This is a genomic window from Shimia fortis (assembly GCF_040225985.1).
GTDB lineage: Bacteria > Pseudomonadota > Alphaproteobacteria > Rhodobacterales > Rhodobacteraceae > Shimia.
This window is the reverse complement of record NZ_JBBPEU010000010.1, coordinates 1-56,186: the sequence shown is the minus strand read 5'-3', so window position 1 is coordinate 56,186 and position 56,186 is coordinate 1. Positions and strand designations below refer to the sequence as shown.

The 56,186-nt window shown below is 61.4% G+C and carries 56 protein-coding genes and 1 tRNA gene (1 of these 57 running past the window's edge); 19 read left to right on the top strand and 38 right to left on the bottom strand.

Features of this window, described 5'->3' with window-relative positions; genetic code table 11:
• Positions 1–1,468: the 3' portion of a monovalent cation:proton antiporter-2 (CPA2) family protein gene (locus WNE31_RS14690; protein ID WP_349980702.1), read on the top strand. Its footprint begins 407 nt before the window's first position; only the last 1,468 of its 1,875 coding nucleotides appear in the window; the start codon falls outside the window, past its left edge; its stop codon occupies positions 1,466–1,468.
• 37 nt (positions 1,469–1,505) lie between these two features.
• Here the strand turns inward: WNE31_RS14690 and cobT are convergent, their stop codons facing one another.
• Complete coding sequence (gene cobT / locus WNE31_RS14685; protein ID WP_349980700.1) at positions 1,506–2,516, bottom strand: nicotinate-nucleotide--dimethylbenzimidazole phosphoribosyltransferase; 1,011 nt, start codon at positions 2,514–2,516, stop codon at positions 1,506–1,508.
• A gap of 83 nt (positions 2,517–2,599) precedes the next feature.
• On the opposite strand from cobT, the gene cobS reads away from it, so the two are divergent.
• The gene (cobS, locus tag WNE31_RS14680) at positions 2,600–3,349 is read left to right on the top strand and encodes an adenosylcobinamide-GDP ribazoletransferase (protein WP_349980698.1); all 750 of its coding nucleotides are present in this window, start codon (positions 2,600–2,602) and stop codon (positions 3,347–3,349) included.
• Positions 3,350–3,475: 126 nt separating this feature from the next.
• Here cobS and WNE31_RS14675 read toward each other — a convergent pair whose 3' ends face one another.
• The 5 genes from WNE31_RS14675 to WNE31_RS14655 form a co-directional block, all read right to left on the bottom strand.
• Positions 3,476–3,991, bottom strand: coding sequence for a CarD family transcriptional regulator (locus WNE31_RS14675; protein WP_349980696.1), 516 nt, complete (start codon positions 3,989–3,991; stop codon positions 3,476–3,478).
• Between the two features lie 278 nt (positions 3,992–4,269).
• Positions 4,270–4,608: a ferredoxin FdxA gene (gene fdxA / locus WNE31_RS14670; RefSeq protein ID WP_349980694.1), complete on the bottom strand. Its 339-nt coding sequence runs from the start codon at positions 4,606–4,608 to the stop codon at positions 4,270–4,272.
• A 54-nt stretch (positions 4,609–4,662) separates the two neighbouring features.
• Positions 4,663–5,070, bottom strand: coding sequence for an RNA-binding S4 domain-containing protein (locus tag WNE31_RS14665; protein WP_349980693.1), 408 nt, complete (start codon positions 5,068–5,070; stop codon positions 4,663–4,665).
• 17 nt (positions 5,071–5,087) lie between these two features.
• Positions 5,088–7,913 carry a helicase-related protein gene (locus tag WNE31_RS14660; RefSeq protein ID WP_349980691.1) on the bottom strand — a complete coding sequence of 942 codons (2,826 nt, stop codon included), beginning with the start codon at positions 7,911–7,913 and terminating at the stop codon, positions 5,088–5,090.
• A gap of 17 nt (positions 7,914–7,930) precedes the next feature.
• Positions 7,931–8,491, bottom strand: coding sequence for a tetratricopeptide repeat protein (locus WNE31_RS14655; protein ID WP_349980690.1), 561 nt, complete (start codon positions 8,489–8,491; stop codon positions 7,931–7,933).
• 66 nt (positions 8,492–8,557) lie between these two features.
• On the opposite strand from WNE31_RS14655, the gene WNE31_RS14650 reads away from it, so the two are divergent.
• Positions 8,558–8,848, top strand: coding sequence for an SCP2 sterol-binding domain-containing protein (locus WNE31_RS14650; protein ID WP_349980688.1), 291 nt, complete (start codon positions 8,558–8,560; stop codon positions 8,846–8,848).
• Positions 8,848–9,819, top strand: a complete 972-nt coding sequence (locus WNE31_RS14645) for an alpha/beta hydrolase (protein ID WP_349980686.1) — start codon at positions 8,848–8,850, stop codon at positions 9,817–9,819. Before WNE31_RS14650 ends, WNE31_RS14645 begins: the two co-directional genes overlap by 1 nt.
• Before the next feature lie 21 nt (positions 9,820–9,840).
• Here WNE31_RS14645 and WNE31_RS14640 read toward each other — a convergent pair whose 3' ends face one another.
• A complete protein-coding gene (locus tag WNE31_RS14640; protein WP_349980684.1) occupies positions 9,841–10,671 on the bottom strand; it encodes a fumarylacetoacetate hydrolase family protein in 831 nt (276 codons plus the stop codon).
• Between the two features lie 145 nt (positions 10,672–10,816).
• Between WNE31_RS14640 and WNE31_RS14635 the strand changes: the two genes are divergently transcribed.
• A complete protein-coding gene (locus WNE31_RS14635; RefSeq protein ID WP_349980682.1) occupies positions 10,817–12,637 on the top strand; it encodes a M3 family oligoendopeptidase in 1,821 nt (606 codons plus the stop codon).
• Positions 12,638–12,724: 87 nt separating this feature from the next.
• On the opposite strand, the gene WNE31_RS14630 is transcribed toward WNE31_RS14635, so the two are convergent.
• Positions 12,725–13,228 (bottom strand): aggregation factor core, encoded by a 504-nt coding sequence (locus WNE31_RS14630; protein ID WP_349980680.1) that lies wholly within the window; start codon positions 13,226–13,228, stop codon positions 12,725–12,727.
• Positions 13,229–13,298: 70 nt separating this feature from the next.
• Positions 13,299–13,568, bottom strand: coding sequence for a DksA/TraR family C4-type zinc finger protein (locus WNE31_RS14625; protein WP_349980679.1), 270 nt, complete (start codon positions 13,566–13,568; stop codon positions 13,299–13,301).
• Between the two features lie 127 nt (positions 13,569–13,695).
• On the opposite strand from WNE31_RS14625, the gene WNE31_RS14620 reads away from it, so the two are divergent.
• A complete protein-coding gene (locus WNE31_RS14620) occupies positions 13,696–14,868 on the top strand; it encodes a dipeptidase (protein WP_349980678.1) in 1,173 nt (390 codons plus the stop codon).
• Positions 14,869–14,881: 13 nt separating this feature from the next.
• Here the strand turns inward: WNE31_RS14620 and WNE31_RS14615 are convergent, their stop codons facing one another.
• Complete coding sequence (locus WNE31_RS14615; RefSeq protein ID WP_349980677.1) at positions 14,882–15,808, bottom strand: hypothetical protein; 927 nt, start codon at positions 15,806–15,808, stop codon at positions 14,882–14,884.
• A 47-nt stretch (positions 15,809–15,855) separates the two neighbouring features.
• The gene (rpoH, locus tag WNE31_RS14610; protein WP_349980675.1) at positions 15,856–16,752 is read right to left on the bottom strand and encodes an RNA polymerase sigma factor RpoH; all 897 of its coding nucleotides are present in this window, start codon (positions 16,750–16,752) and stop codon (positions 15,856–15,858) included.
• Between the two features lie 302 nt (positions 16,753–17,054).
• Here rpoH and WNE31_RS14605 point away from each other — a divergent pair, with 302 nt between their 5' ends.
• A complete protein-coding gene (locus WNE31_RS14605) occupies positions 17,055–17,546 on the top strand; it encodes a hypothetical protein (protein WP_349980673.1) in 492 nt (163 codons plus the stop codon).
• Between the two features lie 49 nt (positions 17,547–17,595).
• On the opposite strand, the gene WNE31_RS14600 is transcribed toward WNE31_RS14605, so the two are convergent.
• Entirely contained in the window at positions 17,596–18,627 is a 1,032-nt protein-coding gene (locus tag WNE31_RS14600; protein ID WP_349980672.1) for an RluA family pseudouridine synthase, read from the bottom strand.
• On the opposite strand from WNE31_RS14600, the gene WNE31_RS14595 reads away from it, so the two are divergent.
• Positions 18,626–18,919, top strand: coding sequence for a DUF6476 family protein (locus WNE31_RS14595; RefSeq protein WP_349980670.1), 294 nt, complete (start codon positions 18,626–18,628; stop codon positions 18,917–18,919). The two genes, WNE31_RS14600 and WNE31_RS14595, sit on opposite strands and share 2 nt — an antisense overlap.
• A 68-nt stretch (positions 18,920–18,987) precedes the next feature.
• On the opposite strand, the gene WNE31_RS14590 is transcribed toward WNE31_RS14595, so the two are convergent.
• A tRNA-His gene (locus WNE31_RS14590) sits at positions 18,988–19,064 on the bottom strand.
• Positions 19,065–19,224: 160 nt separating this feature from the next.
• On the opposite strand from WNE31_RS14590, the gene WNE31_RS14585 reads away from it, so the two are divergent.
• Positions 19,225–19,413, top strand: a complete 189-nt coding sequence (locus WNE31_RS14585; RefSeq protein ID WP_349980668.1) for a DUF6324 family protein — start codon at positions 19,225–19,227, stop codon at positions 19,411–19,413.
• A gap of 8 nt (positions 19,414–19,421) precedes the next feature.
• Here WNE31_RS14585 and WNE31_RS14580 read toward each other — a convergent pair whose 3' ends face one another.
• Positions 19,422–19,874: an MmcB family DNA repair protein gene (locus WNE31_RS14580; protein WP_349980666.1), complete on the bottom strand. Its 453-nt coding sequence runs from the start codon at positions 19,872–19,874 to the stop codon at positions 19,422–19,424.
• Between the two features lie 348 nt (positions 19,875–20,222).
• Positions 20,223–20,534 carry a hypothetical protein gene (locus WNE31_RS14575; protein ID WP_349980665.1) on the bottom strand — a complete coding sequence of 104 codons (312 nt, stop codon included), beginning with the start codon at positions 20,532–20,534 and terminating at the stop codon, positions 20,223–20,225.
• A gap of 178 nt (positions 20,535–20,712) precedes the next feature.
• Here WNE31_RS14575 and WNE31_RS14570 point away from each other — a divergent pair, with 178 nt between their 5' ends.
• Complete coding sequence (locus WNE31_RS14570; RefSeq protein ID WP_349980663.1) at positions 20,713–22,287, top strand: zinc-binding metallopeptidase family protein; 1,575 nt, start codon at positions 20,713–20,715, stop codon at positions 22,285–22,287.
• A gap of 31 nt (positions 22,288–22,318) precedes the next feature.
• On the opposite strand, the gene nusB is transcribed toward WNE31_RS14570, so the two are convergent.
• Genes nusB through ribB form a run of 3 tightly spaced genes read right to left on the bottom strand, consistent with a single transcriptional unit; the run spans position 22,319 to position 24,459 of the window.
• On the bottom strand, positions 22,319–22,786 hold the full coding sequence (nusB, locus tag WNE31_RS14565) for a transcription antitermination factor NusB (protein ID WP_349980661.1): 468 nt from the start codon (positions 22,784–22,786) through the stop codon (positions 22,319–22,321).
• Positions 22,783–23,334 (bottom strand): 6,7-dimethyl-8-ribityllumazine synthase, encoded by a 552-nt coding sequence (locus WNE31_RS14560; RefSeq protein ID WP_349980660.1) that lies wholly within the window; start codon positions 23,332–23,334, stop codon positions 22,783–22,785. Before WNE31_RS14560 ends, nusB begins: the two co-directional genes overlap by 4 nt.
• Positions 23,335–23,337: 3 nt before the next feature.
• Entirely contained in the window at positions 23,338–24,459 is a 1,122-nt protein-coding gene (gene ribB / locus WNE31_RS14555; RefSeq protein WP_349980658.1) for a 3,4-dihydroxy-2-butanone-4-phosphate synthase, read from the bottom strand.
• Between the two features lie 149 nt (positions 24,460–24,608).
• Here ribB and WNE31_RS14550 point away from each other — a divergent pair, with 149 nt between their 5' ends.
• Positions 24,609–25,661 carry a proline racemase family protein gene (locus tag WNE31_RS14550; RefSeq protein WP_349980656.1) on the top strand — a complete coding sequence of 351 codons (1,053 nt, stop codon included), beginning with the start codon at positions 24,609–24,611 and terminating at the stop codon, positions 25,659–25,661.
• Positions 25,662–25,764: 103 nt separating this feature from the next.
• Here the strand turns inward: WNE31_RS14550 and WNE31_RS14545 are convergent, their stop codons facing one another.
• Positions 25,765–26,355 carry a riboflavin synthase gene (locus WNE31_RS14545; RefSeq protein WP_349980654.1) on the bottom strand — a complete coding sequence of 197 codons (591 nt, stop codon included), beginning with the start codon at positions 26,353–26,355 and terminating at the stop codon, positions 25,765–25,767.
• 132 nt (positions 26,356–26,487) lie between these two features.
• Here WNE31_RS14545 and WNE31_RS14540 point away from each other — a divergent pair, with 132 nt between their 5' ends.
• From WNE31_RS14540 to WNE31_RS14530, 3 genes are all read left to right on the top strand, one after another.
• Positions 26,488–27,780 carry a capsule biosynthesis protein gene (locus tag WNE31_RS14540; RefSeq protein WP_349980652.1) on the top strand — a complete coding sequence of 431 codons (1,293 nt, stop codon included), beginning with the start codon at positions 26,488–26,490 and terminating at the stop codon, positions 27,778–27,780.
• 95 nt (positions 27,781–27,875) lie between these two features.
• The gene (locus WNE31_RS14535) at positions 27,876–29,012 is read left to right on the top strand and encodes a polysaccharide biosynthesis/export family protein (protein ID WP_349980650.1); all 1,137 of its coding nucleotides are present in this window, start codon (positions 27,876–27,878) and stop codon (positions 29,010–29,012) included.
• A gap of 1 nt (position 29,013) precedes the next feature.
• A complete protein-coding gene (locus tag WNE31_RS14530; protein WP_349980649.1) occupies positions 29,014–31,014 on the top strand; it encodes a capsular polysaccharide biosynthesis protein in 2,001 nt (666 codons plus the stop codon).
• Positions 31,015–31,017: 3 nt separating this feature from the next.
• Here WNE31_RS14530 and ribD read toward each other — a convergent pair whose 3' ends face one another.
• The 16 genes from ribD to WNE31_RS14450 form a co-directional block, all read right to left on the bottom strand.
• A complete protein-coding gene (gene ribD / locus WNE31_RS14525) occupies positions 31,018–32,085 on the bottom strand; it encodes a bifunctional diaminohydroxyphosphoribosylaminopyrimidine deaminase/5-amino-6-(5-phosphoribosylamino)uracil reductase RibD (protein ID WP_349980647.1) in 1,068 nt (355 codons plus the stop codon).
• A 21-nt stretch (positions 32,086–32,106) separates the two neighbouring features.
• Positions 32,107–32,574 (bottom strand): transcriptional regulator NrdR, encoded by a 468-nt coding sequence (nrdR, locus tag WNE31_RS14520; RefSeq protein ID WP_349980646.1) that lies wholly within the window; start codon positions 32,572–32,574, stop codon positions 32,107–32,109.
• 216 nt (positions 32,575–32,790) lie between these two features.
• The gene (locus WNE31_RS14515; RefSeq protein ID WP_349980645.1) at positions 32,791–33,210 is read right to left on the bottom strand and encodes a secondary thiamine-phosphate synthase enzyme YjbQ; all 420 of its coding nucleotides are present in this window, start codon (positions 33,208–33,210) and stop codon (positions 32,791–32,793) included.
• Positions 33,211–33,277: 67 nt separating this feature from the next.
• Complete coding sequence (locus tag WNE31_RS14510) at positions 33,278–34,141, bottom strand: haloalkane dehalogenase (RefSeq protein ID WP_349980643.1); 864 nt, start codon at positions 34,139–34,141, stop codon at positions 33,278–33,280.
• A 78-nt stretch (positions 34,142–34,219) separates the two neighbouring features.
• On the bottom strand, positions 34,220–34,633 hold the full coding sequence (locus WNE31_RS14505) for a hypothetical protein (protein WP_349980642.1): 414 nt from the start codon (positions 34,631–34,633) through the stop codon (positions 34,220–34,222).
• A 201-nt stretch (positions 34,634–34,834) separates the two neighbouring features.
• Positions 34,835–35,131: an HlyU family transcriptional regulator gene (locus WNE31_RS14500; protein ID WP_349980641.1), complete on the bottom strand. Its 297-nt coding sequence runs from the start codon at positions 35,129–35,131 to the stop codon at positions 34,835–34,837.
• A 140-nt stretch (positions 35,132–35,271) separates the two neighbouring features.
• Positions 35,272–37,254: an RNA polymerase sigma factor RpoD gene (gene rpoD, locus WNE31_RS14495; RefSeq protein ID WP_349980640.1), complete on the bottom strand. Its 1,983-nt coding sequence runs from the start codon at positions 37,252–37,254 to the stop codon at positions 35,272–35,274.
• A gap of 126 nt (positions 37,255–37,380) precedes the next feature.
• On the bottom strand, positions 37,381–39,312 hold the full coding sequence (gene dnaG / locus WNE31_RS14490; protein ID WP_349980639.1) for a DNA primase: 1,932 nt from the start codon (positions 39,310–39,312) through the stop codon (positions 37,381–37,383).
• A gap of 41 nt (positions 39,313–39,353) precedes the next feature.
• Positions 39,354–39,659: a hypothetical protein gene (locus WNE31_RS14485; protein ID WP_349980637.1), complete on the bottom strand. Its 306-nt coding sequence runs from the start codon at positions 39,657–39,659 to the stop codon at positions 39,354–39,356.
• A gap of 35 nt (positions 39,660–39,694) precedes the next feature.
• Positions 39,695–40,246 carry a sarcosine oxidase subunit gamma gene (locus WNE31_RS14480; RefSeq protein ID WP_349980636.1) on the bottom strand — a complete coding sequence of 184 codons (552 nt, stop codon included), beginning with the start codon at positions 40,244–40,246 and terminating at the stop codon, positions 39,695–39,697.
• Positions 40,239–43,172, bottom strand: coding sequence for a sarcosine oxidase subunit alpha family protein (locus WNE31_RS14475; RefSeq protein ID WP_349980635.1), 2,934 nt, complete (start codon positions 43,170–43,172; stop codon positions 40,239–40,241). The genes WNE31_RS14480 and WNE31_RS14475 overlap by 8 nt, the downstream gene beginning before the upstream one ends.
• Positions 43,169–43,441: a sarcosine oxidase subunit delta gene (locus tag WNE31_RS14470; RefSeq protein WP_349980633.1), complete on the bottom strand. Its 273-nt coding sequence runs from the start codon at positions 43,439–43,441 to the stop codon at positions 43,169–43,171. Before WNE31_RS14470 ends, WNE31_RS14475 begins: the two co-directional genes overlap by 4 nt.
• 15 nt (positions 43,442–43,456) lie before the next feature.
• Positions 43,457–44,713, bottom strand: coding sequence for a sarcosine oxidase subunit beta family protein (locus tag WNE31_RS14465; protein WP_349980779.1), 1,257 nt, complete (start codon positions 44,711–44,713; stop codon positions 43,457–43,459).
• 273 nt (positions 44,714–44,986) lie between these two features.
• Positions 44,987–45,886, bottom strand: a complete 900-nt coding sequence (locus WNE31_RS14460; RefSeq protein ID WP_349980631.1) for a hypothetical protein — start codon at positions 45,884–45,886, stop codon at positions 44,987–44,989.
• A 68-nt stretch (positions 45,887–45,954) separates the two neighbouring features.
• Positions 45,955–46,542, bottom strand: a complete 588-nt coding sequence (locus WNE31_RS14455; protein ID WP_349980629.1) for a DUF6151 family protein — start codon at positions 46,540–46,542, stop codon at positions 45,955–45,957.
• 128 nt (positions 46,543–46,670) lie between these two features.
• Positions 46,671–48,101 carry a Glu/Leu/Phe/Val family dehydrogenase gene (locus WNE31_RS14450; protein ID WP_349980627.1) on the bottom strand — a complete coding sequence of 477 codons (1,431 nt, stop codon included), beginning with the start codon at positions 48,099–48,101 and terminating at the stop codon, positions 46,671–46,673.
• A gap of 372 nt (positions 48,102–48,473) precedes the next feature.
• On the opposite strand from WNE31_RS14450, the gene WNE31_RS14445 reads away from it, so the two are divergent.
• The 3 genes from WNE31_RS14445 to WNE31_RS14435 are packed head-to-tail and all read left to right on the top strand — an operon-like array spanning position 48,474 to position 51,369.
• Positions 48,474–50,288 carry a TadE/TadG family type IV pilus assembly protein gene (locus WNE31_RS14445; RefSeq protein ID WP_349980625.1) on the top strand — a complete coding sequence of 605 codons (1,815 nt, stop codon included), beginning with the start codon at positions 48,474–48,476 and terminating at the stop codon, positions 50,286–50,288.
• Positions 50,285–50,821, top strand: coding sequence for a TadE/TadG family type IV pilus assembly protein (locus WNE31_RS14440; protein WP_349980623.1), 537 nt, complete (start codon positions 50,285–50,287; stop codon positions 50,819–50,821). Before WNE31_RS14445 ends, WNE31_RS14440 begins: the two co-directional genes overlap by 4 nt.
• Entirely contained in the window at positions 50,821–51,369 is a 549-nt protein-coding gene (locus WNE31_RS14435) for a TadE/TadG family type IV pilus assembly protein (protein WP_349980621.1), read from the top strand. Before WNE31_RS14440 ends, WNE31_RS14435 begins: the two co-directional genes overlap by 1 nt.
• Here the strand turns inward: WNE31_RS14435 and WNE31_RS14430 are convergent.
• The 3 genes from WNE31_RS14430 to speB all read right to left on the bottom strand — a co-directional run bounded on the left by WNE31_RS14430 (position 51,348) and on the right by speB (position 54,032).
• Positions 51,348–51,845: a hypothetical protein gene (locus WNE31_RS14430; protein ID WP_349980619.1), complete on the bottom strand. Its 498-nt coding sequence runs from the start codon at positions 51,843–51,845 to the stop codon at positions 51,348–51,350. The genes WNE31_RS14435 and WNE31_RS14430 overlap by 22 nt on opposite strands.
• A gap of 108 nt (positions 51,846–51,953) precedes the next feature.
• On the bottom strand, positions 51,954–52,997 hold the full coding sequence (locus tag WNE31_RS14425; protein ID WP_349980617.1) for an aldo/keto reductase: 1,044 nt from the start codon (positions 52,995–52,997) through the stop codon (positions 51,954–51,956).
• Positions 52,998–53,069: 72 nt separating this feature from the next.
• Positions 53,070–54,032 (bottom strand): agmatinase, encoded by a 963-nt coding sequence (gene speB / locus WNE31_RS14420; RefSeq protein ID WP_349980615.1) that lies wholly within the window; start codon positions 54,030–54,032, stop codon positions 53,070–53,072.
• A 119-nt stretch (positions 54,033–54,151) separates the two neighbouring features.
• Here speB and WNE31_RS14415 point away from each other — a divergent pair, with 119 nt between their 5' ends.
• Both WNE31_RS14415 and WNE31_RS14410 read left to right on the top strand, forming a co-directional pair.
• A complete protein-coding gene (locus tag WNE31_RS14415) occupies positions 54,152–54,757 on the top strand; it encodes an ImuA family protein (protein WP_349980613.1) in 606 nt (201 codons plus the stop codon).
• Positions 54,758–54,862: 105 nt separating this feature from the next.
• Complete coding sequence (locus WNE31_RS14410; RefSeq protein WP_349980612.1) at positions 54,863–56,092, top strand: MFS transporter; 1,230 nt, start codon at positions 54,863–54,865, stop codon at positions 56,090–56,092.
• The last annotated feature ends 94 nt before the right edge of the window (positions 56,093–56,186 follow it).

Here is a 56,186-nt window from a genome sequence, read left to right as displayed (position 1 = left end):
CCTGATGAAGACCAGCGGGGGGCGGTCCGCCTTTTCGGTGCTTCTGACACAGGATATCGCGGTCATCCCGATGCTGGCCATCCTGCCGCTGCTGGCGATGCCCGAGGTCATGGAGATCACGGCCAACGGATCCATCGTCAAATCCGATCACGGCCATGATGCCCATGCCAGCTACTCACTTGTCGAGGGGCTGCCCGGATGGGGGGTGACGCTCGTCACGCTGGGGGCAGTCGGGGCGGTGGTTCTGGCGGGCATGTACCTAGTCGGGCCGATTTTCCATTTCATTCACGGCGCACGCCTGCGTGAGATGTATACGGCCTTTGCCCTGCTGATCGTGGTTGGCATCGCCCTGTTGATGACCATGGTCGGCCTGTCGCCCGCACTTGGCACCTTTCTTGCGGGGGTTCTGCTGGCCAACACGGAATTCCGGCATGAACTGGAAAGCGATATCCAGCCCTTCAAGGGGCTGTTGCTTGGATTGTTCTTCATCACGGTGGGGGCGCAGATCGATTTTCCGGGGTTCTTTGCCAACCCCTTGCCGATCCTTGGCGTGACGCTCGGGATCATGTTCATCAAGGGCGTGATCCTGTATATCCTCGGACGCGCGTTCAACTTGCGGGGCCGCGATCAGATGCTGTTCACGCTGTCGCTCGCGCAGGCGGGGGAATTCGGCTTTGTGCTGATTTCCTTCTCGCTGCAACAGAACGTGTTGCCGCCCTATCTTGCCGAACACCTGATGCTCATCGTGGCGTTGTCGATGCTGATCACGCCGTTGCTGTTCATCGTCTATGACATTGCCTCGCGCAAACTGGGCGACGGTGACGAAGCGCTGCGCCCCGATGACGAGATCGACGAACAAGGGCCCATCATCATCGCAGGGATTGGTCGTTTCGGGCAAATCGTGAACCGTTTGGTGCGCTCGGTCGGCCTGAAAACCGTCGTGCTGGACCACGATATCCGCACGATCGAACTGATGCGGCGCTTTGGGGTCAAAGGCTTCTTCGGCGACCCCACGCGCCCCGAACTTCTGCATGCGGCGGGTCTGGCCAATGCACGGGTTCTGGTTGCGGCGCTGGATGATCCGGCGGCGACGACCCGGCTTGTCAAACATGCCCGCCGCGAACACCCCGCGTTACATATCGTGGCGCGTGCCCATGACCGGCATCATGTGTATCAACTCTATCAGGCGGGGGCGAATGATATCGTGCGCGAGATGTTCGACTCATCTTTGCGCGCGGGGCGCTATGTGTTGGAGAACAGCGGGCTGAACGACTACGAGGCGGCGCAGGCCGAACAGGCGTTTTACCAGCATGACCGATATACGCTGCGCGAACTGGCCGATCTCTGGGATCCCGAACGTTCCGCCGCCGAGAACCCGGAATATATCGCGCGCGCCCGCGAACTGGAAAAAGAGTTGGAGCTTTCGCTTCTGACCCTTCTGGAGCAGGACAAGGAAAAACGCGCCTGACGATGGCAAAACGGGGCGCAGTCGCGCCCCTGCGCGTTTAGTCTTCCGAGACCCCGGCCTCGGCAAAGGTGGCCATGCCGGAATGGCAGGCCACGGCAGATTTCAGGATATTGATGGCCAAGGCCCCGCCAGACCCTTCGCCAAGTCGCATCCCCAGCGACAGAATCGGCCTCTTGCCCAGCTTGTCCAGAACGGCCTCATGCGCGGCCTCGGCGCTGACATGGCCGGCAATCACGTGGTCCAGCGCCCCCGTCTGCGCCGCCTCAAGCGTGGCCGCCGCCGCAGTGCAGATAAACCCGTCCATGATCACAGGAATGCGCATGGCCCGCGCCCGCGCAATGGCGCCCGCCATCGCCGCCAATTCCCGCCCACCCAGACAGCGCAGCACTTCGAGCCCCTCTGCGCCACCATGTTTGGCGACGCCTTCGCGCACGACGCGGGCCTTGTTGGCGAGACCAGCATCATCCACGCCGGTACCGCGCCCGACCCAATCCTCGGCCGTCCCGCCATATAGGGCAAAAGCAATCGCGGCAGCAGAGGTCGTGTTGCCGATCCCCATTTCACCCACGACCAATAGGTCCGCATCCGTCTTGACCGCGTCCCAGCCCGCCCGCAGCGCCGCCACGACGCCAGCTTCGTCCATGGCGGGCTCTTGGGTGAAATCCGCGGTGGCGGTATCCAGCGACAGCGCGATCACATCCAGCGACGCGCCTGCTGCCTTGGACAGCTGGTTGATGGCCGCGCCGCCATGCTCGAAGTTCAGTACCATCTGCTCGGTCACTTCGGCGGGAAAGGCCGACACACCCTGCGCGGTAATCCCGTGATTGCCCGCAAAGACAATCACCTGCGGGGCATCGATCGCGGGGCGCACGCGCCCGCGCCATCCCGCATACCAGATCGCCATGTCCTCAAGCCGCCCCAGCGCGCCGGGGGGTTTCGTCAACTGGCCGTTGCGCGCTTCGGCCTCGCCCATCGCCTTGGTGTCTGGCCCCGGTGCCGCCCCGAGAAGGGTGTGAAACTCGGCGAGGGTCGAAAAAGTGGCGGACATGGTCGGCGCTCCTGTTGAATTATGCTGTCACGCGTTGTTTACCGGATCAGGCGCGCCCCACAAGTCAGGAAAGAGACCCCGACATGGCAAAGGACGACACATCGCTGCTGCGGTTCGAGGATCTGGCCACGACCATCGCTCTATTGACCCGTGTGCCGGTTCGGGCGCGGTTCGAACGCGGCGCGCGGGCGGCCTGGGCCTATCCCTTCGCCGGCGTGGTGGTCTCGGGCCTCGCGGCGCTGCCGACTTGGGCCGCGCTCTCGGTCGGACTGACACCGATGCTGGCCGCACTGGTGTGGCTGGCGGCGACGGTGGTCCTGACCGGCGCCATGCACGAGGACGGGCTGGCCGATTGCGCCGACGGGTTCTGGGGCGGCTGGGAGACGGCGCGGCGTCTCGAGATCATGAAAGACAGCCAAATCGGCAGCTATGGCGTAATCGCGCTGTGCCTGTCCCTGGCGGGGCGCTGGGGCGCGGTGAGCTTGATCCTTGCGCAAACGGGCTGGTTCCCGGCCCTGCTGGCCACGGCAGTCCTGTCGCGGGCCACGATGCCGGCGCTGATGGCCGCCCTGCCCCATGCCCGTGATTTCGGCCTCTCGCACGCGCAGGGCCGCCCCGGCACTGCCACGGCAATGATCGCAGCGGCGCTGGCTGCTCTGACCGCGCTGGCGCTGTCCGGTCCCTTCGCGCTGATACTGATTGGCCTTGCAGGCCTGTCTGCTCTTTGCGCCGCGCTCATCGCGCGATCCAAGATCGGCGGCCAGACGGGCGATGTTTTGGGCGCGACCCAGCAGATCAGCGAAATTGCCCTGCTCTGCGCCCTGACCCTCTGACCGCGCCCTCTCTTCTTCTTTGCAAAGACACGCTTGCGGCAGGTATGGCAGCCCAAAGCCTGCACCCCGTAAAAGAAAAGGCCGCGCCAGATCGGCACGGCCCTTCGCATCTCATGTGTTTGGTGGTTACGCGGCGGCAGCGCGCGACACCAGCACGTCATCCACCTGCTTGGCGGCGGCGGCTTCGTCACCACCGGATACGGCGGCAACTTCGCGGGTCAGACGCTCCAGCGCGGCTTCATACAGCTGACGCTCGGAATAGCTCTGTTCGCGCTGGTCGTCGGTGCGGTGCAGGTCGCGCACCACCTCGGCAATCGCGATCAGGTCGCCCGAGTTGATCTTCTGTTCATACTCCTGGGCGCGGCGCGACCACATCGCGCGTTTCACCTTGGCCTTGCCCTTGAGCGTCGTCATTGCCTGGTTCACCACGTCGGGCGAGCTCAGACCGCGCATGCCGATCTCGGTCGCCTTGTTGGTGGGAACGCGCAGCGTCATCTTGTCTTTTTCGAACGAGATCACGAACAGCTCCAGCTGCATCCCGGCGACTTCCTGTTCTTCGATGGACACGATCTGTCCAACCCCGTGCGCGGGATAAACAACATAGTCGTTCGGGCGAAATTCGTTCTTCTTGGCTTTGCTCATGCAATCTTTCCTTACGAGTGCCCAGTTATTCGCGAGACAAAACCACACGCACGGGAAAGCAATGTTCCCGATGCGGGTCGTCCTGTGGCGTAAAAAACCATCGCGGGCGTGGCGACCCGGATGGCATGCAGGCAGTTATTTCGTCTGTAACATGTATATAACACAAAAAACGGCCCGATTAAAGCAGGAGCGCCTTATTCGGTCTATTTTCCGTGTTTTCGCAACGATTTAGGCGGGTTTTCTCCGAAATCCGCACCTGTCATCGCCGCGAATCAGTCTCAGCCGCCTTCTCCGGGCGCCTCCGAGAAGTATTTCTCGAGCTTGCCTTCTTCGCCGTCACGCTCTTCCGCGTCGGGCAGCGGGTCTTTCTTGGAGATGATGACCGGCCAGATTTCCGAATATTTCCGGTTGAAGTCGACCCATTTCTCCATGTCCGGTTCGGTATCGGGCCGGATGGCATCCGCCGGGCATTCAGGCTCGCAGACGCCACAGTCGATGCATTCGTCGGGATGGATCACAAGGGTGTTCTCGCCCTCGTAGAAACAATCGACGGGGCAGACTTCCACACAGTCGGTGTATTTGCAGGCGATACAGTTATCGGTCACGACATAGGTCATTAGACGAGTCTCATTTACACATTTTCAGCGAATGACCTAATCCACCGGACCAGATCAATCAAGTTCAACGCCACGTTTAAGATCAAGCTGCCGCCGATCTTTCTTGGTTGGACGCCCCTTTCCCTCATATCTCGGAGAGCGCGGAACTTTGTCTTTGACTTCGCTCAAATCCAAATACAGCTTTTGCGCTTCGGGCGCAGGGCCGCGGTTTTCGGCAAAACCTTCGATCCGCACCACGCGGATGTCACGGGCCTGCGGAAAGGTCAGAACGTCGCCGACGACTACGCCGTGGCTGGGTTTGGCCACCTTGCCGGCGTTCACGCGGACATGGCCGCCGCTAACCACCTTGGCGGCCAGCGTGCGGGTTTTGAAGAACCGCGCATGCCAAAGCCATTTATCAAGGCGTTGTTTGGGGTTTGGCGTGGTCACGACGGATCCCGAAATGGCTGCGGGCCAGAACATCCGGCCCGCCGTTTTCTTCAGCCCTTGTCCTTGAGCCCCATCAGCGCGGCGGCAAACGGGTTGTCGGGGTCAATGGCTTTTTCCTTGCGGGGCGGACGGGCCTCGAACTTTTTGGGGCCTGCGTCGCGGCGCGGGCCTTTACCCTTGGGCTTGCCGCCCTTGCCACGCGGCTTGTCACCCTGGTCATGGCGTCCACCGCCCTGCTGGCCACGGTCACGGCGCGGGCCGCGTCCGGCCTGACGGTTGCCCGCCCAGGTGAACGTGTAGAACACCTCCATCTCGGGGCCGGTATCCTCAGGCGTAGTTTCGACGGCGGGTTCGGCTGCTGCCTCGGCGACTGCGTCCTCGACCGGTGCTTCGACCGGCGCGTCGGCAGGGGCCTCTTCCGAAGGGGTTGCAGCTTCGGCCACGTCCACTGCGGCGGGGACGTCATCCGATGCTCCGGCCGGGGTTTCAGCGACCTGTTTGACCTTTTCGCGCTCGCCCTTCTCGGCTTTGTAGCCAAGGCCCTGCATGAGGTCTGCGAACTGGTCCAGTGTCATGCCGGTGATCGACAGCATGTCGGCCTTGCCCTCGAACCCGCCGCGGCTGTCTTCGACGCGCAGCATGTCAGCCAGACGTTCCAGCATGTCGATACGGATGGCCCGTTCACCCGCAGCACGATAGCCCGCCATGGCGTGATATCCGCGCGGCAGTGACTGGCCAGCCGGCACGGTCACCAGACCCGGCGGTGGTGCTTCGGGGAAATCCTGCAATCCCTGCGCCAGCGACCAGAGCACCAGACGCAGACGGGTCGGCGCGGGTTTCAGCAGAAGCGGCATGAAAATGGTGAACTGGCCAAACCGGATGCCATGCTTGCGCAGCGCGCCGCGGGCGTCCTGATCCAGATCCTTGACTTCCTGGGCTACCTCGCCCCGTGGCAGGATGCCCATGGCCTCGACCATGCGGAAGGCAAAGCCACGCGCCAGGCCGGTCAGTTCTTCGTCACGGCTGAGGTTCAGAAGCGGTTCAAACAGCGCGGCCACCTTGCGGTCGATGAAATGTTGCAGGCGACGCTGGACCTTCTGGGCCACCTCGGCGCCGGCCTCGTCATCAACGAACACCTCGACACCGGGCTTGAGCGGGTCGCTGCCCGCCACCAGTTTGCCCACCGCGTATTCACCCCACATCAGACCACCCTGTTCGGTAAAGTCGATCTCGGTGTCCGGCGCGTTATAGAACCGGTCCGCGCGCAGGTGGAACTGCGGCGCAAGCGCCTGCAGGCTCGCCTGCTTGAGTGTCTTGGCTTCCTGTCCGGCAGCCGCCTGATCCGCGATGAAACGGAACCCTTCGAGCCGACCGACGAATTCTCCTTCGACGGTCACCTCACCCTTGTCATTCACTTCGGCCAAAAGGGCCTCCTTCTGTTTGAGCCGGCGCAGCAATACGGATGTGCGCCGATCCACAAATTTCTCTGTCAGCTTGGCGTGCAGCGCATCCGACAGGCGATCTTCTACAGCGCTGGTCTCGCCGCGCCAATGGTTTTCGTCATGCACCCAGCCGTTTCGCTGCGCGACATATGTCCACGTGCGGATATAGGCCAGACGTTTCGACAATGTGTCAATGTCGCCTTCTGTCCGGTCGATCCTTTTGACCTGCCGCGCCATCCAGTCGTCTGGCACACGCCCTTTTTCGTGCAGATAGCCGAAAATTCCCTCGATCAGGCTGGCGTGTTCAGCGTGGCTGATGCCGCGGAAATCGGGAATGCGGCAAACATCCCACAACAGCCGGACAGATTTCGCATCGCTGGCACGGGCCACCACCTCTGCGGATTGCTGCAGGGATTTGAGCGCCATCAGGTCATCAGCCTCGCGGGCCTTGACCAGCAATTCGTCCTCGGGCGGCACTTCCAGCGACCGGATCAGAGCGTCCACCGTGCCGAATTCAAGCCGCGCATTGCGCCAGTTCAGCTTTTTCAGCGGCGTGAACCGGTGCTCCATGATCGCCTCGGCCACCGCATCGTCCAGCGGCCGCGCCTCGCCCGTGACGCCAAAGGTGCCGTGGCTCATTCCGCGTCCGGCCCGGCCGGCAATCTGCGCCAACTCGTTCGGGGCCAGCGGGCGCATCCGGCGCCCATCGAATTTCACGGTCGAGGAAAACGCGACATGGTCGATATCAAGGTTCAGCCCCATGCCGATCGCGTCGGTCGCGACAAGGTAATCCACATCCCCGTTCTGATAGAGATCGACCTGCGCATTGCGGGTGCGCGGCGACAGCGCCCCCATGACTACAGCAGCGCCCCCTTTCTGGCGGCGCAGCAACTCGGCGATGGCATAGACGCTATCGACCGAGAACCCGACAATGGCCGAGCGTGGCTGCATCCGGCTGATCTTGCGACTGCCGGAATAGGACAGGGTCGACATGCGTTCGCGGCGCATGAACTCGACCCGCGGCACCAGCGCCGCTATCGGCCCGCGCATCGTGTCACTGCCCAGAAACAGGGTTTCGTGCGTGCCGCGCGCGCGCAGCAGGCGGTCGGTGAACACGTGTCCACGCTCAGGATCGGCGCAAAGCTGGATTTCGTCTATGGCCAGAAAATCGGTGCCCATACCCTCTGGCATGGCTTCAACGGTACAGACCCAATATTGCGCGCGCGGCGGCACGATCCGCTCTTCGCCCGTAACAAGGGCTACAACCGACGGCCCGCGCACGGCGACAATCCGGTCATAGACCTCGCGCGCAAGAAGACGCAGCGGCAGCCCGATGATACCGGTACGATATCCCAACATGCGTTCGATGGCATAATGGGTCTTGCCCGTGTTGGTCGGCCCGAGAACCGCCGTGATCCGGCCCGGTAAGGACATGGTGTTGGTCCGCTGTCTTAGAGAGTCTGGCCTTTGACCAGAGGCGCGAGTCGTTGCAGGGCCTCTGTTACGTCGGGGTGGGCGGGATGTATAGCCTTGACCTGAAGATAGGCCTCATAGGCCTCGTCCGGGCGATCAATCATTTCAAACAAGGTGGCCAGCCCGATGATCGCTTCGAAATGCTGCGGGTTCAGCGCCAGCGCCTGTTCCAGATCATGCACCGCCGGCCCCAGAAGGCCCGCATGGAAATAAACCCCGGCCCGCGTCACCCAGCCCTCGGCAAAATCAGGCGCATGATCGACCAGCGCCGTAAGATGTTCGAGCGCCGCTGTGGTATCGCCGCGCTCCATTGCGTCGCGCCCGCGTTTCAGCAGATAATCCGCCGTGGCCGAGCCTGATTTGCTCCATTCCAGCTGGATTTCATCAGCCAGACGCGCCGCATCCCTGGGATCGGCGTCACGCAATTGTAACATCAACGCGTCAAGATCGGCGGATAGCGCAACTGATGGTTGCAAAAACGCTATTGCCGAAAGGGCTGCCGCGACGGTAGGTTTGAGATATTGAGTCAAGATGCCCATAACACGGTTGATATTAGCGTGCGCGCTGTGAATTACCAGATGCGCCAGACCCCGGAGGATACACATATGAGCGATATCGTAAACGCAGCCGTTTCGGCCCTTGCAGACAAACTGGCCGGCGACAGCTTTGACGGCTCGGCGAAGTTCGTGATCGAAGGCGAAGGCGCCATCATCATCGACGGTGACGGCGTTCGCGCCAGCGACGATGACGCTGACGTCACCATGACCGCCGATGCCGACACGTTCCAGTCGATCCTCGAAGGTGATCTGAACCCGACCGCCGCCTTCATGTCGGGCAAGCTGTCGATCGACGGCGACATGGGCCAGGCGATGAAACTCGGCGGAGTTCTGGCATAATGACCCTGCATCCCGCTCCTTTCCACGCCGATGTCGCCAAGGGCCCCGAGTCCGGAACCGCGCATTGGGTGATGACACAGGACGGGGTGCGGATCCGCGTCGCCCATTGGCGCGCGGCAGAAGAAAAAGGCACGGTCCTGATGTTTCCGGGCCGTACCGAATATGTCGAAAAATATGGTCGCGCCGCCGGTGAGTTTGCGCAGCGCGGCTATGCCATGCTGGCCATCGACTGGCGCGGTCAGGGGCTGGCTGACCGGCTGATCGACGACCGCGCGGCGGGCTATGTCACCGCCTTCACCGATTACCAGACAGACATCGCCGCCGCGCTAGACGCCGCAGCGGCGCTGGACCTGCCCAAACCGTATTTCCTGATCGGCCATTCCATGGGCGGCTGTATCGGCCTGCGCGCCGTGATGTCGGGCCTGCCGGTCAATGCCGCCGTGTTCAGCGCACCGATGTGGGGCATCCTGATGTCCGCCGTGACCCGCCCGGCCGCCTGGGCCATGTCCTGGGGCAGCAAACGCACAGGCATGGGACACAAGCTGGCCCCCGGCACCAAACCCGAGACCTATGTTCTGGCCGAACCATTTCAGGGCAACACCCTGACCCGCGATCCCGAGATGTACCGTTACATGCAGGATCAGGTCGGCACCTACCCTGATCTTGCCCTTGGTGGCCCGTCACTGCACTGGCTGCACGAGGCGCTGACCGAGATGCGCGATCTGGCGCGCCGTCCTGCCCCGGACCTGCCCTGCACGACCTTCCTTGGCGACAATGAACAGATCGTCGATCCCGCCCGCATCCATCAGCGGATGGCCAGCTGGCCCGGCGGCACGCTGGAATTGCTGAAAGATGGCGAACACGAGGTCATGATGGAAGTCCCCGAGACCCGCCGCTATGTTTTTGACACTTCGGCGGCCCTGTTCGACAGCCATCTGAACAACGGTAGCGCGCACCGCGCCTCGGCCTGAGACGCGGCACAAGGGTGGCAGTTAGCTGTCCGCTTTGACCTCTTGTCGCTGGCGCCCCAGCCCCTGTACTTCCAGTTCCATCACATCCCCGTCCTTGAGATAGACCGGCGGCTTCATCCCCATGCCGACGCCCGGCGGCGTGCCCGTGGCGATGACGTCGCCCGGATGCAGCGTCATCATCTGTGACAGGTAGGAAATGATCTCGGCCACCGAGAACACCATGGCCTGCGTGCTGCCGGTCTGCATGCGTGCGCCGTTCAAATCCAGCGACAAGGCCAGATCCTGCGGGTCGCCCACCTCGTCCGGCGTCACCAGCCACGGCCCGAGCGGCCCGAAGCTGTCACAGCTTTTGCCCTTGGTCCATTGCCCACCGCGTTCGGTCTGGAATGCGCGCTCTGACACATCATTGGCGATGCAATATCCCGCCACATGGTCCAGCGCCTCGGCCTCGGTCACGTATTTCGCCGGTTTGCCGATCACTACACCCAACTCGACCTCCCAGTCAGAACGCACAGATCCGCGCGGCAAAACCACCGGATCATTCGGCCCGACAATCGCGCTGGTCGCCTTCATGAAAAGGATCGGCTCTTTCGGCAGGTCCATCCCCGCCTCGGCGGCATGGTCGGAATAGTTCAGCCCGATGCACATGTATTTGCCCACTTGCCCCACAGGCGCGCCGAGACGCGGCGTGCCCTCGACCAGCGGCAGTGTCTCGGGATCGACCTCGGGCAGATCAGCCAGCACCGCGCCCACCAGATCCGGCACCACGCCAGACAGGTCGCGGACACGCCCTTCGCTGTCCAGAACCCCGGGCTTTTCCGCACCGATTTCGCCATATCGCAGAAATTTCATCGTCTTTCTCTCCCTTCGCTTGACCCAAGACCTAGACCAATTCCGCGCCCTCTGGAACCGGATTTCACCGCCCCCCCTTGCACCCCCTGCCCCCGTCTGCCTATCTGTCATCCGAGCAATGATACCAACCAGACCAGAGGCCCCCATGCGCGACCAGCCCTTCCCCGTACGAGACGCCAATGCCAGCCATGGCACCGACAACCTTGGCGATCTGCCCGAATGGGACCTGAGCGATCTATACACCGGCGAAGACGCGCCCGAACTTGAGGCCGATCTGGCCTTTCTCGAAAAGGAATGCGCCGCCTTTGCCGCCGATTACGAAGGCAAGCTGGCCGATCTCGACGCTGCAGGCCTGCTGGAATGTGTGCAACGGAATGAGAAAATCAGCCAGGTATCGGGCCGTATCATGTCCTATGCGGGCCTGCGGTATTACCAGCTGACCACCGACGCCGAACGCGCGCAATTCATGTCGAACTGCCAAGAGGCGCTGACCAATTTCTCGACGCCGCTGGTGTTCTTCACGCTGGAACTGAACCGGCTGGAGGATGACAAACTGGCCGCGGCCTTTGCAGAAAACGCGGAACTCGCACGCTATGAACCGGTGTTCCGCCGCATTCGCGCAATGAAACCCCATCAACTGTCGGATGAACTGGAGAAATTCCTACATGACCTCGGCGTTGTGGGCGATGCGTGGGAACGCCTGTTTGACGAGACCATTGCCGGCCTGACCTTCGACATGGAGGGGCAGGACCTGAACATCGAGGCAACGCTCAACTACCTGACCGAACAGGACCGCTCAAAACGCGAGATGGCCGCCCGCGAACTGGCCCGCGTCTTCCAGGAAAACATCAAGATCTTTGCCCGCGTGCACAACACCTCGGCCAAGGAAAAAGAGGTGATCGACCGCTGGCGCAACATGCCGACCGCACAGACCGGCCGCCACCTTTCCAACGATGTCGAACCCGAGGTGGTCGAGGCCCTGCGCAACGCCGTGGTCGCGGCCTATCCGAAACTGTCGCACCGCTATTACGAACTCAAACGCAAATGGCTGGGGCTGGACCGGATGCAGGTTTGGGATCGCAACGCACCCCTGCCGATGGAAGACACCAAAACCGTCGATTGGCCGACCGCCCGCAAGATGGTGATGGACGCCTACAGTGCCTTTGACCCGCGCATGGGCGAACTGGCCGAACCGTTCTTTGACAAGGGCTGGATCGACGCCGCCGTGAAACCCGGCAAGGCCCCCGGCGCCTTTGCACACCCCACCGTGACCAACGTGCACCCCTACGTGATGCTGAACTACCTTGGCAAACCCCGCGACGTGATGACATTGGCACACGAACTGGGCCATGGCGTGCATCAGGTTCTGGCCGCCGAACAGGGCGAGATGCTGTCGTCAACCCCGCTGACACTGGCCGAAACGGCGTCCGTGTTTGGCGAGATGCTGACCTTCCGCAAGATGCTCGAGGCCGCCGAGACTCAGGAACAACGCAAAATCCTGCTGGCGGGCAAGGTCGAGGACATGATCAACACGGTTGTGCGCCAGATCGCGTTCTACGATTTCGAATGCAAGCTGCACGCCGCGCGACGCGAAGGCGAACTGACCCCCGATGACATCAATGCGCTGTGGATGTCGGTGCAGGCGGAATCGCTTGGCCCGGCGTTTGACTTCATGGAAGGGTACGAAACCTTCTGGGCCTATATCCCGCATTTCGTACACTCGCCCTTTTATGTCTATGCCTATGCTTTTGGCGACGGCCTCGTGAATGCGCTCTACGCGGTCTATGCCTCGGGGGCGGAAGGGTTCGAAGACAAGTATTTCGACATGCTCAAGGCGGGCGGATCAAAACACCACAAAGAACTGCTGGCGCCGTTCGGCCTTGATGCGTCCGACCCGACATTCTGGGACAAGGGCCTGTCGATGATCTCGGAGATGATTGACGAACTGGAAGCGATGGAGGGCTAAACCGGCCGCCCATTGCCCTTGCGGCCCTTTTGCCCTGCAAGAAACAGTTTCTGAATGGCGGCGTCGACACAGCGATGCCGCCATTCTTCATGAGCGGCACATATTGCCGTCAAGGCGTGCCTTTGCGGCATCGTCGAATAGCGCAACGCTCTGCATGGCGCCCTGACGCAGCATCACAGATGCGCCGGCAATTTCGGCACCAGTCACCGTGATTTCGCGCGCCCCGATCGTGTCATCCACATCAATCGTGAAGGCGATCGTTTGTCCCTGCCCCAAGGTGTCAATGGCCAGAGTCACGCGCCGGTCCCCGTCCAAAACCTCTGGCAGACCCGTCAGCGCATCGCGCCCCGCAACCACTTCGAACGGCTGAAACACCTCGACGCCGGCCCCCTGTCCTGTCACATTGAAGATCAGGGCGCCGCCTGACCCTTCAAGATCAATCGTAAGTTCAAGATCGCGCAGTGCACAGCCGGTCTGGTTGGTGATGGCAAACCGATCCTTCGGCGCCCCTTCATAAAAATCAACGGCAACGGTTGCGCCAGCGGTGGTTGCGACAGTTGCCAGTATTGCAAATGCAGAAAAAAGTCTCATCAATGTGCCCTCGTGTCACCCTGATGCTGTTCAGGTAGGCCATACGGCACGGAGAGCAAACGCAACCCGCTTATTTCAACTGGCTGTCCTTTGATCCGCGCCGGTTGATCCCGCCGCGCGCCTTGAACGCCCCGTCGCGGTCCTGCATGCAATCAATGCACAGTTTCACCCCGGGAACGGCCTGACGGCGCGCTTCGGGGATCTCCTCGTCACATTCCGCACAATGGGTCAGGCTTTCGCCCACGGGTGTTTTCTGTGCCTTCAAGCGGGCAAGTTCGTCGTTGATCGATGCCTCGATCTGTTCGTTTACCGCGCCATCGCGCGCCCATCCTCCGGCCATATCGCGCTCCTGTCTGCCAGACCTCCAGCCTAGCCCATCCCGCCAACTGCGCAAGGGGCGCGACGTCAGCCTTTGTGTCTGCCCCGTCCCGCGCTAGGCTTCTTCGACAACATGCAGAGGGGATATCATGCGGACATTCGGAAAATGGCTGGGGCGGTTGCTCGGGCTGGTACTTGTTGCCATCGTGGCCTTCCTGGCCTTTGCGCCGGGATACGTGGAAAGCACCCGCAACCCCGTGGCCCCGCATGCCCCCTATCCGGTCAGCGACGCCGCCGCCACCCTGCATGCCGATATGTTGGTGGGGGACTGGCACGCCGACACCCTGCTGTGGAAACGCGATCCGCTTGACCGCGCCGACCGTGGGCAGGTGGACCTGCCCCGCCTGATCGAGGGCAATGTCGGCATTCAGGTCTTTACCGCCGTCACTAAATCGCCCGCCGGTCAGAACTATGACGAAAACAGTGCCGAGGCGATGGACAACATCACGCTTCTGGCGATGGGACAACTCTGGCCGGTGGATACCTGGGGGTCACTCTATGAACGCGCCCGCTATCAGGCGGCCCGCCTGCATGACGCCGCCGCCCGGTCCGGGGGACAGCTGCGCGTGGTGACCACGCGGGCGGAGTTGGACGCCGTACTGGCCGACCGCGCCGCGGGCAAGACCGTCGTGGCGGGCCTTTTGGGGATCGAGGGCGCGCACCCGTTGCAGGGCGACCTGTCCAAGCTGCAAGGTTTGCAAGACGCCGGATATACGGTGATCGGGTTGCAGCATTTCTTTGACAACGAGTTGGGCGGGTCGCTGCACGGGATCGGCAACAAGGGCCTGACCGAGTTTGGCCGAGAGGTCGTGCAGGCGGTTGCCGCGCGCGGACTTGTCCTTGATGTGGCCCATTCCAGCCCGCAGGTGGCCCGCGATGTGCTGGACATGACCGACATTCCGATCATCGTCAGCCACACCGGAATCTATGCCAACTGCCCTGTGAAAAGGAATTTTCCCGATGAATTGATGCAGGACATCGCCGCCACGGGCGGGGTGATCGGCATCGGTTATTGGGCAGATGTAACCTGTGATGACAGCCCCGCAGGTGTCGCCAAAACCATCAAGACGGCGATCGACGTGGTGGGCGAAGACCATGTCTCGCTGGGTTCGGATTTTGACGGGTCGGTCGGCACCGCCTTTGACACGTCGGAACTCTCGGCGTTGACCCAGGCGCTGATGGATGCTGGCCTGACCGAGGCGCAAATTCGCAAAGTGATGGGAGAAAATCTGCTACGCGTTTTGCACGAACGCCTGAACTAGGCAGGTCGCGGGCTCACGCCGAAAGACTTGTCATCCGTTTTTTCAGCTTGCCAAACCAGTCGCGGGCGCGTTCATCCAGACAATGCCCGCGAAAGAACCAGAACAGGAAATGCTCGAACGGCCAATCCGTCGAGAGCGCCTGCTCAAACCCCTCGGCGACGTCCTCGGGGCGCGCGATGGTCACGGCGCAATGGTGAAAATCCGTGCGCCCGAACACCATCGCGGGCACCCGGTGCAACATTGCCTCGACCGAGACACTCGAACTGATCGAACAGCTTAGGACCGCACCCTGCAGCATGTCATGCAGGTTGGCATCGACCAGTTTCAGACGTGGCGTGCCGCGGGCCATGTCCTGCAACGCGGCCCATGTCACCGGCGCCTCGTTGCGCGGGTGGCGTTTGACCAGAATGTCACGGTCCGGCACCCCGTCCAGAATGGCCTGCACCATCTCGACCTCGCTCATATGCGCGGCCCGCATCACCGGAAGGGAGTCCCCTTGCAGGAACACCGCCACGTGCCCCTGCCCGAAGGCGGCGCGCTCTTGCGGTTGGGTGTGTTTTGACAGGCGCTTGTTCGCAATCCGCTTCTGCAACCAGCCGAAAAAGGCCTCGGCCCGGTGGTCGGGCACGGTGGCGGGGTCAAACACCATGTCGCGGATTGAACTTTCCCCAAATACCCCGCGCGGATCGGCATACCAGAAATCGCGCAAGTAGCTTGGCCCGGTGTTCAGCGCATTGGGCAGCACCACGAGGCCCTGGTGCACGAAATGAAAGGCCTCCGGTTCAAACGTCTCATGCGCACGGATAAATTCACGTTCGCAAAACCGCACATCCACGCCCTCGGAGGCGAGGTGACGATAGAGGTCCCCATAAAATCCCCTGGAGTCAGGAGAGGCCCGGCGCAGCTGGTGCTTGGGCAGATGGATGAAACAGCGCGACAAACCGGCCTCGAAAAAAGTTGCGCCCCCGAAGCGGGGGCGCAGATCACTCAGGATGCGGACAACATACCTTTTTCGGCGGCCAGCGCACGCATTCTTTTCTGAAGCTTCTCAAAGGCGCGCACCTCAATCTGGCGGATGCGTTCGCGGCTGACGTCATACTGACCGCTGAGATCTTCCAGCGTCACGGCCTTTTCCGACAGGCGGCGCTGCACCAGAATGTCCTTTTCGCGGTCATTCAGCACATCCATCGCCTCGGCCAGCAATTCGCGCCGCGCTTCAAGCTCGTCGCGGGCCTCGTAATCGGCGGCCTGGTCGGCATCTTCATCTTCCAGCCAGTCCTGCCATTCCATCGTACCTTCGTCGGCCGCCCCGACCTGTGCGTTAAGCGACGCATCACCCCCGCTCAGACGGCGGTTCATAGACACAACTTCGGCCTCAGTTACGCCCAGATCATGTGCGATCTGCTTGACGTTCTCGGGACGCAGGTCGCCTTCTTCGAGGGCGCCGATGCGGGCCTTGGCTTTCCGCAGATTGAAGAACAGCTTCTTCTGCGCGCTGGTCGTACCCAGTTTCACCAAGGACCACGAGCGCAGGATGTATTCCTGGATACTCGCGCGGATCCACCACATGGCATAGGTTGCAAGACGGAAGCCCTTTTCAGGGTCAAAGCGCTTCACTGCCTGCATCAGGCCGACATTGGCCTCGGAAATCACCTCGGCCTGCGGCAGGCCATAGCCGCGATATCCCATCGCGATCTTGGCCGCCAGACGCAGGTGCGACGTAACCATCTTGTGGGCCGCTTCGGTATCTTCCTGTTCGACCCAGCGCTTGGCCAGCATGTATTCTTCTTCCGGCTCCAACAACGGGAATTTCCGGATTTCCTGCATATAGCGGTTCAAACCGCCTTCCGGCGTCGGGGCCGGGAGATTTGCGTAGTTACTCATTATCATGTCCCCCCTTACGATGTTACAAAGGTTAACATTCAGATAGGTTGGCGCTAACGGGGTTTCAAGAACCCCTCGCACGATTTCTTTAAGACATTATGAACATCCGCCCTGCGAAATTCCAGTAGTGCAAGATTGCGCTCACGCGCATGTGCTGTGCGCAGGGGGAATGTTACAACGGCGCAACGTCGGCAGGAAAACCGCGTAAATGCCACAATCCCATCTCAACACTGCCGCGTCTCTCTGTCAGATTCATTGACATAAAAGCAGGTAAACAAGACGTCTTCGGGCAGGAGAACCCCATGAAAACTGTAATTGCGTGTCTTTTGACGGCGCTGACAGCCACCATTGCCACCGCCGAAGGGCTGCGTCCTGACAGGCTTTATATTCCGCTGGCGTCCTACCACTATAACCTGACGCCCCCCAATCCCGGCCAGAACAGCTGGAACGAATTCAACCCCGGTCTGATTGTGACCTGGGAAGACCGGTTGTGGACCCTGGACTATTCGGCAGGTGCCTTTCTCAACAGTTACGAGGACGTCTCGCCGATGGTCTCCATGGGCAAGTTCTGGGATGTGGGACAGGTCGCGCTCGGCGCAGTGGCCAGTTTTGCCGACTATGGCGACAATGCCCGTCATTTTGACGTGACATTGGGCAGTTCCGACATCGTTGTCCTGCCCGCCTTTCAGGTGAACTACCGCAACGCGTTCATGCAGGTCGTGCCCGCGCCGGATTTCAACGGCAACAGCGGCGCCCTGTTTGCCTTTGGCGCAACCTTCGCGCTGGGTGATTAAGCCCCCGCCCCTCGCCCCACCCAAGGTCTGGGGCTGTCCTCAGCTCTGATCACTCAGCCCTTTGCAACGCCCCAATCAACGCCTGCATATCCTCGGGCAGTTCGGCCTCGAAGCGGACGTTTTCACCCGTGACGGGATGTTCGAACCCCAGAACGGCGGCGTGCAGGGCCTGACGAGGAAAGGCTTTCACGGCCTCGACACCCGCCACGCCAATCGCCTTTTCGGCCAGCTTGCGGCGGCCACCATAGACGGGATCTCCAACCAGCCCATGCCCGGCATGGGCCATGTGCACCCGGATCTGGTGGGTGCGGCCGGTTTCCAGCCAGCATTCGATCAACGACACCACCGGCGGGTTTCCGAAAGCCTGAACAATACGGGACCGCGTCACCGCGTGGCGCCCGCCCTGGAACAGCACAGCCTGCTTCTGGCGGTCGGTCTTGTGGCGAGCAAGATGGGTTGTGATGCGCATGATGTTGCCCGACTCGAAATTTACGCCTTTCACGCCGCGCAGGCGTGGGTCGTTGGCATCGGGCACGCCGTAAACCACTGCGTTGTAATACCGCTCGACCGTGTGCTTTTCGAACTGCGCCGCCAAACCCTGATGCGCCTTGTCCGATTTGGCAACCACCAACAGGCCCGAGGTTTCCTTGTCGATGCGATGCACGATCCCCGGACGCTGCACGCCTCCCACGCCGGACAGGCTATCCCCGCAATGATGCAAAAGCGCATTGACCAGCGTGCCGTTCGGCGTGCCGGGTGCGGGATGCACCACCATGCCCGCGGGCTTGTTGATGACGATCAGGTCGTCATCCTCATACACCACCTCCAGCGGGATATCTTCGGGGCCGATATGGGATTCGTCCGCAATCGGCACGGTGATCTCAACCGTATCCCCCTCGGAAACCTTGGCCTTGGGGTTGTCGGCCACCACGCCATTGACCGTGATACACCCCTCGCCCAAGAGTTTCGCCAGCCGCGTGCGTGACAGGGTCGCTTCTTCTGGCACATCGCGCGAAAGCGCCTTATCAAGACGCGCAGGCGGATTGTCCGCGATCTGGAACGTGACAAGGGTGGTTGCCATGGAAGAGACTCCTGAACCGGTCGAACCGGCGAACTTGCGGTTTCTGCGCCTGCTGGTGACGGGACTGACAGGCATCATGATTGTCGGGCTTGTAGTGGTTGTCGCCCTGATTGTCATCCGCCTGAATGACGATGGCCCCACGATGCCCGATCAGATCACCTTGCCCCACGGCGTCAGCGCCACCGCCATCACCATCGGCCAGGGGTGGTGGGCCGTTGTGACCGACGACCAGCGCATCCTGATCTTTGACCAGATGACCGGCGCGTTGAAACAGGATGTGCAAATCGACTGAACCGCCGGAAAGTTTTGTACAAACCGCACAAAACAGAGGGCAACTAGCGATTTTCGGGAAAGAGAGGGTGGTACCACCTCCCCGGCTCGAACGGGGGACCTCCTGATCCACAATCAGGCGCTCTAACCAACTGAGCTAAGGCGGCACTGAGGGCGATTTAGCCCCCAGCGCAGATGAATGCAAGCACCTAAACGCACTTTTTTTCTCATTCCGGCCCAGGTTTTTGGTGGGGCTGCGCCGTTGCGCGATGCTTGCCAAGCGCCTGGTTTCACGCTAGGCGAAAGCCTTACACGAGGAGTACCGTCATGGGCATCAACACTGAACGCGATATCGAGGCCAACCTGCAGATCGGCCCTACCGACAAAGGGTTTGTCCGCCTGTTTATCGAGGCGGATGGCATTGAAATTCCAATGGATTTCTCACCCGAGGAAGCCGAGGAGATCGCCGAGGAGATCATGGCCGCCGCCGCCGCAGGCCGCAAGATCGGCGACTGAGCCCGCGCCTAGACCTCGTCTGGAAGAGCCGGCAGCTTCGGATCCCGAAACCGTTGCAACCGGCGCGCGGCATCAGTCGCAAACTTCTGGATCAGCTTCTTACGACGCGCCGGCGCAAGCTTGCTTTCAGGGGCCATGCGGATGATCTCGGCGTCATAGGCATCCGCCATGATTAGGCCGGTCTCGTCCGGCAACAAATCGGTCGGAAACTCGGTATCCACCGCCCAGAAATACCGGTCACACCAATCCAGATAACCTTCCCACTTGGCATCGCTCTGAAAGTCGGCGCGGCTGGATTTACATTCGACGATCCATAATTCCCCCTTCGCCCCCAGCGCCATGACATCCACGCGCAACCCGCGCGCGGGCACAAATTCCTCAATGGAAACAAAGCCATGTCCACGCAGGTGACGCGAGACACCACGCGCGAGAAGCTGTCCGGGCTGTAAAAGTTCAGTCATGCCCCAAACGTGAACAATTCGTGAACAAAAATCAAGCCTCAGCAAAATAAATCTTGTTCCGGCCTCGCGCCCTCTTGCCGTGATCGCCCATGCGCCTTACCTAGAGCTTCGGCGGGTGCTGCCCTTCTCGTGATACGGTTGCATTCCGGTGGCCTTAAATAATTCCGAGGGAGCTGGCTCTGTCCTGGTCCTGGCCTGGTTACCTGGCGCCCACCTGTGCAAACAGGTCCTCGGGAATGAGAGAACCCCACGGTTGCGTTTTGCGGGCCCGCCACTTTCAACCGTATGAAACCAAAAGAAAAGCCGCCTCTGACCAGAGGCGGCTTTCTTCGTGAGTGGTAAGCTTGTTCAGAGGGTCTTGTGCGCCTCAACCTTGACCGGCACCAATTGTGCAGGCATCACCGGCAGGTCGTCTTTCTTGCCGCCGCCGGGCGTGTCATCCTGCGCCATGCGCATGATCGTGATCGAAAATTGCACACCGGCAAACACGATCCCGTTCAGCATGAACAACATAAAGGCCGCAACCGTGCCGCCCGAGGTGTTGCTGACCAGATGCCACAGATTGGCGACATTGAAATAAAGCAGGAGCCCGACAAAGATCGCCGAGAGGCCAAAGCCCGCGATCACCTGCGTAATGTAAAGTCGTATCAGTTTCGGCATGAGGGTAACTCCCTTAACTCTGTCTTATGGTATGCTGATTTCCGCATATGGCAAGGGCAATTTCCCTGAATTTAGGTTTCCCGACGTCCTTAACCGACAATGCCCGGAAGTCGGGCTTGCGCTCGGCGATTTGTCGCCTCTAGGCTGCGGGAAATCCAAAATCTTAAAGGAGTGCCCGATGCATCCGGCCAAGACCACCGCCTGTGACACCGTCGAATCGCGCATGGGCGAGCTGTCGCAATGGACGCGCCAGATCTGGGATTTCGGCGAAACCGCGTGGCGCGAATACAAAAGCGCCGCGTTTTATGTCGATCTTCTGCGCCGCGAGGGATTCGTGGTCGAGGAAGGATCAGGCGGGATGCCCACGGCCTTTTGCGCCACGTGGGAGAACGGGCCCGGCCCGACCATCGGCGGGTATGCGGAATATGATGGCATCCCCGGTAATTGTCAGGCTGCAGAACCGCGTGAGATGCCGCGCCCGGGGCTGGGGCCGCACGCGGGCGGGCATACAGACCCCCATTCAGCCCTCGGGATGGGGGCACTGGGGGGATTTCTTGCCGCTAAGGCTGCCATGGAACAGCACAACATTCCCGGCCGCCTGAAATTCTTCGGCGAGCCGGCCGAGAAACTGCGCGGGTCAAAGCCGATCCATGCGGCCGCCGGGTATTACGATGATCTGGATGCGGCCCTGTCCTTTCATCCGTTCTATATGGCGCCACTGTGCAACACGGTGCGCTGGGACACGCATTGCGGTGTGGGCTACGGGGTGATCTATGAGTTCACCTGCGACGACCCCGAGACATGGATGGCGGGTAGTGACGACTCGCCCATCCCGGCCAGCCATGCCGCCGCCCGCGCCCCCGGTGCGACCGATGCCATGGTCATGATGTACCAGTCGGCCAAGGCGCTGCGCGAACATGTCATGGCGCCCGGTCAAAGCTGGTCGATGAACGAAACCATCCTCAGCCACGGACAAGCCACCGCCGACAATATTCCGGCCCAGATCGCGCAGATCCAGTATTTCATCCGCATTTCAGAGATAGAAGAGGCCGACCATATCATCCGCGGCCTTGACCATTTTGCCCAGTCGGCGGCGCAGATGACGCATTGTTCGTGGCGGCGGCACTGGGTGGCGAAATCGCGCCCCGGTCTGCCCAACCACGCCATGGCCAAGCTGACCTACGCCAATCTTGAAACCGTGGGGGCCCCTGACTGGGGGGACGCTGCCAAAGAGTTCGCCCGCGCAATCCAGAGCGAACTGGGCCTTGATCCGATGGACGCCCCCTTTCTGCCTATGATCTCGGACCTCACCCCACCGGAACAGGCCGAGGCGGCGCTGCGCCAGATGCTGCCGCCGACCCAGCGGCACTTCACATCCGACGACTACACCGAGTATTGCTGGCACGCGCCCACGGTGCGCCTTTATATTGGGCGTCCCGCCCTGTCGGCCCCTGCGGGCTATGCCTATCCGGCCTGGGCGATGAATGCGCTTGGGGGCCATCCGGCCTGTATTGACCCGATGATTGAAACCGCGGCCAAGGTTCTTTCAATGACCGCGCTTGATCTCTTGAGCGATGCCGGTGCGTTGCAGCGCGCGCAGGACGAATTCCGCGATCGGACCGGCGGCGGGATCGGTGGCACGGAGTGGATCGCGCCGCTCTGTGACTATGATCCGCCGCTGAATTTCCGATGGCCGGAATACGTAACGACATCACGGGGCGAGGACTGGGTGATCCCCCGCGCCGCACCTTAACAAGATTGTCTGGAAAAGTGCGCCCGATGCATCAGAACGCTTCGGGCTTCGCCTCGCGCGCCATGTGATCCAGCACCGCATTAACGAAACGCGGCTCGCGCCCGTCCGCAAAAAACGCGCGGGCCACGTCAACAAACTCGGTAATGACCACCTTGGGCGGGGTGGTGCCCTCGGTCAGTTCGGCCCCAGCGGCACGGAACAGGGCACGCAGGGTGGAATCAATTCGCCCCAGCGGCCATGTGGCCACCAACGCGCGATCGGTCATCTGGTCGATCCGCGCCTGATGGTTCACTGCATCGCCGATCAGCTGTGTAAACAGCGCGACATCCCCTTCGATCATGTCATAGTCATCGAACGCTTCACCGAAGCGGAAATCCAGAAACTCGACCCGCACCTGATCGACGGTCTGGCCGGTCTGTTCCATCTGATAAAGCGCCTGCACGGCATAAAGACGTGCGGCGGATTTCATCTTGCGTTTCTGGTTGCCTGAAAGGGTCATGCGGTCGGGTTGTCCTTGAGTTCGCCAGCGAGCTTATATTCCTCGGCGTCGGGCACGAATCCCACGCCTTTGCGCTGGCCGCCCCACTTACGGGTGAGCGCCACAAGATGCAAGGCCGCAGCCGCAGCCCCGCCGCCTTTGTTCTGATCCGCAGGATCGGCGCGCACCTCTGCCTGTTTGCGGTTCTCGACCGTGAGGATACCATTGCCAATGCACAGCCCCTGCAGGCCCAGTAACTGGATCGCGCGGCTGCTGTCATTGCAGACGGTTTCATAATGGGTTGTCTCGCCACGGATGACACAACCAAGCGCGACATAGCCGTCGAAATTGCTCATGCGTTCCGCGATGCCGATGGCCGTTGGGATCTCCAGTGCGCCGGGCACCTCGACCACCTCGTAGCTGCCGCCACAGGCTTCGATCTCGGCCACGGCTCCGGCCAGCATGTTATCGGCAATGTCCTTGTAATAGGGCGACATCACGATGCAGATCTTGACCGGTTTGTCGAACTCCGCACGCGGCATGATATAATGTTTTTCTGCGCCAGCCATGGGTTACTCCTTGGAAATCGGACGGGTGCCGACAATCGACAGCCCGTAGGCATCAATGCCGAGATACTGGGTTTGCGGTGAATCCGTCAGCAGGATCAACTCGGACAGGCCCATAGACGACAGGATCTGCGACCCCAGCCCGGTGTCCTTGATGATGCGGGGACGGTCCTCGTCATCGCCAAAGTCGAATTTCGGATGCGGCTCACGGAACAAGAGCACCGCGCCGCGCCCCTCTTCGGCGACGATTTTCATGGCGTCGTGGAACTCGTCGCGCGGTTTCGGGCCCAGCCCCAGCACATCTGTCAACTCGTTCAGCGCATGGGTCCGCACCAGAACGGGGGCGTCCGTGGAAATGTCGCCCTTGATCAGCGCCATATGTTCGACGCCGTGGATTTCATCTGTGAAGATGCGCATTTCCCAGTCGCCCCCCACCTCGGCGGTGACAGTGTCGCGACGGGTTTCCCGGATCAGGTTGTCATGCTTCGCGCGATAGGAAATCAGGTCGGAAATCGTCCCGATCTTCAGGTCATGCTTGCGCGCGAATGTAACCAGATCAGGCAGACGCGCCATGGTGCCATCGTCTTTCATGATCTCGCAGATCACACCGGACGGGTGCAGACCAGCCAGGCGCGAGATGTCGACGGCGGCCTCGGTATGGCCGGCGCGCACAAGCACCCCGCCCCAGCGTGCACGCAGCGGGAACACGTGCCCCGGCGTGGCAATCGCGGCCATAGTGTTCTGTTCATTGATCGCAGTGGCGATGGTCAGGGCGCGGTCGGCCGCCGAAATGCCGGTCGAGACCCCTTCGCGCGCTTCGATCGACACGGTAAAGGCGGTTTCATGGCGCGACGAATTGTTGACAGCCATCATCGGCAGGCCCAGCTTGTCGATCCGCTCGGCCGTCATCGGCAGACAGATCAGGCCCCGCCCGTGCGTGGCCATGAAGTTGATCGCATCGGCATCCGCGAACTCGGCCGGGATCACGAGGTCGCCTTCGTTTTCACGGTCCTCGTGGTCAACAAGGATATACATGCGGCCTTTGCGGGCCTCTTCGATGATGTCCTCGATCGGGCTGATCGCGTCACGCAGGCTTGCCTCGACCGGGCCGGGAGTTTCAAAAGTCATGGGGCGCGCGTCCTTTGCCAAATTTGTCAGCCATCGCATACCCCAGCCCGTTCCCGAATGCCAGTGCCAGACCCGCCGTTCTTGGCACTGGACGCGACGGGATTTCGCGCCCTAGGGTGAAACCGTCCAGCCCTAACCGGAGCCGCCCCATGCGCCTGTCCAGACTGATCACCGCCGTCGAGGCCCATGCCGAAGGCGAACCGGGCCGCGTCATCACCGGCGGCGTGCCGCATATGCCGGGCAACACTGTGTTCGAGAAGATGCGGTGGATGCAGACCAATGGCGATGACATCCGCACCCTGATGCTGCAGGAACCGCGCGGCCATCCGGCGCTGTGCTGCAACGTGCTTGTCCCGCCCTGCCACCCCGAGGCCGATGCCGGCTTTATCATCATGGAGCAGACGGAATATCCGCCGATGAGCGGATCCAACACGATCTGCGTTACCACCGTTTTGTTGGAAACCGGCATCCTGCCCATGCGGGAACCGGTCACGGAACTGACGCTTGAAACGCCCGCGGGGCTGATCCCCGTGCGGGCCACCTGCCAAAACGGCAAGGTCACGCGCGTCACCTTCCAGAATGTGCCGGCTTTCGCTCTGCATCTGGATGCAGCGGTGGATGTTCCGGGGCTTGGTAAAGTGTCCGTGGACGTGGCCTGGGGCGGCATGTTCTTCGTGCTGGCCGATGCCGACGCGCTAGGCATCAGCCTTGCACCCGAAAATGGCCGCGAAATCGTGCGCGTATCAGAAGCGATCGGTCACGCGGCGCGCGCGCAACTGCCCGTGACACATCCCGAGAACCCGACCCTCACTGGTCCGACCATCACCAACCTCTGGGGCGCGCCCACCGACCCTGCCACAGACGGGCGCGGCGCCATCACCTTGTCGACCGGCCCCTTTGATCCCGACCACCCGCACGCGGCCAGCGGCATCCTTGACCGCTCGCCCTGCGGCACCGGCACCTGTGCCAAGATGGCGGTACTGCACGCCAGGGGTCTGTTGAAAGAAGGTGAGGATTACGTCAATGCGGGTCCGATGGGCACCACCTTTACGGGTCGCATCGTGGACACCAGCCGGATCGGCCCCTACCCCGCCATCGTGCCCACCCTATCCGGACAGGGCTGGATCTACGGGATGTCGAATTATACGCTCGACCCGACCGATCCGTTCCAGACCGGTTTCACCATCGGCGACATGTGGTAGGCCCAAGCCTACCCCCCAACGTCTTTTTCTTGGGAAAAATACCTCGGGGTGAATTGGCCCCACCGGGGCCAAGAGGGGCAGCGCCCCTCCCCCTGCCAGTGTCTCAGGACGACATCTCGGCCAGTCGCGCCACGTAGCGCGCCAGCGTGTCGATCTCGAGGTTGATCTTCTGACCAACCGCCACATCGCCCCAGGTCGTCGCCTCTTTGGTGTGGGGGATGAAGTTGATCCCGAAATCGCAGCCCGCCACCTCGTTCACGGTCAGGGACGTGCCATTCAAGGCCACCGATCCCTTGGGCGCGATGAATTTGGCCAGCGCCTCGGGCGCGCGCAGGGTCACACGGGTAGAGTCCCCCTCGTCCTTGACGGCAATCACCTCGGCCACGCCGTCAACATGGCCCGACACGATATGCCCGCCCAATTCGTCCCCGACCTTCAGGGCCCGCTCAAGATTCACGCGGCGCCCGACCTCCCATGTGCCAAGGTTGGTCTTGGACACGGTTTCGGCGCTGATTTCCACATCGTACCAGTCGGGGCCCAGATCGACCACGGTCAGGCACACGCCGTCACTGGCGATCGAGGCCCCGAGGTCGATGCCCGCCGTGTCATATCCGGTCGCGATCCGCGCGCGCAGATCGCCGCGTTTTTCCAATTCGCGCACGGTGCCGATATCGGTGATAATGCCTGTGAACATGGGGCTCATCCTGCTGATGTGACTGTTGCTGAAAGACCTAGCCCGCCACGTCCCCGCGCGCAAGCCGCCTTACTTTTGCCAAACAGACGCGGTAACGTCCGTGGAAGAACTTGTAGATATAAGCAGGTCAATATGGCAGTCACGAGCGGACATAAACGGGTTTTCCTGTTCTTGCAGGGGCCACACGGGCCTTTCTTCCATGCGTTGGGCAAAATGTTGCGCCGGTCCGGCGCAACGGTCTGGCGGGTGGGGTTCAATGCGGGCGACCGGGCCTTCTGGTTTCACGGGGCCAGCTTTATTCCCTTCACCCAGCCGCAAGAAGCATGGCCCGAGACCTTCGCACAAATCTGCGTCGAAAAGGACGTGACCGACATCGTGCTTTATGGCGATGTGCGCCCGATCCACGCCAAGGCGGTGGCCCACGCCAAATCTGTCGGCATCCGCGTGCATGTGTTCGAGGAAGGCTATCTGCGGCCCTACTGGGTGACCTATGAACGGGGCGGCTCGAACGGGCATTCGCGCCTGATGGGCATGACCATCCCCGATATGGAAAAGGCGCTGGAAGGGGCCGATCTTGAGGCGCCGATGCCGCCCGGCCACTGGGGCGACATGCGCCAGCACGTGTTTTACGGCGCACTGTATCATTGGTTCGTGATGTTCCGGAACCGGCAGTTCCGCAACTTCCGGCCGCACCGCGCACTGTCTGTCACGCGCGAATTCCAGCTCTACCTGCGCCGCCTTCTGTTGATGCCGTTCCAGGCGATCGAACGTCGCATTGCCACGTGGCGCATCCGCCATGGCGGGTTTCCCTATCACCTTGCTTTGCTGCAACTGGAACATGACAGCAGCTTTCAGGAACATTCGCCCTTCACGACCATGACCGAGTTTCTGGACGTCGTGATCGCGGGTTTTGCCAAGGACGCCCCGCGTCACCATCACTTCGTCTTCAAGGCCCACCCGCTAGAGGACGGTCGCGTCCCCCTGCGCCGCGAGATCGCGCGTCTGGCCAAGGCACACGGCATCCGCGACCGCGTGCATTACGTGCGCGGCGGCAAGCTGGCCCAACTGTTGAACGAAGCCCGCACCGCCGTCACCGTCAATTCCACCGCCGGACAACAGGTCTTGTGGCGGGGGATCCCGCTCAAGGTGTTCGGAAGCGCCGTCTATAATCAGCCAGAATTTGTCAGCGATCAGCCGATCGGAGACTTCTTCGCGGGCGCCACCCGCCCTGACAACCGCGCCTACAAGGTGTTCCGCCGCTATCTTTTGGAAACCAGCCAGGTGTCCGGCGGTTTCTACTCGGCGCGCGGGCGTCGCCAGTTGCTGCGGCACGTAGTTGACATGATGCTATCCCCCGAAGACCCGTATGACGCGCTCGAATCCGGAACAGCGGCTCCGAGGCAACACTTGCGTCTGGTGAAGTAAGGGACACAAGGTCTAGCGCTGGATTTTTGAAACGGATTCCGGTAACTTGGGAAAAAAACCTCAGGCAGAATAATAAAGGTCGAGGAGACCGAGCAGTGAAATTCAAGGAAAAACGGTGGGCGTATTCCGTCGCCCTGTTGGCCGCGTTGGGAATCGTTTCCTCGTGCAGCCTTGTGCCGCGCGCGGGTCCGAACAAACGCGAAATCTTTGCGGGATCTGTCCAGCGCGAGGGCGATGCCTTTGTCGTTGCGGTGAATGACCGCGTCACCCGCGCCACGGCGGTGGTGCCGGCACTCGGATTTTCCGAAAGCTTCAAGAATGCCGGCCAGCTTGGTTCGGACACGATCCGTCCCGGCGACGTCCTGTCGCTGACCATCTGGGAGAACGTCGACAAACCCCTTCTTGGCCCCGAAGGCCAGGTTGCCGCGGTTCTGGAAGAAGTGCAGGTCGACGGATCCGGCTTTATCTTTGTGCCCTATGCAGGCCGCATCCGCGCTTCGGGCAATACGCCGGAATCGATCCGTCGCGTCATCAGCAACAAATTGGAAGAACAAACCCCCGACCCGCAGGTCGAGGTGCGTCGCGTGGCCGGGGACGGGTCAACCGTGTCTCTGGTCGGCTCGATTGGCGCGCAAGGGGTTTATCCTATCGAACGCCCCACCCGCACCCTGACAGCCATGCTGGCGAATGCGGGCGGCGTGACCATCGAACCCGAGATCACCCAAGTGACCGTATTGCGTGGCGGCCAGCGCGGCCAGATCTGGCTGCAGGATCTCTATGATGATCCGCGCCTTGATATCGCACTGCGCGGGGGCGACCGTATTCTGGTCGAGGAGGACACCCGCGCCTTTACGGCGCTCGGGGCGACCGGCACGCAAAGCCGCGTGAATTTTGAAACCAAGGACATGTCCGCTCTGGAAGCGATTGCAACCGTGGGCGGCATCAACGCCATGCAGGGCGACCCCACAGGCGTGTTCGTGTTCCGCAACGAGGCCCCCGAGGTCTCGAACCAGGTGCTCGGACGCAGTGATCTGGTCGGGGCACAGCGCATGGTCTATGTGCTGGACCTGACCCAGCCCAACGGGTTGTTTGTCGCGCGGGATTTCGTGATACGCGATGGCGATCTGCTCTATGTCACCGAAGCGCCCATCACCCAGTGGGATAAGACCATTTCGGCCATCACCGGCACACTTACATCGGCTGACACGATTGGCTCGCTTGGCGGCTTCTAAAGTGGCAGCGGCCCCACACCAAGACAACGCCGCCGGGGATCCTTCCCGGCGGCTTTTTGCATTCAACGGTGGTTTTTTCACACAAACCCGGCTGCGGCGTATCATTGAGCTGGCAGGCTATGACCTGCGGCTTGGCAAGCCGGGGCCGGAAGACGGCATCGCGGTCTGGGGGCAAAGCCCGACCTCGGGGCGTGGCGAAGCGGTGTCAGACTGGACCGGTGCCGACATCACCTATTTCGAAGATGCTTTCCTCCGGTCGGTGCGCCCGGCGCGCATCGGGCAGGAACCGCCGATTGGTCTGTTCATCGACCGCAAGGCCCCCCATTTTGACCCGAGCCGCCCGTCCGAGCTTGAAGAGCTGCTGGCCAAGGCACCGCTTGACGACAGCGCGCTCCTGGATCGGGCGCGCGGCTGCATCGCCCGCCTCAAAGAGTTACATCTCAGCAAGTATTCGGGCAATGATCCGACCCTGCCCCACCCCGATCCGGGCTATGTGCTGGTCATCGACCAGACCCGGGGAGATGCCTCGGTCACGGCCAGCGGCGCGGATGAAAGCAGTTTTCGCGAGATGCTGGTCTTTGCGCAGGAAGAGCACCCGGGCTGTCGCGTTCTGATCAAAACGCATCCCGAAACCGCGGGTGGCGCGCGGGCGGGCTATTTCGGGCCGGAAGATGAAACCGACCGCGTGACACTGATAGCCGACCCCTACAGCCCGTGGGCGCTGTTTGAAGGCGCAGTCGGTGTCTATACCGTGTCCTCGCAGATGGGGTTCGAGGCAATCTTTGCAGGCCACAAACCCCGTGTTTTCGGACAGCCGTTCTATGCGGGCTGGGGTCTTACGCAGGATGAACGCCCAGTGCCCCGCCGTCAGCGCAGCCTGACCCGCGCCCAACTGTTTGCTGCGTCCATGCTGTTGTATCCGGTCTGGTACGACCCCTATCGCGATCGCCTTTGCGAGTGTGAAGACGCAATCAGCACGCTTGAGGCCAAGACCCGCGCCTGGCGCGCCGACAAGGACGGGTGGAACGCGCATCATATGCGGATGTGGAAGCGCAAGCCGCTGCAAAGGATCTTTGGTCAGTATCAGCCAATGACATTCGACGCGCCGGAAACCGGGCGTCCAGAAATGGTCTGGGGCCTGAACGACGCGCCGCAGGGTGCGATCCGGGTCGAGGACGGATTCCTGCGCTCGCGCGGGTTGGGGGCCGAGCTGGTACCACCGCTATCTCTGGTTTGTGACGATCTGGGCATCTACTATGATCCGACCCGCGAAAGCCGTCTCGAACGCCTGATCACGCTGCGCAGCACGTTGCGCCCGGATCAGGAATTGCGCGCCGAGCGGCTGATGGCGTCCTTGCGCGCGCGCGGGGTCAGCAAGTACAATCTGGACGGCGACCTGCCGCCGCTGCCAGCAGGGCGCCGGATTCTGGTCCCAGGTCAGGTCGAGGATGACGCCTCGATCCTGAAAGGCGCGCGGGATGTGTGCACGAATGAAGATCTCTTGGCTGCCGTGCGCAGCGCCAACCCCGAAGCTGTTATCCTTTATAAACCCCACCCCGATGTGCTGGCGGGATTGCGCAAGGGCGATGTCGCGGCGCCGGAACAATGGGCGGACCTGACCCTTGCGGGGGCTGACATGGCGACCCTGCTGGAAGAGGTTGACGAGGTCTGGACGATGACCTCTGGCACAGGGTTCGAAGCCCTGATGCGCGACTGTCGCGTCGTGACCTATGGCGCGCCGTTTTATGCGGGCTGGGGCCTGACCACCGATCTGGGGCCGACACCGGCTCGACGACAGGCCGAACCAACCCTTGCTGGGCTGGTCCATGCGGCGCTGATCGACTATCCCCGCTATTTCGATCCGGTCACGGGGCGTCCCTGCCCGGTCGAAGTTGCCGTTGAACGCTTGGCCGAAGGGAAAATCCCGCATCCCGGCGTGGCGAACCGTATACTGTCGAAACTGCAGGGATTATTGTCGTCCTATAGCGGGCTATGGCGCTAGGAATTAACGCCGCCAGACCGCCATCAGATCGGCCCCAACCTGTTGATGAGACACAAGGCGTAAACGCGGCGCGGCAGCCAGACGGGCCAGCCCCATCGCCGCGAGGGACGGCGTACCCTCGGCCCCGATGGCGAGCCCGGCTTCGAAGGTAATCAACTCGTCCACCAGATCCGCCGACAGAAGTGACGCGGCCAGCGCCCCGCCCCCTTCGCAGAAGACACGGGTCATCCCCTGCGCCCCGAGCGCCTGCAACAGCGACCGCACTGAAAGTTGGCCTTGCTCGACATCACAAGGCAACAGGGTCGCGCCCAACCCGGCCCAGCTGTCCACCAATAGGGGGTCGGCATCGTGCCCGTGGGCAATCCAGACCGGCACCTCGTGGGCAGTACGTGCAAGATTGCCGGACAGCGGCAAGTCCAGCCGCCGCGAGGCCACGATACGGACCGGCTGTTGTATGGTACCCAGCCCACGCACTGTCAGGGACGGGTCATCGGCCCGCGCCGTGCCGCCGCCGACCAACACACCATCATGGCGCGCGCGCATGGCATGGACCATCCGCCGCGCCTCGGGGCCGGTGATCCATTGGCTCTCGCCCGAGGCGGTCGCGATCCGCCCATCCAGAGAAGAGGCCAGTTTCAAGGTCAGAAAAGGCCGCCCCTGTTCGGTTTTCAGGAAAAACCCCTGCAGGTCACGGGCGGCCTCTTCGGCCAGAACGCCGATGGTGACTTCGATCCCGGCGTCTTGCAACATGGCAAAACCGCGCCCCGACACGCGCGCATCGCTATCGCCCACGGCCACCACCACCCGCGCCACACCCGCACCGATCAGCGCCTGCGCACAGGGCGGTGTTTGTCCATGATGCGAACAAGGCTCGAGCGTGACATAGGCCGTCGCACCGCGCGCGGCCTGTCCTGCCTGCGCAAGCGCCACGGGTTCGGCATGGGGGCGCCCGCCCGGCTGGGTCCAGCCCCGCCCGACGATGACGCCATCTTTCACGATGACACAACCCACGGCCGGGTTGGGCCAGGTCCGTCCCTGACCGCGCCGCCCCAGTTGCAGGGCCAGCGCCATATACCGTGCATCTGACAGGGCTTATTCTTCTGGTTGGGTGTTGGGGCGCAACTCGGATACGAATTTATCAAAGTCGTCCGCCGCCTGGAAGTTCTTGTAAACGCTGGCAAATCGCACATAGGCCACCGTGTCGATCCGCGCGAGGGCCTCCATCACGATTTCGCCGATGGTCTTCGAGGGGATATCGGTTTCACCCATGCTCTCAAGACGCCGCACGATCCCCGAGATCATCTGGTCGATGCGTTCAGGTTCGACGGGGCGTTTCTGCATGGAGATCCGGATCGAGCGTTCCAGCTTGTCACGATCGAAATCCTCGCGCCGGCCATTGGTCTTGACCACGACCAGATCGCGCAACTGGACCCGTTCATAGGTGGTGAACCGGCCTCCACAGGCCGGACAGAACCGCCGGCGCCGAATCGAAACGTGATCCTCGGCAGGCCGCGAGTCCTTTACCTGCGTGTCGATATTTCCGCAAAACGGGCAGCGCATGGTCTCTCCCTCGTGTATTATTGGCGCACCTAGTGGCGGGCGCGCGACTTATCCACAGGCACTATAGGAGACCCACTAGCGTTTGGGTAGAGGGGAAATGCGCCCCCAACATGATGGGATTTTTTCGCAAAGGGGAAATTTTTTATATTTTCCCCCTGTTGCAAGGGCGCAAAAAGCTGCATCTTGGAGTCAAGAAAGTTCCTCCAGACTTTCCTTTCATGCAATGAGATGCGCTGTCACATGTCGTGTGTGCGGCGCATTTCTATGTTCAAACAGGTAAATTCCCTGCCACGTGCCCAGAACCGGACGCCCCTGCGCGACAGGAATGGACAGCGACACCGGCATCATGGCGGCCTTGATATGGGCCGGCATGTCATCGGGACCTTCATAGGTATGGGTCAGATAGGCCATCGCGGGGTCTGTCGTGGGCGGCACCAGCCGGTGGAAAAAACTCCGCAGATCGGTTTGCACCTCGGGATCGGCGTTTTCCTGTATCAAGAGACTGCAAGACGTGTGCTGCACGAATAGGGTCAACAGCCCCTGTGACACCTGTTGTTCGGCCACCCAGCGCGTCGCATCGCGGGTGAATTCATACAACCCCTGTCCGTGGGTCTTTATCAAAAACTCTGTCTGCATGAGCGCGACCTAGCCTCCGGTCACACCGCAAGGCAAGACCTTTCTGACACGGCGGCGCAGGGGGGTGTCAAACGCCGGTCGCATCCAGCCATGCAGCGATGGCCTGCCCGATTTCGGGGCCGGAGTCTTCTTGGATAAAGTGACTGCCCGCCACCGTCACTTCCTGCTGGTTCGGCCAGCCGCGGCAGAAATCGCGCAAATCACCAATCAGGATCGCGCCCGGGTCGGCATTGATGAACAGCTTGGGCAGATCGCTTGTTTTCAGCCAGTCGGCATAAGCCTGCACGATCTCGACCACCTCGGGGGGTGTGCCCGCAATCGGGATCTGGCGCGGCCAGGTCAGGGTAGGCCAGCGATCCTCGCGCGTTGCAAAGGGGCGGCGATATTCGTCCATCTCGGCCTTGGTCAGATCGCGCAGGATCGACCCCGGCAAAACGCGTTCGATGAACAGGTTCTTGTCCAGGATCATGCCTTCGCCCGCCGCACTGCGAAAGCCCTGGAACACCGGCGCGGCCTGCGGGTTGAAATCGTCCCAGGATGCAATCGGCGCGACGATCCCCTCCATATAGGCGATGCCTGCCACTGCATCCCGATGTCGGTTCGCCCAATGGAACCCGAGCGCTGATCCCCAGTCATGGATCACCAGCACCACGTTTTCCGCGATCCCCATTTCGGCAAGAAAAGCATCAAGGAACTTGCGGTGGGTGTCGAACGTATAGGTGTCGCCCCCCGCATCCGGCAGCTTGTCACTGTCGCCCATCCCAATCAGGTCAGGCGCAATACAGCGGCCCATCGCGGCCAGTTCAGGCATCACGTTGCGCCACAGGAACGAAGAGGTCGGATTGCCGTGCAGGAACACGATCGGACGCCCTGCGCCCATTTCCGCATAGGCCATTTTCTGGCCCAGCACCTCGACATATTTCTTTTCCACGACCCAACCCTCCTTTTTCCGCAGGGCAAGCCTACGCGAGACATCGGACGCTCGGGTCAAAAACGTGGCGTCAGACGTTTAGAAAAGCACGTTCACGCTGCAGAAGCTTTGGGCATGGCTGACGCTCAGGTTATAGCCCACCTTCGAGACGGACACAGAATAGCCGCCAGCGGACTTCGCCGCCTCGAGCACCTCGGGCGTTGGTGAAATCGTATAGCCAACACCGTAGGCGCGCGATTGCGTCTGCGCCGGACCGCCGGGCTTGATGATATACATGCGCGTGTTGCCGCGGGCGCGGAGGCGCTGGATGGCGTATTTCGCCGCTTCGCACCAATAACGCTGGTTGCCGGCCCCCGGCCCTTCGATCACCTCGAAATTCCCATTGCCCGGCATCGCGTTGACCCGCCAAGGGACATACCCGAACTGCGCCGCCGCTGTGCCCGCCACAAAGACAGAGATGGTCAGGGGAAGAACAAAAGAACGTTTACGCATAAAAGGCCTCATTGATCCGTCTCACTTATCTAGGGCGCCTTCTTCGACTTGTCCAACAGGGGACACGCGGATCAGGAAATTTCCCCAATCCAAACCAATACCCGTCACAGGCTGCAATTGCCGCTTGAGGAGCGTCGTGTGGAACACTGGGTCAAGATCACAGACTTCATTGATAGGAGACGTGCCCCTTTAACCAGGTTGTTATACCTGCGGCAGATCAAAGAGTTTTTCGCCCTGTTCGTCGATGACCTGCTGCGCCTTGGTACTGGACATGTTTGCAGCCTCACCTGGATCATTCAAGGTATCCGCACGCACCAGGACTTGTGTCTTGAGTTCGCCCCCAACAACCTTTTCGATCCGCGCTGAAACACGATAGGTCGTCCCCTCTTTGATTGGTTGGGGATAGATCATAAAGCCATTATGTTCGATTGGTGGGGCTTTGGGGGCCTCGCCCTTCTCGTCACTGCTGCTACCGAATAGTTTCTTGAGGAAAGACATAGGGGCCTCCGAGATCAAATCAGTCGGCGCGATCTTCCCTCTATTCGACACCAAGCACAAGCGACAGCAGCGCCGAGATGTGAAAGACGATTTGTGCCTGCCCGCTGAAAAAGAAACGGCGCCCGAAGGCGCCGCAACACTTACTGATCCAGGAAACTGCGCAGTTTGCGCGACCGGCTGGGGTGTTTCAACTTCCGCAGCGCCTTGGCTTCGATCTGGCGAATCCGTTCGCGGGTCACGCTGAACTGTTGGCCGACCTCTTCAAGGGTGTGGTCGGTGTTCATGCCGATGCCAAACCGCATCCGCAGGACCCGTTCTTCACGCGGGGTGAGCGAGGCCAGAACGCGGGTTGTGGTTTCCTTGAGGTTTTCCTGAATGGCGCTGTCCAGCGGCAGTACGGCATTCTTGTCCTCGATGAAATCGCCCAGTTGGCTGTCTTCCTCATCGCCGATGGGCGTTTCAAGGCTGATCGGCTCTTTGGCGATCTTCATCACCTTGCGAACCTTCTCGAGCGGCATTTGCAGTTTCTCGGCCAGTTCTTCCGGCGTCGGCTCGCGGCCGATTTCATGCAGCATCTGGCGCCCGGTGCGGACCAGCTTGTTGATGGTCTCGATCATATGGACCGGAATACGGATGGTGCGCGCCTGATCGGCAATCGAGCGGGTGATCGCCTGACGGATCCACCACGTCGCATAGGTCGAGAATTTGTATCCGCGACGGTATTCGAACTTGTCCACCGCCTTCATCAGACCGATGTTGCCTTCCTGAATAAGATCAAGGAATTGCAGGCCACGGTTGGTGTATTTTTTGGCAATCGAGATCACGAGGCGCAGGTTGGCTTCGACCATCTCTTTCTTGGCCTGACGGGCTTCTTTCTCGCCCTTCTGGACCTGCTGCACGATGCGGCGGAATTCCGAGATGTCGAGACCAACATAGGTGCCGACCTGCGCCATGTCGGCGCGCAGTTCCTCGACCTTGTCGGTCGAGCGTTCCATGAACATCTGCCAGCCACGTCCGGGCTTCTGTGCCATGTCGTCCAGCCAGGTCGGATCCAGCTCGCGCCCGCGATAGGCCTCAATGAACTCACGGCGGTTGATGCGCGCCTGGTCGGCCAGTTTCACCATCGACGAGTCGATCTGCATCACGCGGCGGTTGATCCCGTAAAGCTGGTCGATCAGGGCTTCGATCCGGTTGTTGTGCAGGTGCAGTTCATTCACCAGTTCCACAATTTCCGAGCGCAGCTTCTGATAGGTGGCCTCTTCCTTGTCCGAGAACGAGTCATCTTCGTTCAGCGTCGCGGAAATCCGCACGTCCTGCATTTCCGACAGCATGGCATAGTCGCGCGCGATGATGTCGAGCGTTTCAAGGACGCGCGGCTTCAGCGCCGCTTCCATTGCGGCCAGCGACATGTTGGCCTGTTCGTCCTCGTCGTCGTCATCGTCCTTGGCAATCGGGTTACCGTCGGCGTCAAGCTCGGGGCCGCTTTCTTCCTTCTTAGGGGCAGCGTTGACATTCGAGGTGTCAACGACAGGTTCTTCCTCGTCGTCTTCGCCCATCTGGTTGCCGAAGGTGGTCTCGAGGTCGATCACGTCGCGCAGCAGGATGTCCTCGGACAAAAGTTCGTCGCGCCAGATGGTGATCGCCTGAAAGGTCAGCGGGCTTTCGCAGAGGCCCGCGATCATGGTGTTGCGGCCGGCCTCGATGCGTTTTGCAATCGCGATCTCGCCTTCACGCGACAACAGTTCGACCGAGCCCATTTCGCGCAGGTACATGCGAACGGGATCATCTGTGCGGTCGAGTTTCTCGGTCGTACCCGAGCCCAGAGCCACCTCGCGGTTTGCAGAGGACGTGTCCACAAGCGCGGTGTTCTTCTGCTCTTCTTCCTCGGCCTCTTCGTCTTCGATGATGTTGATGCCCATTTCCGACAGCATCGACATCACGTCTTCGATCTGCTCGGAACTCACCTGATCGGGGGGCAGAACCTGATTCAGCTGGTCATAGGTGATATAGCCCTTCTCCCGCGCCTCGGCGATCATCTTCTTGACGGCGGCCTGGCTCATATCGAGCGAGATTTCGGCGTCCTGATCGGCGGGCTTGCGGTCGTCGGTGTCTTTGGCGGCCATGCGGTGCTCCTGCAACAAGGGCTGTGGGTGATTCGCTATCAGACGAATCAATCGTGCGGTTGAGTGATTCGCAACCCGTTTACCCTGATTCCTTTACTTCTTCCTCACCATGTTGCTCAAGCGCGATCACTTCGAGCCTCTGGTCATTCCGATTCGTTCCATCAACGCGTCCAAGGCGGCGCGTTCTTCCTTGTCGATTGCGGCCCCATTCGGCCCCAGTTCGTATTCCGCGCTGTCTTCTTGGCGGCTTTGCAGCGCGCGGTTGCGGGCCTGCGCCGCTTCGGACAAACGCCATGTCACAGCCTCGTCAGCCACGCCCAGCAGGTCTTCTTCGGCCTCGGCAATCTCGGCAGTCAGGCCGCGTTCGGCCTTGAGCTTGCCCAGTTCCTCGGTCAGCGTGAGCCGTGCCATTTCAAGATCACCGGCGTGGCGGATGGCCGGTGCAATGGCCACATGGGGGTGACGCAGCAGATTTTCAACGGCTTCGGGCCCCAAAGCTCGCTCGACCGCTGCACGTGGATCGGGACTGTTGGCATGGCGCAACAGCACATCCCGCAACCGGGCGTTCTGTTCGTCCACACACTCCATTGTTTCGATCTCGTACTCGAAATCATCCAGCAATTCAGGCGTCGTCAGGGCGACGGCCAACACCACCGCTTCGCGCAGCCGGTGTTCTACCGCGACCTCTGAGGCGGCAAGGATAGACGTCTTGGTGCGGGTACTGACAACCGGCTTGGGCTGCCATTTCGAGAACCCGCCACCGCCGCCGCGTTGCGGGCGGAACAATTGCCAGCGCAAATCCTTGATCGCCTGGACGTAGTGCTGACGGATCGAAGGATCGCGGATCAGCAAGACCTTCTCGTGCAGCGCCTTGTCCAGCGCCGCCTTGCGTTCAGGGCTGTCAAACACCTTGCCCTCGATTTCGCGTTGCCACAGCAGGTCGACCATCGGGATAGCGCGTTCCAGCACCTCTTGCACGGCCCCTGCCCCCTTGGCCCGGATAAGGTCGTCGGGGTCCTGCCCCTCGGGCATCAGCGCAAAGCGCAGGGATTTCCCCGCTTCCAGCAGGGGAAGCGTCAGGTCAATCAGGCGCATGGCGGCGCGCAGCCCCGCCGTATCCCCGTCGAGCGCGATGATCGGCTCTGGCGAGATGCGCCACAACAGTTGCAATTGGTTCTCGGTGATCGCGGTCCCCAGAGGCGCAACCGACGCGCCGAACCCCGCCTCGGCCAGCGCGATCACGTCCATGTATCCTTCGGCCACGATCAGGGGCTGTCCCTTACCCGCCGCTGCGCGTGCGGGCCCATGGTTGTAAAGACTACGCCCCTTATCGAACAGCTCGGTTTCAGGGCTGTTGAGGTATTTGGCATTGTCATTGGGGTCCATCGCCCGCCCACCAAAGGCGATACAGCGCCCGCGCGCATCGCGGATCGGAAACATGATCCGGTTGCGGAACGTGTCATAAGGTTTCTTGCCCTTGGTCGACGCCTTGGCCAGCCCGCAGGCCAGGATCAGGTCCTCGGACACGCCCTTGCCGGTCAGATGATCCCACAACCCCTGCCAGCCATCGGGCGCAAAGCCGATTTCCCAACGGTCGCGCGCGGCCTCGTCCAGACCGCGCCGGTCCAGATAATCGCGCGATGCAGCCCCGCCACCTGTTTTCAGTTGCAGGCGAAAGAACTGCGCCGCCTGTTCCATCACCTCGGTCAGCTGTGTGCGCTTGTCCGCCTTTTGCTGGGCTTGCGGGTCGCGTTCAGGCATCTGCATACCCGCCTCTTCGGCCAGAATACGCACAGACTCCATGAAGCCGACATTCTCGGTTTCCTGCACGAACTTTATCGCGTCGCCCTTGGCGTGACAGCCAAAGCAATAGTAATAGCCCTTTTGGTCATCCACATGAAAAGACGCGGTTTTTTCGTGGTGGAAGGGGCACGGCGCCCACATATCACCCTTGCCCTGATTGGATTTGCGCTGATCCCACATGACTTTGCGCCCCACCACCTGAGTCAGGCTGGTACGGCTGCGTAGTTCATCCAAAAATCCGGGTGGCAGACTCATTCACGTAATATGGGCGCGGGGCGACCCCAAGTCCAGCGGGCTTACTGTGTCAGACACGCCTGGTAGAATTCATCGGCGACGAATTTCTTGGCGTCGCGTCGCGGCTGTCCATAGATCCAGTCCGACCATTGCGTCACCGCTACCTGATAATTTTCGGGCACAGCATTTTCGCCCTTGGTCAGTTCCGCCACGGCCTTGGCCTTGCCGACACGCTCCAGCCGCATATCCACCAGACGCTGGATGATATCGGTGTTGATCTGGCAGAATTCCTTTTTCTTGGCATCTGCGGCGACAACAGGGCTGGCCAAAAGCGTTGCAGCCAGCAGGGCGGGAATCAGGCGGGTCATGGGCATCTCCGGGACTGGTGAGAGTCAGAAGGTACTCAACCCCGATGGCGGGCTGCAACCCCCCGCATCGCAGTTTCAAGATCATGCACCAACGTTCTAGCCATCGAGCGAAACGCCATCACCAGAAACGCATTGTCCCCAACCCGCGTGACCGAGACCGTCAGGTGCTGCAACTGGCTGCGCAGCGTGTGCCCGCGTTTGAACACCGCGCGCCGCACATCGACAGGCACCAGACGCGCCAGAACATCCTCGGCGCTGTCGCCCTCAAGTCGGACAAGGCACCAGGCATCCGATTGGTCCGTCAGCGCGGAATGATCCGCCAGAGATGCGGCGGGGGCCGGTCCGATCAGCATTGCCTGCCCGCGCCCGGACCAGACAGCACGGTTGCCCTCTTTGCCCGTAGCGCGGTTGGGGGCCGGAAAGGCCATGCCATGCGCCTCTTTCAGGGCGTCGGACAATGCGGCCTCTTTCCCCTTGTAGGGTGCGACCGAGGTGATCGTGGCGGCCTCGACTTCGGTCAGGCTCAGGTCCGAGACCGTCAGTGGCAACAGCCCCTCACAGGGGGATTTCGCAATCAATTCAGCCACGTACACGCCCTCCTTCAGGGTCAAGGAACACCGGATCACAGATCTCCACACGTGCCACGACATCGCGCAGGTGGTCGACCATCAACATCTTTTCGCCATGGCGCGCGCGGCCATTGCGCAGGAAGCCCAGCCCGATATGGCACCCGAGATCGGGCGAGAACCCGACCGAGGTCAGATAGCCCTGATCATTGATCCGCGTCGGCTCGGCGTCCATCTTGAACAGGTGCGCACCCGCCGTCAGTTGTTTCACCGGCCCGACGGGGCGGATGCCCACCAACTGTTCGCGGTCGGGATCGGTCAGGCCGGGCCGGTCGGCCATAGTCTTGCCGATACAGTCTTTTTTCTGGCTGATCATACGCGCCATGCCAATGTCAAAGGCGTTGGTGCGACCATGGATTTCAGAGTGGGTGATGAACCCTTTCTCGATCCGCAGCACATTCAGCGCCTCCATCCCGTAGGCCCCGCCGCCGAGCGCCTCGGCGCGGCTGACCAGTTCGCGGAACAGGCTGTCTCCATAGCGCGCGGGCACGGCAATTTCATAGGCGTGCTCGCCGCTAAAGGAAATCCGGAACAGGCGACCCTTGACGCCCAGAACCGACACTTCGCCGCACGCCATGAAGGGCCAGCTTTCATTGTCGATCGGTGCATCCAGCAGCGCGTTCAGCATCTCTCGCGATTTCGGGCCAGCCACAGCGAACTGGGCCCATTGTTCGGTCACAGAGACGAAATTCACGTCCAGTTCGGGGCACAGGCACTGATGCACGAATTCGAGATGCCGCATCACGTTGCCTGCCGCCGCGGTGGTGGTGGTCATGACATAGTGGGTCTCGCCCAGCCGTGCAGTGGTCCCGTCATCCATGACCGTTCCGTCTTCGCGCAGCATCAGCCCGTACCGCGTGCGCCCGACCTTCAGGGTCGAGAACATATTGGCATAGACGAAATCAAGAAACGCCCCGACATCCGGCCCCTGCAAGTCGATCTTGCCCAGCGTGGACACGTCGCAGACCCCGACCGCATTGCGGACATAGCCAACCTCGCGGTCACAGCTTTCGCGCCACGTCTTTTCGCCCGGCGCCGGGAAATAGCTGGGGCGATACCAAAGCCCCGCCTCGATCATCGGTGCGCCCTTTTCGACCGAGGCCGCGTGGCTGGTGGTGAACCGTTCCGGTGCAAACCCCTTGCCCTGCGCGCCTGCGCCCAGCGCCGCGATGGCGACCGGTACAAATGGCGGACGGAAAGTCGTTGTGCCAGTTTCCGGAATGCCCCGCCCCGTCGCATCCGCCAGCACCGCCAGCGCCGCCACGTTCGAGTTCTTGCCCTGATCCGGCGCCATGCCCTGCGTGGTATAGCGCTTCATATGTTCGACCGAGCGGAAGTTTTCCTGCGCGGCCTGTTTCACGTCCTTGACGGTCACGTCATTCTGGAAATCAAGCCATGCCCGTCCCTTGCCCTCTACGGCCCAAAGCGGTTTGAGGCGATAGGGTGCGTCCTCGGCCTGTGGCAGATCCTGCGAAATCGGCTTACGGCCCAAATCGACAAGCGCGGCATTGGCGGCCTCGGCCCCCTGTGTCAGGGCCGCATGGGTGGAGAAGACCCCGTTGCAGGCCCCCGCAGCCTCAAGCCCCGGCACCATGCCCGATACAGGTACAAAAGACTGGATCGCATCATTCCATGCGGGGCGTCCGTTCATGTGGCAGGTCAGGTGCACGGTCGGGTTCCAGCCGCCCGACATGGCCAGACAATCGGTCTGCACCTTGTCCTCGCGCCCGTCCGCATATCGGAAGGTGACGCTCTCAAGGGCGCGGCGGCCTTCGCTGTTACACACTTCGGCGCCGCGGAACACGGGATAGCCCTGCCCGTCCGGTGCATCCTGCCGCGTGTCGATCACGGCAGCCACATGCACGCCTGCCGCAACAAGGTCTCGAGCCGTACGGTGCGCATCGTCATTATTGGCAAAGATGGTGATTGCCTTGCCCGGCACCACACCATAGCGGTGCAGATAGGTGCGCACCGCGCTGGCGGTCATAATGCCCGGGCGGTCGTTGTTGCGGAAGGCCACAGGACGTTCGATCGCCCCAGCGGCAAGCACGGCGCGTTTCGCCGCGATCCGCCAGAAGGTTTCAAGCGGTTTGCCATCGCCGGTGGCAAGGTGGTGCGAGACGCGTTCCAAGGCTCCGAACGTGCCCTGGTCATAGGCGCCGGTGACGGTGGTGCGGGTCATCAGGCGCACGTTGTCCATCGCGGACAACTCGGCCACGGTCGCCGCCGCCCAGTCGCCGCCGGGCATGTCCCCTACCCCGAGGGACTCACCATTCAGGCGCCCGCCCATCAGGCTGTCTTCCTCGCAAAGGATTACATCCGCCCCGCCGCGCGCAGCGGTCAGCGCCGCCATAAGGCCCGCCGGCCCCGACCCGATCACCAGCAGATCACAGAAGGCATAGGCCTTTTCATACTGGTCGACATTGGCCTCGCCGCTCAGGGCGCCGATCCCGGCAGAGCGCCGGATCACCGGCTCATACAGCTTTTCCCAGAATGCCTTGGGCCACATGAAGGTCTTGTAATAGAACCCTGCGCCAAGAAAGGGCGCAGCAAGGTCATTGACGCTCAGAATATCGAAATTCAGCGAGGGCCAGCGGTTCTGCGATTGCGCCGTCAGGCCCTCGTAAAGTTCCTGCACCGTGGCGCGCACGTTGGGGTCTTGCTGCGCACCTGTGCCGATGGTGACAAGGGCGCCCGCCTCTTCACTGCCTGCCCCCATGATGCCGCGCGGGCGGTGGTACTTGAAGGACCGCGCAACCATTTTCACGTCATTGGCCAGCAGCGCCGAGGCCAGCGTGTCGCCCGCGAATGCCTTGTAACGGGTGCCGTCAAACGTAAAGGTCAGCGGCGCGGCGCGGTCGACAAGACCTTTTCCTGCGATCCTCATGCCTTGGCCTCCTTCACGTCCGACGCCAGTTCGGTGCCCAGAACCTCGTGGGTGACGGTGTTGCGGGTCACCACAATCCAAGAGCCGCAGCCGCTCTCGTGATACCAGAGGTCACGGGTTGTTCCGGCGGGGTTGTCGCGGTTGTGGAGATAATCATCCCAGACGGACGCATCGGCGTCGGGTTCAGGGCGGTTCAGCATCACGGCATCGCCCTGATAATAGAATTCGCGGCGGTCGCGTTCCCCGCAGAGGGGGCAAGTGATACGCATTGGTCTGTTCCCTCGTCAGTGCAGGTTGTGCTGAGAGCCCGTGCCCTCTTCATCCATAATGTTGTATCCGGTGCGGAACCGGTCGAGCCTGTGATGCCGCGCCACCTCGTGCGGGGTGTCCGTGGCCATCAGGTGCGCCATGCACCACCCCGAGGCGGGCACGGCTTTGAACCCGCCATAGCACCAGCCGGTGTTTACATAGAGCCCCTCGATATCATCCATCTTGTCGATGATCGGCGAACCGTCGGGCGACATATCCATGATCCCGCCCCAGCTGCGCAGCAGCCGCGCTTTGCCGATCATGGGCATAAGCGTCATACCCGCCTCCATCACGTGTTCCACCATCGGCAGGTTGCCGCGCGCCGCGTAAGAGCTGTAGAAATCAAGGTCGCCGCCGAAGACAAGCCCGCCCTTGTCGGACTGGCTGATATAAAAATGCCCCATTCCGAAGGTCACCACGTGGTCGATCACGGGTTTCAGACCTTCGGTGACAAAGGCTTGCAGGATATGGCTTTCGACCGGCAGCTTGCGCCCGGCCATCGCCGCGACCTGACTAGACCGGCCCGCAACCACCATGCCCACCTTTTTGGCCTTGATCGCACCGCGGGTGGTCTGGACGCCCTTGACCACCCCGCCTTCGATGTCGATGCCGGTCACTTCGCAGTTCTGGATCAGGTCCACGCCCCGATCCGACGCCCCGCGCGCATAGCCCCAGGCCACCGCATCGTGACGCGCCGTGCCGCCGCGCGGGTGGTACAAACCCCCATAGATCGGGAAGCGCGCGTTGTCGTAATCAAGATAGGGCAACAGTTTGCGCACCCCTGCACGGTCCAGCAGGATTGCGTCGTCACCCTGATTTACCATGGCATTGCCGCGCCGGGCATAGGCGTCGCGCTGCCCGTCGCTGTGGAACAGGTTAATGATACCGCGCTGGGAATGCATCACGTTATAGTTCAGGTCCTCTTCCATCCCCTCCCACAGTTTCAGCGAATGGGAATAGAATTCCGAGTTTCCGGGCAAACCATAATTCGCACGCACAATCGTGGTATTGCGCCCGATGTTGCCGCTGCCGAGATAGCCTTTCTCCAAAACGGCGATGTTGGTCATGCCGTGGTTCTTGGCAAGGTAATAGGCGGTGGCCAATCCGTGCCCGCCCCCGCCGATGATGATCATGTCATATTCGGACTTGGGCTGCGCATCGCGCCAGTGCCCCTGCCACCCCTTGTTTCCTGTCAGCCCTTCCTTGAGGACTTTCAGCCCGGAAAACCGCATGCGCTGCCTTTCGATGATCTCTTGAACGTCGCTGGTTGCATCCTGAGGCCGCTTGTCACGGGATACCAGATCATTTTCGACAAACTTGTGCCAACGCGCGACCGAATGCGGGGAAAATGGGCAAACGTCCGGGTCAATCTGGACGTTTGTGATGTGATAAAGGTGGGGATGGTCCGACGACATTGTCGGTGCACCTCCACGGGGATGTCGCACGCGCAGAATCGACAGGGCGTGCGGCCAGAAAACCCGCGGCGGCGTTCTGCCCTTTTGCGTTCAGAACCGGACCCGGAAGGACAGGCCCGCAATGGGGGCTGTATCATAGTCCTGCCGGCTGACCACGGCCCCTGCCGCAGTCTCGAGCGCAAGCTCGCCATTGAGTTCCGCCCCAACAAAGGCGGTAAAGCTCATGCCGGGATTGGGGCTGTAGCTGGCCGCAAGGACAACCGGAATGCTGGTGTCCTCGCCCACGCCACCCGGCGCAAGTCCGGCATTATCAAGCCGGAACCGCACGCTTTCGTAACGCGCGGACAGCGAGAAGCTCAGCTTCGCGTCATGGGCATAGGTCAGCGACACGCCGGGGCCCTGCGTGGCCCCCAGCCCGGTGCCGGTGCTCAGCGCCCAGCGTTGGTCGATTTGCCAGTCGATCAAGAGTGCGGGAAACAGGTCAAGATCACTGGACCCGATTTCCGTGAACGCCCCGAAGGCCGGACCGATCCGCAGGTCCGGACTGACCTGCCACGCCACCCCGGCAAAAACGCCGTAGGTATATCCGTCCGAGGAAGACACCCCCTGTTCGTAATCCCACCGGAATTGCGGGGTGATGAAGGCCGACGTCCGGTCGCCAACCGGAAACCGGATCGGCACAGACACGCGCAAATCCTTGATATCGCTCCAGGGTTGGGTGCTGGTCGCGCTGAAATCATAGGAAAATTCGCCAAGACTGACGAGAACGCCCGCAGACAGGCCCTCGCCATTGGAATAGAGTGCACCGCCGCGCAGGAAGCTGCGCGAGGCGGAAAAAGACCCGCCCGCCGACAGGTCAGCATCCCCTTGGTAAACGTAAAGCCCATCCGTCAAGCCCAGCCAGCCCTGACGTGGCTGCGCATTGGAAGGCAACGCAAATAGTGCTGTCGAAACGGCTGAGGCCGCGACAATTCTGTAGATGATGGTCATAGTTCCCGTCTTTCCGTCTTTGCTGTGAGGCGATCTAGCGTCAGGTCTTGCGCCGTCCAGCCCCATGCCTATTCGGGTGTTGCAGCCTTGCGTTCCACCCGCGACAGCACACGCGGCACGACCACCGGGATACGTTTGTCCGTGAACAAGGGGTTGGCCTTGGCCCCGCCAAACACGGCACCGATATGGCGGCTGAGCACGCCCCAGCCCGCCCCGTAAAACCCGTACTCCGAGGGTTTCTCGGACCCCGGTCGCGCCCCGTCGCAGTAGACCTGCGCCTTGACCGGACCAAAGGCGCGCTCAACATCGCCTTGCAGGTTATGGGTCAACACCCCGACAAAACGCAGGCTTGGCGTGGCAAGCGTGACAAACATCGGTGTGTCGCAACAAGAGGCATACCAACGCAGCGCGCCCTTGGGCGACAGGCGAAGACAGGCCAGCGCGTCTTCGCCCTCGGAAATTTCAAGACGTGCGGGCGTGGTGTGGAACAGGTCGGTACCCCCCTGATCGTCCAGAACCCGTTCGGCATAAAGCGCGTGCGCCCCGGCCTGACAATCCTTGCAATAACACCTGAGCCGCGTCCCATGCGTTGGTAGGCAGGCGGGCAGCGACAGTTTCATATGGCCGCAGGAACAGGAAAGAGACAGGTCGGGCATGATTGGGGAACCGGAAAGAAACAGTTTGAAGTGGCTCAAGTTTATCGGCTCTGCCTGCGAAGTGGAAACACAGTTTCGTGAAAGTCAGGCCCCGTCGCGTGTGTTGCGACGGGGTGCTCATTTTCAGGTCACAGGCCCTTGGCGCGATAACTGGCCGCAACCTTTTCGATCGACACCAAATAGGCCGCCGTGCGCAGATCCTCGACATCGCCGCGTTCATGCCAGACGTCACGCATGGACTGGTAAGCGATCCGCATCGTGTCATCGAGCCCCGAGCGCACCAGCTCCAGTTCATCCGCGCCGCGCAGGTATTTCTGCTTGAATGAGTCCGTCAGGCTGTACTTGCTGCCCATCGCCTCGGAAATCTTTTCCAACTCGTCCACGACCAACTGGTGACGGGCCTCTTCCTGGCGGCGCTGCATCCGGCCGAACCGGATATGTGACAGGTTCTTGACCCACTCGAAATAAGACACTGTCACACCGCCCGCGTTGGCATACATGTCGGGAATGATCACGGTCCCCTTTTCGCGCAACACGTCGTCGGCCCCTGCGGTCACGGGGCCATTGGCGGCCTCGATGATCAGCGGGGCCTTGATGCGCGCGGCATTGGTCAGGTTGATCACACCTTCGAGTGCCGCAGGGATGAGGATGTCACAGTCTTCTTCAAGCACCAGCTTGCCGTTCTCGACACAGGTGGCGTCGGGGAATCCGCTGACACCGCCAGTCTTGAGGATCCAGGCGCGCACGGCTTCGACGTCCAGCCCTGTCTCACTGACAAGCGCACCGTCATGTTCGATGATGCCGGTGATGCGCGCGCCATCCTCTTCGCACAGGAATTTGGCCGCATGATAGCCCACATTGCCAAGGCCCTGCACGATGATCCGCTTGCCATCGAGAGACCCGCTCAGCCCGGCCTTCTCCATATCACGCGGATCGCGGAAGAACTCGCGCAACGCATATTGCACGCCGCGCCCTGTGGCCTCGACCCGCCCCGAGATCCCGCCCGCGTTCAGCGGCTTGCCGGTCACGCAGGCAATGGCGTTGATGTCGGTGGTGTTCATGCGGGCATACTGGTCGGCAATCCATGCCATTTCCCGCTCGCCCGTGCCCATGTCGGGTGCGGGCACGTTTTGCGACGGGTGGATCAGGTCGCGCTTGGCCAGTTCATAGGCAAACCGGCGGGTGATGCGTTCAAGCTCGTGTTCCTCATACTGGCGCGGGTCGATGCGCAACCCGCCCTTTGACCCGCCAAACGGCGCTTCGACCAGCGCGCATTTATAGGTCATCAGTGCCGCCAGTGCCTCGACCTCGTCCTGGTTGACGCCCAAGGCAAAGCGGATGCCCCCCTTGACCGGTTCCTTGTGCTCGGAATGGACCGAGCGATACCCCGTAAAGGTTTCGATCTGCCCGCGCAGGCGCACGCCGAAGCGCACTGTGTAGGTAGCGTTGCAAACGCGGATCTTTTCTTCGAGCCCCGGCGGCAGGTCCATCAGCGCCACGGCGCGATTGAACATAAGGTCAACGCTTTCACGGAAACTGGGTTCTTTGGGGGTGGTCATCTTGTCCTCCTGATCGCGCGATTGCGACTCGATGCCGCAGAGAATGTCACGGGCACCCTAGGAGGGAGTTAACCCCGAGGCGAGAGGAAACAATCAAAGTTCGCACAAATTTTAGACACCCTACGGTTTTGGAAACAGTTCCCCCAAGCACGCCTTCATTGTACGGAATACGTGCATAAACACCTGTTTTTCTGAGAATTTCCCCCAATTCAGCGCGGATTTCGCCCAAGTTTGGCCCCATTTGGGTGGGATAAAACCTGTGGTGCAGACCGATGCGTGCCTTGGTGCGCCTTGCACCAAGACGAGGGAAAAGAAATGTCAGTGTTCAGATACACGTCAACCAGACGCCAACACCAAAGCCATTCGGAGGGGATGCCGTGGCTTCAACGGTTTGCGCGCGACGAAAACGGGGCAATCATCGGCTTCGCGGTCTTTATCTTCCTGATCATTCTTATGGTCGGGGGTATCGGCGTGGACTTCATGCGCTCGGAAATGAAGCGCACCCAGATGCAACACACCCTTGACCGCGCGGTTCTGGCTGCGGCCGATCTGGATCAGGATCTTGACCCCGGGTCCGTGGTCAACAACTATTTCGACAAGGCCGGGATGAGCAGCTACCTGACATCGGTCACTGTGGATGAAGGGCTGAACTATCGTACGGTGTCGGCCACGGCCAGCACCCAGTTCGATACGACCTTCATGAACCTTGTCGGTGTGGATACCCTGACCGTGCCTGCGAAAGGCACCGCCGAAGAGCGGATCGACGGGCTGGAAATCTCTCTCGTGCTCGACGTATCAGGTTCGATGAACAGCAATAGCCGCCTGTCCAACCTCAAGGTGGCCGCGCGTGACTTTGTCGATACAATGTTCGAGAACACCGAAGACGACAAACTGTCGATTTCGATCGTTCCCTATGCGACCCAGGTCTCGCTTCCTGAGGAAATGTTTGACCAGTTGAACGCAACGATTGCGGACTCGACCACAGTCATTACGCTGAATGAAAGCGACACGATCGAGGATCAGGATCTGATCGACGCGATGGGCGTGGCCACGCTGGCAGACACGCGGCACGACTATTCCCATTGTATCAACTTCACCTCGGACGATTTTGAAACCACCCAGGTCAGTATGAACAAGGCATACCAGCAAACCATGCACTTCGACCCGTGGTATGACTGGGAAGGCCGCGACGACAACCAGTTGGTTGGTCACAACAACAATTCGCGCCCGGTCTGCGATCAGGACCCCACGCGTGAAATCCTGCCCCTGTCGCAGAACCAGACCGCTCTGAAAAACTATATCTCGGCCATGTGGGCCGGTGGCAACACCTCGATCGACCTTGGCATGAAATGGGGCACCGCCCTGCTGGATCCCAGCCTGCAACCCATGGTCGACGGGCTGATTGCACTAAACGAGGTGGACGACGTCTTTTCCGAGCGCCCGCATGAATATGACGACAACGAGTCGCTGAAAGTGGTTGTCCTGATGACGGACGGCCAGAACACCTCGCAGTATTACATCAATGACGGCTATCGCAACGACCGCTCGAATATCTGGTGGAACGACCAGGAAGAGGTCTACTCGGTCTATATCGGCGAGGACGAAGGCGACTTTGATGACGATGGCGTGACTGAGGAACCGATGTTCTTCTGGCCTCATATCGATGACTGGCGCGACCATGCCTACGGGCAAGGTTATGAGGAAGAACAAACCGTTGTCACCGGCACCGAATGGGTTTGCCGCTCTTACCGCCGCAACGGATCATGCCGCCGGTACAGACAGGTCAACACCTACGAAACCCAAACGGTCTGGGTCGACGAACCGGGTGAAGCCCTTGAAGTGGATTACGAAGATCTCTGGGCCTACACCACCATGGAGTGGATCGTCGAAGACCTTTACGAGCCGTGGATGAACGACGACGAAGCCTGGGATGACTGGTATTACGATGTGCGCAACTCGGTCGGGTCTTCGACCAAGAACACCCGCACCGGCGACATTTGTGACGCGGCCAAGGCCGAAGGGATTATTGTCTTCACCATCGGTTTCGAAGCCCCGTCCAGCGGCCAGACCGTCCTGCGCGACTGTGCCAGTTCGGCAAGCCATTACTTTGATGTGGACGGATTGGAAATCCGCGACGCCTTTGCCGCGATTGCCTCGTCCATCCGCCAACTGAGGCTGACCCAATGATGCAAGCTGTCAAATCCCGCCTCACCCGCACCGCACGTAATGAAGACGGTCATGCCTCGCTTGAATTTGCGATCATGTTCCCGATCTTCTTTGTGATCCTGCTGTCGGCTGTTGAACTGGGCATGATGACCCTGCGCATGGCCTATCTCGAACGTGGTCTGGACATCGCCGTCCGCGAGGTCCGCCTGTCGACCGGCAACGCGCCCGACCACGCGGAACTGATCACCATGATCTGCGACGAGGCCACCATGATCCCGGATTGTACCGACAATCTCAAGCTCGAGATGGTAGAGGTCGATCCACGCGACTGGGGTGGTCTGACGCCGGGTGCGACCTGCACCAACCGGGCCGAGGATGTGCAGCCGGTGACAACCTTTGTCGCGGGCGGTGCAAACCAGCTCATGATCCTGAGAGCCTGTGCCAAGATCGAAGTCCTCTATCCGAATATCGGGTTCGGCAATGCCATCGAAAAAGATGATGCCGGCGATGCCGCGCTGGTGGCCGTATCCGCCTTTGTCCAGGAGCCCCAATAATGTGGACCCAGCTCAAAACCCGCCTGAGACATTTTGCCGAAGACACTCGCGGCACGGTGGCCGTCGAGGCCGCCATCGTCCTGCCGCTGCTCCTGTGGTCCTACATGGCGATGTATATCTTCTTTGACGCCTACCAGACGCGCTCGTCGACCGAAAAGGCCGCCTTTACGATCAGTGATATCCTGTCGCGCGAAACCAACGCGATCGACACGACCTATTTGGCCAATATGCGCACCCTTTTCGACCTGATGTCGGAATCCGACTCGGCCTCGGGGCTGCGGGTCAGCGTGATCCGCTGGAGCGTTGTTTCGGATGACTACGAACTGCAATGGTCCCACACCCAAGGCGCCTTTGCCAGCCTAGATGATGAAGGGCTGAACGCGATCGAGAACCGCCTGCCCAACATGGCCGACGGCGAAACGCTGATCCTGGTGGAAACCTATTCGACCTACGAGCCGTCGCTGAAAGTTGGCATGGATGATCTCACGATCACGACTTTCATCTTCACGCGACCGCGTTTTGCGCCTCAGCTGGTCTGGTCGTCCTGACCCATATCCCGCTCGACGAGCAGCATCTCGATTATCTGCGCCATCGCCTTGGCCTGTGACCCGGGCGTGACGCCGCCGATGCCGACGCGTTTGCCAAAGGCCCACCACAGACCGGGCTGCCAGCGGCGGGCGCGTTTCTGTTTCAGCCGGATCAGGAACCCGTTGGAGGGCTTGAACGCAAAGGTGCCGCGTTCCACCGCGTCGATGTTGTCCAGCGAGGTAATTTCGTCACCGCCGGTGTCGCGCAGCCCGCTGCGGGTCAGTTCGACCACACGTTCTGTGGCGCGGCGCGTCGCATCGGCCAGCCACAGCGACCCCACGCCCATCACCAGCAGGAACGCCTGCCACAGGAACGATTGCGGCGGCATGGCCAGCGCAATGTAAATCAGCAGCACGCCCAGCACGCCCATCACCGCCACACCCAGCCAGCGGCGTGGCGCCGAGGCTGCTACGGTTGCCAGAACCTCATCTTCCATGGTCACTCCCCTTTGCTCGCAGCCCCTACCCCATTTGCGCGCGCAAAGTCCATGGCTTCTACTGGGACCGAAACGCCCCCGCGTGACCCTGCGCGCGTATTTTTCGGGTCAGTACGGCATCGGGTGCAGACGATGCGCGTCGTCAATGTCTTTAAGACAGTCTTCGCTCAGCGTGACCTCGGGGGTTGTCAGGATATGCTCCAACTGCTCCAGCGTGGTCGCCCCAAAGATGGACGCGCACATGAACGGGCGCTGCAGAGTAAAGACCAGCGCCATATGCACCGGATCCACCTCGTGCCGCTGGGCAATGGCCAGATAGGCGTCAACCGCATCGAACACACGTTCGGATTTGCGTCCGCCCATATTCTCAACAATCGACATGCGCGATCCGCCCGGCACGGAACCGTGCTGGTATTTTCCGGTCAGGAACCCGGCACCAAGGGGCGAGAAGGCCAGAAGGCCCACATCCTCGTTGACACTCAATTCGGCGAGGTCAGTGTCGTAAAGACGGCACAGCAGCGAATATTCGTTCTGGATCGAGGCCACACGCGGCCAGCCTTTCTCTTCGGCAATACGCAGCCATTGCGAGGTGCCCCAGGCGCTTTCGTTAGACAGGCCAAAGGCGCGGATATTGCCCTTTTCAACCTGTTTCTGCAGGGCCTCCAGCGAGTCTTCCATATGCGCCATCGTGTCGGCGTAGCTCTGTTTCGACGGATCGAAATGCCAGTTCTGCCGAAACATGTAAGAGCCACGATTGGGCCAGTGGAACTGGTAAAGGTCGATGTGATCGGTTTGCAAACGCCGCAGCGACCCTTCAATCGCCTCGGGAATGGTCTTGGACGAGATCGGCGCGCCGTCGCGGGCGTTCTTGAATCCGGCCCCGGAATGCTTCGTGGCCAGAACGACCTCATTCCGGCGTCCGGTCTTTGCAAACCAGTTGCCGATGATGGTTTCTGTCAGGCCAGTGGTCTCGGCGCTGATCGGGTTGACGGGATACATTTCCGCCGCATCGACAAAGTTGATGCCCCCCGCCAGCGCCATCTCGATCTGCGCATGGGCTGTGGGTTCATCGGTCTGGGTGCCGAATGTCATGGTGCCAAGGCAAAGCTCGGAAACCTGAATGCCGGTGCGGCCAAGAGGGTTCATTTTCATAAGAACTGTCCTGTGTTGATGCGGGGCAAAAGGGGCTTTGCCCCGCGGCCTGCGGCCTCACCCCGAGTATTTTCAGAAAGATGAAGACCGGGCGTGGAAGATGAAGCCCAGAAAGTTGAGCAGGATCTGCGCGGCAAGGATCGAAGTGCTGCCAGTCGGATCATAGTCGGGGGCCACTTCGACCAGGTCGATCCCGACGACCTCGTGCCGTTTTGACAGGGCCTGAAGCATTTCCAGCACGTCATAGTAGAGGAAACCGCCATGGCTGGGCGTGCCGGTGCCGGGCGCGATTGAGGGGCAAAATCCGTCAATGTCGATGGTCACATAGACGCGGGCGCCTTCCGGGATGCGGTCGATGACGCCCTGTGGTCCCAACGCACGCGCCTGACGCACGGACAGGATGTCCGACCCCATTGCGCGGGCGGCGTCATAGCCTTCTTTGGCGGTCGAGCTGACATTGCGGATGCCGACCTGGGTCAGGCCGGTCACATAGGGTTTCTCGGCGGCACGGCGCATTGGGTTGCCATGGCCGAAACGGACCCCGTGCCGTTCGTCCACGAAATCAAGGTGCGCGTCGATCTGCAGGATATGGATATCGTCCTGCCCCTCAAACGCGTTGATGCAGGGGATGTTGACGGAATGATCCCCGCCGATCACCACCGGCAACGCCCCCGCCCCGAGGATCGCGCGCACGCCAGCCTCGATATTGGCATGGCTTTTCTCGGTGTCGGTATGCACGATATCGGCATCCCCGATATCCACGATGCTGACCTCGGACGGCAGATAGGTGGCGTCGTCCTCGTGGTCATAGGCGCCCGCATGGCCGAAGCTGAACAGGGTCGAGGCCTCGCGCACGGCGCGCGGGCCGAACCGGGCGCCGCTGCGCCATTGGGTGCCAAAATCGAACGGCGCCCCCAGTACGGCGACATCCGCATCGATCTTGTCCCAGTTGTCGACATAGGCGCGTTTTCCAAAGGTGGAAATGCCGACGAAGGGCAGGTCCAGACGTCCGCCTTCGTATCCGTGATGTGCCATCGCGATCTCCCTGTGGCTGGTCCGGCTGACACCCTGCGCAGAAAACAGCAGCGCGGCAAGAGCAGAAAACCGCACATGGGAATATTGAGAACATAACAAGAACATATATACTGTCTTCCATGACGACTCAGTTGCTTGGCCGCAAGGCCCATCGCGAGGGGCCGATCCTGTCCCTTGCCACGGATGTCTATCTGCCCAAGGCGCGCCTACACGAAGCCTGCGGCGCGGCGCGGCGGGTGTTTGCCCTGTGGCTGGCGGCGCATCTGGACGGTCCGGTGTTCTGGATCAGCCCGAAATGGCTGCCGGAACAGCTGCACCCCGAGGGCGTCCTGCCCTTTATCGAACCGGACCGGATCATCCTCGTGCGGGCCGAAACCCCCGAAGATGTGCTGGCCTGTACCGAAGAAAGCCTGCGGTCAGGCCATGTGCCTCTGGTGGTGGCCGATATTCCGGCGCCGACCGGCCTGACCGCGGTGCGGCGCCTGCATCTCGCGGCCGAGAGCGGCGCGGCGGCGACACGGGTCGCGCCGTTGGGGCTGATCCTGACACCAGGCGCAGGCGGCGCCATGGGGGTTGAGGCGCGCTGGCAGCTGGAGCCGGCCTTCGACGCGACCACCCCCAGCTGGACCCTGACCCGCCTGCGCGCCCGCACGGCGCCGGTGAAACGCTGGAAAGTGACTGACCTGCCCGCGGCCAAGTGGATGCCCCTGCCCGATCCTGCCTGAACCGGGCGATGCCCGCAGACGAAAAGCGCGACATCCGACAAAAACGACGCCGCAAGGTCGATAATCCGCTTGATCGCACCGGGACAGAGGTCATGGTGGGGCATTATGCGCGTGATGATTACATTCTCGGCCCTGTTCCTGTCGGTGGTCCTATTGCAGCTCAGTACAGGCGGGGTTGGCCCGCTCGATGCTCTCTCGGGCATTGCGCTGGATTTCACCACCGGCGAAATCGGCCTTCTGGGCTCGGCGCATTTTTTTGGCTTTTTTATCGGATGCTGGTGGGCACCGCGCCTGATGGGCAGCGTTGGCCATTCCCGTGCCTTTGCCGCCTTTACCGCCACCGGGGCAATCGGGCTTCTGGCGCATATGCTGGTGGTGGACCCGATGGCTTGGGCGGTGATGCGGGTGGCCAGCGGGCTGTGCGTGGCGGGCTGTTACACGGTGGTCGAGGCATGGTTGCAATCCAAGGTCACCAACGAAACACGCGGGCGCACCATGGGCGTTTATCGCGTGGTCGATATGGGAGCCTCACTGGCGGCGCAGATGGTCATCAGCGTGCTCGAGCCGGCCTCGTATGTGTCCTACAACATCCTTGCGATTGTCTGTTGCGCGGCCCTGTTGCCCCTGACCTTGACCCGCACGGCCCAGCCCGAAACGCCCGCGGCCCCGCGCCTGCGCCCGATGCTGGCGGTGTCGCGCTCGCCGCTTGCCGCCGCCGGGGTGCTCGTTGCCGCGCTAAGCTCGGCCAGCTTCCGCATGGTCGGCCCGGTCTATGGCAAAGAAGTCGGTCTCGACACCAACCAGATCGCCTGGTTTCTCGCCTCGTTCGTGCTGGGCGGCGCGCTGGCGCAATATCCCGTCGGCTGGCTGGCGGACAAGTTCGACCGCCGCTGGGTGCTGATCTGGCTGTCGATTGCAGCGATCCTCAGCTGTTTCGCCACCATTGCCATCGGGGCAAGCGGCACCACGGTCATCATGCTGAATGCCGGCATTTTCGGGCTGACGGCCTTTCCGATCTATTCGGTGGCCGCCGCCCACGCGAATGACTTTGCCACGGCGGAAGAGCGGGTCGAACTGTCTGCCGCGCTGATGTTCTTTTTCGCGCTGGGGGCAATTGCAGCGCCTTATATGTCATCCTTGCTGATCGGCCTCTACGGGCCGGGGGCGATGTTCATGCTGATCGCGGCGGGGCACGCGGTGCTGATTGTCTTTGGCCTCAGCCGGATGCGGGTCCGCTCGTCCGGCGGCAACCGCACCCGCTATATCTATGCCCCGCGCACCTCTTTCACCATTGGCAACCTGATCGGGCGCCAGCGGGAAAAGCCGGATGAATGATCACAGGATGAAATCACCGGCATCCAGCGCGGACTGGGCATTGATGACGAACCGCATGTCCATGACCGCGTCGCCGTCGCTGTCGACTGATACG

Coding starts and splice junctions, on each gene's coding strand:
- WNE31_RS14570 (WP_349980663.1), top strand. CDS start 20,713: ATGCATCCGGCCAAGACCACCGCCTGTGACACCGTCGAATCGCGCATG.
- WNE31_RS14440 (WP_349980623.1), top strand. CDS start 50,285: ATGATGCAAGCTGTCAAATCCCGCCTCACCCGCACCGCACGTAATGAA.
- rpoH (WP_349980675.1), bottom strand. CDS start 16,752: ATGAGTAACTACGCAAATCTCCCGGCCCCGACGCCGGAAGGCGGTTTG.
- WNE31_RS14605 (WP_349980673.1), top strand. CDS start 17,055: ATGAAAACTGTAATTGCGTGTCTTTTGACGGCGCTGACAGCCACCATT.
- WNE31_RS14475 (WP_349980635.1), bottom strand. CDS start 43,172: ATGAGGATCGCAGGAAAAGGTCTTGTCGACCGCGCCGCGCCGCTGACC.
- WNE31_RS14505 (WP_349980642.1), bottom strand. CDS start 34,633: ATGCGTAAACGTTCTTTTGTTCTTCCCCTGACCATCTCTGTCTTTGTG.
- WNE31_RS14600 (WP_349980672.1), bottom strand. CDS start 18,627: ATGGCAACCACCCTTGTCACGTTCCAGATCGCGGACAATCCGCCTGCG.
- cobS (WP_349980698.1), top strand. CDS start 2,600: ATGGCAAAGGACGACACATCGCTGCTGCGGTTCGAGGATCTGGCCACG.
- WNE31_RS14580 (WP_349980666.1), bottom strand. CDS start 19,874: ATGACTGAACTTTTACAGCCCGGACAGCTTCTCGCGCGTGGTGTCTCG.
- WNE31_RS14460 (WP_349980631.1), bottom strand. CDS start 45,886: ATGACCATCATCTACAGAATTGTCGCGGCCTCAGCCGTTTCGACAGCA.
- WNE31_RS14540 (WP_349980652.1), top strand. CDS start 26,488: ATGGCAGTCACGAGCGGACATAAACGGGTTTTCCTGTTCTTGCAGGGG.
- dnaG (WP_349980639.1), bottom strand. CDS start 39,312: ATGAGTCTGCCACCCGGATTTTTGGATGAACTACGCAGCCGTACCAGC.
- rpoD (WP_349980640.1), bottom strand. CDS start 37,254: ATGGCCGCCAAAGACACCGACGACCGCAAGCCCGCCGATCAGGACGCC.
- WNE31_RS14655 (WP_349980690.1), bottom strand. CDS start 8,491: ATGGGCATCTTGACTCAATATCTCAAACCTACCGTCGCGGCAGCCCTT.
- WNE31_RS14595 (WP_349980670.1), top strand. CDS start 18,626: ATGGAAGAGACTCCTGAACCGGTCGAACCGGCGAACTTGCGGTTTCTG.
- WNE31_RS14545 (WP_349980654.1), bottom strand. CDS start 26,355: ATGTTCACAGGCATTATCACCGATATCGGCACCGTGCGCGAATTGGAA.
- WNE31_RS14445 (WP_349980625.1), top strand. CDS start 48,474: ATGCCGTGGCTTCAACGGTTTGCGCGCGACGAAAACGGGGCAATCATC.
- nrdR (WP_349980646.1), bottom strand. CDS start 32,574: ATGCGCTGCCCGTTTTGCGGAAATATCGACACGCAGGTAAAGGACTCG.
- WNE31_RS14665 (WP_349980693.1), bottom strand. CDS start 5,070: ATGTTCTGGCCCGCAGCCATTTCGGGATCCGTCGTGACCACGCCAAAC.
- WNE31_RS14560 (WP_349980660.1), bottom strand. CDS start 23,334: ATGGCTGGCGCAGAAAAACATTATATCATGCCGCGTGCGGAGTTCGAC.
- fdxA (WP_349980694.1), bottom strand. CDS start 4,608: ATGACCTATGTCGTGACCGATAACTGTATCGCCTGCAAATACACCGAC.
- nusB (WP_349980661.1), bottom strand. CDS start 22,786: ATGACCCTTTCAGGCAACCAGAAACGCAAGATGAAATCCGCCGCACGT.
- WNE31_RS14585 (WP_349980668.1), top strand. CDS start 19,225: ATGGGCATCAACACTGAACGCGATATCGAGGCCAACCTGCAGATCGGC.
- WNE31_RS14645 (WP_349980686.1), top strand. CDS start 8,848: ATGACCCTGCATCCCGCTCCTTTCCACGCCGATGTCGCCAAGGGCCCC.
- WNE31_RS14515 (WP_349980645.1), bottom strand. CDS start 33,210: ATGCAGACAGAGTTTTTGATAAAGACCCACGGACAGGGGTTGTATGAA.
- WNE31_RS14640 (WP_349980684.1), bottom strand. CDS start 10,671: ATGAAATTTCTGCGATATGGCGAAATCGGTGCGGAAAAGCCCGGGGTT.
- WNE31_RS14470 (WP_349980633.1), bottom strand. CDS start 43,441: ATGCGTATCACTTGCCCCCTCTGCGGGGAACGCGACCGCCGCGAATTC.
- ribD (WP_349980647.1), bottom strand. CDS start 32,085: ATGGCGCTGGCCCTGCAACTGGGGCGGCGCGGTCAGGGACGGACCTGG.
- WNE31_RS14485 (WP_349980637.1), bottom strand. CDS start 39,659: ATGACCCGCCTGATTCCCGCCCTGCTGGCTGCAACGCTTTTGGCCAGC.
- WNE31_RS14410 (WP_349980612.1), top strand. CDS start 54,863: ATGCGCGTGATGATTACATTCTCGGCCCTGTTCCTGTCGGTGGTCCTA.
- WNE31_RS14650 (WP_349980688.1), top strand. CDS start 8,558: ATGAGCGATATCGTAAACGCAGCCGTTTCGGCCCTTGCAGACAAACTG.
- WNE31_RS14635 (WP_349980682.1), top strand. CDS start 10,817: ATGCGCGACCAGCCCTTCCCCGTACGAGACGCCAATGCCAGCCATGGC.
- WNE31_RS14430 (WP_349980619.1), bottom strand. CDS start 51,845: ATGGAAGATGAGGTTCTGGCAACCGTAGCAGCCTCGGCGCCACGCCGC.
- WNE31_RS14450 (WP_349980627.1), bottom strand. CDS start 48,101: ATGACCACCCCCAAAGAACCCAGTTTCCGTGAAAGCGTTGACCTTATG.
- WNE31_RS14675 (WP_349980696.1), bottom strand. CDS start 3,991: ATGAGCAAAGCCAAGAAGAACGAATTTCGCCCGAACGACTATGTTGTT.
- WNE31_RS14465 (WP_349980779.1), bottom strand. CDS start 44,713: ATGCGGTTTTCCGGGCTGAAAGTCCTCAAGGAAGGGCTGACAGGAAAC.
- WNE31_RS14550 (WP_349980656.1), top strand. CDS start 24,609: ATGCGCCTGTCCAGACTGATCACCGCCGTCGAGGCCCATGCCGAAGGC.
- WNE31_RS14575 (WP_349980665.1), bottom strand. CDS start 20,534: ATGCCGAAACTGATACGACTTTACATTACGCAGGTGATCGCGGGCTTT.
- WNE31_RS14435 (WP_349980621.1), top strand. CDS start 50,821: ATGTGGACCCAGCTCAAAACCCGCCTGAGACATTTTGCCGAAGACACT.
- WNE31_RS14415 (WP_349980613.1), top strand. CDS start 54,152: ATGACGACTCAGTTGCTTGGCCGCAAGGCCCATCGCGAGGGGCCGATC.
- WNE31_RS14425 (WP_349980617.1), bottom strand. CDS start 52,997: ATGAAAATGAACCCTCTTGGCCGCACCGGCATTCAGGTTTCCGAGCTT.
- WNE31_RS14630 (WP_349980680.1), bottom strand. CDS start 13,228: ATGAGACTTTTTTCTGCATTTGCAATACTGGCAACTGTCGCAACCACC.
- WNE31_RS14620 (WP_349980678.1), top strand. CDS start 13,696: ATGCGGACATTCGGAAAATGGCTGGGGCGGTTGCTCGGGCTGGTACTT.
- cobT (WP_349980700.1), bottom strand. CDS start 2,516: ATGTCCGCCACTTTTTCGACCCTCGCCGAGTTTCACACCCTTCTCGGG.
- speB (WP_349980615.1), bottom strand. CDS start 54,032: ATGGCACATCACGGATACGAAGGCGGACGTCTGGACCTGCCCTTCGTC.
- WNE31_RS14625 (WP_349980679.1), bottom strand. CDS start 13,568: ATGGCCGGAGGATGGGCGCGCGATGGCGCGGTAAACGAACAGATCGAG.
- WNE31_RS14455 (WP_349980629.1), bottom strand. CDS start 46,542: ATGCCCGACCTGTCTCTTTCCTGTTCCTGCGGCCATATGAAACTGTCG.
- WNE31_RS14500 (WP_349980641.1), bottom strand. CDS start 35,131: ATGTCTTTCCTCAAGAAACTATTCGGTAGCAGCAGTGACGAGAAGGGC.
- WNE31_RS14660 (WP_349980691.1), bottom strand. CDS start 7,913: ATGTCCTTACCGGGCCGGATCACGGCGGTTCTCGGGCCGACCAACACG.
- ribB (WP_349980658.1), bottom strand. CDS start 24,459: ATGACTTTTGAAACTCCCGGCCCGGTCGAGGCAAGCCTGCGTGACGCG.